The organism is Psychrobacter sp. UBA2769 (assembly GCF_002352555.1).
In the GTDB taxonomy this organism is placed as follows: domain Bacteria; phylum Pseudomonadota; class Gammaproteobacteria; order Pseudomonadales; family Moraxellaceae; genus Psychrobacter; species Psychrobacter maritimus.
Window position 1 is genome coordinate 26911 of the sequence record NZ_DEIR01000020.1, and the last position, 57671, is coordinate 84581.

General features: G+C 43.9%; 42 protein-coding genes (1 of these 42 running past the window's edge). 12 read left to right on the forward strand and 30 right to left on the reverse strand.

The window, feature by feature from the left end; all coding sequences use genetic code 11:
* Positions 1-34: 34 nt before the first annotated feature.
* From B3Q63_RS09280 to ggt, 6 genes are all read right to left on the reverse strand, one after another.
* A complete protein-coding gene (locus B3Q63_RS09280) occupies positions 35-478 on the reverse strand; it encodes a YtoQ family protein (protein WP_201563389.1) in 444 nt (147 codons plus the stop codon).
* A 149-nt stretch (positions 479-627) separates the two neighbouring features.
* The gene (locus B3Q63_RS09285; RefSeq protein ID WP_296175979.1) at positions 628-1533 is read right to left on the reverse strand and encodes an RNA methyltransferase; all 906 of its coding nucleotides are present in this window, start codon (positions 1531-1533) and stop codon (positions 628-630) included.
* Positions 1533-1910, reverse strand: a complete 378-nt coding sequence (locus tag B3Q63_RS09290; protein ID WP_271133188.1) for an Hpt domain-containing protein — start codon at positions 1908-1910, stop codon at positions 1533-1535. The genes B3Q63_RS09285 and B3Q63_RS09290 overlap by 1 nt, the downstream gene beginning before the upstream one ends.
* Positions 1911-1965: 55 nt before the next feature.
* Positions 1966-5685: a DNA polymerase III subunit alpha gene (gene dnaE / locus B3Q63_RS09295; protein WP_296175983.1), complete on the reverse strand. Its 3720-nt coding sequence runs from the start codon at positions 5683-5685 to the stop codon at positions 1966-1968.
* Between the two features lie 321 nt (positions 5686-6006).
* On the reverse strand, positions 6007-7254 hold the full coding sequence (locus B3Q63_RS09300; protein ID WP_296175984.1) for an NAD(P)/FAD-dependent oxidoreductase: 1248 nt from the start codon (positions 7252-7254) through the stop codon (positions 6007-6009).
* A 214-nt stretch (positions 7255-7468) separates the two neighbouring features.
* Entirely contained in the window at positions 7469-9439 is a 1971-nt protein-coding gene (gene ggt / locus B3Q63_RS09305) for a gamma-glutamyltransferase (RefSeq protein ID WP_296175985.1), read from the reverse strand.
* 482 nt (positions 9440-9921) lie between these two features.
* On the opposite strand from ggt, the gene B3Q63_RS09310 reads away from it, so the two are divergent.
* Positions 9922-12006, forward strand: coding sequence for a hypothetical protein (locus tag B3Q63_RS09310; protein WP_296175987.1), 2085 nt, complete (start codon positions 9922-9924; stop codon positions 12004-12006).
* 120 nt (positions 12007-12126) lie between these two features.
* Entirely contained in the window at positions 12127-13935 is a 1809-nt protein-coding gene (locus tag B3Q63_RS09315; RefSeq protein ID WP_200662028.1) for a hypothetical protein, read from the forward strand.
* 172 nt (positions 13936-14107) lie between these two features.
* Here B3Q63_RS09315 and B3Q63_RS09320 read toward each other — a convergent pair whose 3' ends face one another.
* On the reverse strand, positions 14108-14644 hold the full coding sequence (locus tag B3Q63_RS09320) for a Spy/CpxP family protein refolding chaperone (protein ID WP_296175989.1): 537 nt from the start codon (positions 14642-14644) through the stop codon (positions 14108-14110).
* A 345-nt stretch (positions 14645-14989) separates the two neighbouring features.
* On the opposite strand from B3Q63_RS09320, the gene B3Q63_RS09325 reads away from it, so the two are divergent.
* From B3Q63_RS09325 to B3Q63_RS09335, 3 genes are all read left to right on the forward strand, one after another.
* Positions 14990-15691, forward strand: coding sequence for a response regulator transcription factor (locus tag B3Q63_RS09325; RefSeq protein ID WP_201626053.1), 702 nt, complete (start codon positions 14990-14992; stop codon positions 15689-15691).
* A 14-nt stretch (positions 15692-15705) separates the two neighbouring features.
* Positions 15706-17250 (forward strand): sensor histidine kinase, encoded by a 1545-nt coding sequence (locus B3Q63_RS09330; protein ID WP_296175990.1) that lies wholly within the window; start codon positions 15706-15708, stop codon positions 17248-17250.
* Between the two features lie 312 nt (positions 17251-17562).
* Positions 17563-24729, forward strand: coding sequence for a YadA-like family protein (locus tag B3Q63_RS09335; RefSeq protein ID WP_296175991.1), 7167 nt, complete (start codon positions 17563-17565; stop codon positions 24727-24729).
* Positions 24730-25087: 358 nt separating this feature from the next.
* Here B3Q63_RS09335 and B3Q63_RS09340 read toward each other — a convergent pair whose 3' ends face one another.
* Positions 25088-25951: a universal stress protein gene (locus B3Q63_RS09340; protein WP_296175992.1), complete on the reverse strand. Its 864-nt coding sequence runs from the start codon at positions 25949-25951 to the stop codon at positions 25088-25090.
* A 1131-nt stretch (positions 25952-27082) separates the two neighbouring features.
* Between B3Q63_RS09340 and B3Q63_RS09345 the strand changes: the two genes are divergently transcribed.
* A complete protein-coding gene (locus B3Q63_RS09345) occupies positions 27083-28630 on the forward strand; it encodes an acetyl-CoA hydrolase/transferase family protein (RefSeq protein WP_271133197.1) in 1548 nt (515 codons plus the stop codon).
* A gap of 156 nt (positions 28631-28786) precedes the next feature.
* Here the strand turns inward: B3Q63_RS09345 and B3Q63_RS09350 are convergent, their stop codons facing one another.
* Positions 28787-29443 (reverse strand): DedA family protein, encoded by a 657-nt coding sequence (locus B3Q63_RS09350; RefSeq protein WP_296175995.1) that lies wholly within the window; start codon positions 29441-29443, stop codon positions 28787-28789.
* Positions 29444-29801: 358 nt separating this feature from the next.
* Between B3Q63_RS09350 and B3Q63_RS09355 the strand changes: the two genes are divergently transcribed.
* Positions 29802-30110 carry a hypothetical protein gene (locus B3Q63_RS09355; protein WP_296175997.1) on the forward strand — a complete coding sequence of 103 codons (309 nt, stop codon included), beginning with the start codon at positions 29802-29804 and terminating at the stop codon, positions 30108-30110.
* Between the two features lie 153 nt (positions 30111-30263).
* Here the strand turns inward: B3Q63_RS09355 and B3Q63_RS09360 are convergent, their stop codons facing one another.
* Positions 30264-30965 (reverse strand): hypothetical protein, encoded by a 702-nt coding sequence (locus B3Q63_RS09360; protein WP_296175999.1) that lies wholly within the window; start codon positions 30963-30965, stop codon positions 30264-30266.
* A gap of 299 nt (positions 30966-31264) precedes the next feature.
* Between B3Q63_RS09360 and B3Q63_RS09365 the strand changes: the two genes are divergently transcribed.
* A complete protein-coding gene (locus tag B3Q63_RS09365; protein WP_296176001.1) occupies positions 31265-32245 on the forward strand; it encodes a bestrophin family protein in 981 nt (326 codons plus the stop codon).
* A gap of 158 nt (positions 32246-32403) precedes the next feature.
* On the opposite strand, the gene B3Q63_RS09370 is transcribed toward B3Q63_RS09365, so the two are convergent.
* The 7 genes from B3Q63_RS09370 to pstS all read right to left on the reverse strand — a co-directional run bounded on the left by B3Q63_RS09370 (position 32404) and on the right by pstS (position 41414).
* Positions 32404-33909 carry a di-heme oxidoredictase family protein gene (locus tag B3Q63_RS09370; RefSeq protein WP_296176002.1) on the reverse strand — a complete coding sequence of 502 codons (1506 nt, stop codon included), beginning with the start codon at positions 33907-33909 and terminating at the stop codon, positions 32404-32406.
* A 168-nt stretch (positions 33910-34077) separates the two neighbouring features.
* Positions 34078-35790, reverse strand: a complete 1713-nt coding sequence (locus B3Q63_RS09375; RefSeq protein WP_296176004.1) for a chromosome condensation regulator RCC1 — start codon at positions 35788-35790, stop codon at positions 34078-34080.
* A gap of 387 nt (positions 35791-36177) precedes the next feature.
* Positions 36178-36918 (reverse strand): phosphate signaling complex protein PhoU, encoded by a 741-nt coding sequence (gene phoU, locus B3Q63_RS09380; RefSeq protein ID WP_296176267.1) that lies wholly within the window; start codon positions 36916-36918, stop codon positions 36178-36180.
* Between the two features lie 102 nt (positions 36919-37020).
* Positions 37021-37935, reverse strand: a complete 915-nt coding sequence (gene pstB, locus B3Q63_RS09385; RefSeq protein WP_404814814.1) for a phosphate ABC transporter ATP-binding protein PstB — start codon at positions 37933-37935, stop codon at positions 37021-37023.
* Between the two features lie 79 nt (positions 37936-38014).
* Entirely contained in the window at positions 38015-38929 is a 915-nt protein-coding gene (gene pstA, locus B3Q63_RS09390) for a phosphate ABC transporter permease PstA (protein WP_296176006.1), read from the reverse strand.
* Positions 38930-39021: 92 nt separating this feature from the next.
* The gene (gene pstC / locus B3Q63_RS09395; protein WP_296176007.1) at positions 39022-39972 is read right to left on the reverse strand and encodes a phosphate ABC transporter permease subunit PstC; all 951 of its coding nucleotides are present in this window, start codon (positions 39970-39972) and stop codon (positions 39022-39024) included.
* Positions 39973-40268: 296 nt separating this feature from the next.
* Positions 40269-41414 carry a phosphate ABC transporter substrate-binding protein PstS gene (gene pstS / locus B3Q63_RS09400; RefSeq protein ID WP_296176009.1) on the reverse strand — a complete coding sequence of 382 codons (1146 nt, stop codon included), beginning with the start codon at positions 41412-41414 and terminating at the stop codon, positions 40269-40271.
* Positions 41415-41934: 520 nt separating this feature from the next.
* Here pstS and phoB point away from each other — a divergent pair.
* Together phoB and phoR are read left to right on the forward strand one after the other, a co-directional pair.
* A complete protein-coding gene (phoB, locus tag B3Q63_RS09405; RefSeq protein WP_271133207.1) occupies positions 41935-42633 on the forward strand; it encodes a phosphate regulon transcriptional regulator PhoB in 699 nt (232 codons plus the stop codon).
* Positions 42634-42839: 206 nt separating this feature from the next.
* Positions 42840-43910, forward strand: coding sequence for a phosphate regulon sensor histidine kinase PhoR (gene phoR, locus B3Q63_RS09410; RefSeq protein WP_296176012.1), 1071 nt, complete (start codon positions 42840-42842; stop codon positions 43908-43910).
* 43 nt (positions 43911-43953) lie between these two features.
* Here the strand turns inward: phoR and B3Q63_RS09415 are convergent, their stop codons facing one another.
* The 6 genes from B3Q63_RS09415 to otsB form a co-directional block, all read right to left on the reverse strand.
* Positions 43954-44637, reverse strand: coding sequence for a glycosyltransferase (locus tag B3Q63_RS09415; RefSeq protein ID WP_296176270.1), 684 nt, complete (start codon positions 44635-44637; stop codon positions 43954-43956).
* A gap of 43 nt (positions 44638-44680) precedes the next feature.
* The gene (locus tag B3Q63_RS09420; protein WP_296176272.1) at positions 44681-45355 is read right to left on the reverse strand and encodes a class I SAM-dependent DNA methyltransferase; all 675 of its coding nucleotides are present in this window, start codon (positions 45353-45355) and stop codon (positions 44681-44683) included.
* An 82-nt stretch (positions 45356-45437) separates the two neighbouring features.
* Positions 45438-46259: a PIG-L deacetylase family protein gene (locus B3Q63_RS09425; RefSeq protein WP_296176013.1), complete on the reverse strand. Its 822-nt coding sequence runs from the start codon at positions 46257-46259 to the stop codon at positions 45438-45440.
* Positions 46247-47395 carry an acyl-CoA dehydrogenase gene (locus tag B3Q63_RS09430; protein WP_296176015.1) on the reverse strand — a complete coding sequence of 383 codons (1149 nt, stop codon included), beginning with the start codon at positions 47393-47395 and terminating at the stop codon, positions 46247-46249. The genes B3Q63_RS09425 and B3Q63_RS09430 overlap by 13 nt, the downstream gene beginning before the upstream one ends.
* A 19-nt stretch (positions 47396-47414) precedes the next feature.
* On the reverse strand, positions 47415-49073 hold the full coding sequence (locus B3Q63_RS09435; protein WP_296176017.1) for an alpha,alpha-trehalose-phosphate synthase (UDP-forming): 1659 nt from the start codon (positions 49071-49073) through the stop codon (positions 47415-47417).
* Positions 49070-49978 carry a trehalose-phosphatase gene (gene otsB, locus B3Q63_RS09440; RefSeq protein WP_296176019.1) on the reverse strand — a complete coding sequence of 303 codons (909 nt, stop codon included), beginning with the start codon at positions 49976-49978 and terminating at the stop codon, positions 49070-49072. Before otsB ends, B3Q63_RS09435 begins: the two co-directional genes overlap by 4 nt.
* A 347-nt stretch (positions 49979-50325) precedes the next feature.
* Between otsB and B3Q63_RS09445 the strand changes: the two genes are divergently transcribed.
* Positions 50326-51465: a M14 family metallopeptidase gene (locus tag B3Q63_RS09445; RefSeq protein ID WP_296176021.1), complete on the forward strand. Its 1140-nt coding sequence runs from the start codon at positions 50326-50328 to the stop codon at positions 51463-51465.
* Positions 51466-51754: 289 nt separating this feature from the next.
* Positions 51755-52072, forward strand: coding sequence for a barstar family protein (locus B3Q63_RS09450; RefSeq protein ID WP_238036222.1), 318 nt, complete (start codon positions 51755-51757; stop codon positions 52070-52072).
* Between the two features lie 154 nt (positions 52073-52226).
* Here the strand turns inward: B3Q63_RS09450 and B3Q63_RS09455 are convergent, their stop codons facing one another.
* The 7 genes from B3Q63_RS09455 to B3Q63_RS09485 all read right to left on the reverse strand — a co-directional run.
* Complete coding sequence (locus tag B3Q63_RS09455; protein ID WP_296176025.1) at positions 52227-52655, reverse strand: hypothetical protein; 429 nt, start codon at positions 52653-52655, stop codon at positions 52227-52229.
* Positions 52656-52880: 225 nt separating this feature from the next.
* Positions 52881-53579, reverse strand: coding sequence for a VIT1/CCC1 transporter family protein (locus B3Q63_RS09460; RefSeq protein WP_296176027.1), 699 nt, complete (start codon positions 53577-53579; stop codon positions 52881-52883).
* Positions 53580-53659: 80 nt separating this feature from the next.
* Positions 53660-54193: a ferric reductase-like protein gene (locus tag B3Q63_RS09465; RefSeq protein ID WP_296176029.1), complete on the reverse strand. Its 534-nt coding sequence runs from the start codon at positions 54191-54193 to the stop codon at positions 53660-53662.
* A 234-nt stretch (positions 54194-54427) separates the two neighbouring features.
* Positions 54428-55531: an FAD:protein FMN transferase gene (locus B3Q63_RS09470; RefSeq protein ID WP_296176031.1), complete on the reverse strand. Its 1104-nt coding sequence runs from the start codon at positions 55529-55531 to the stop codon at positions 54428-54430.
* Positions 55532-55584: 53 nt separating this feature from the next.
* Positions 55585-55911, reverse strand: coding sequence for a hypothetical protein (locus tag B3Q63_RS09475; protein ID WP_296176033.1), 327 nt, complete (start codon positions 55909-55911; stop codon positions 55585-55587).
* Positions 55901-56458, reverse strand: a complete 558-nt coding sequence (locus B3Q63_RS09480) for a PepSY domain-containing protein (RefSeq protein WP_296176034.1) — start codon at positions 56456-56458, stop codon at positions 55901-55903. The genes B3Q63_RS09475 and B3Q63_RS09480 overlap by 11 nt, the downstream gene beginning before the upstream one ends.
* An 82-nt stretch (positions 56459-56540) precedes the next feature.
* Positions 56541-57671, reverse strand: partial view of an ATP-binding protein gene (locus B3Q63_RS09485; RefSeq protein WP_296176035.1) — the 3' portion only. It continues 324 nt past the right edge of the window; 1131 of the gene's 1455 nt are visible here — the last part of the coding sequence; the start codon falls outside the window, past its right edge — the gene reads right to left on this strand; its stop codon occupies positions 56541-56543.

The following is a 57671-nucleotide window of genomic DNA, read 5'->3' on the forward strand; positions in this document are numbered from 1 at the left end:
TCTACAAACAATCCTATGTGACTATATATGCTAATTAATTATCACTCGTCACATATTTTAACAGCTCGACAACTTGTTCAGGCGTTTGCGCCCATGCCATGGCTGCCGCATCAACTTCTTTTAGCGGATGAATAATATCTTCAGCATGCAAGGTAATATAAGGCTTGCCCAAAGCGGCGCAGTAGCCGGCATCAAATGCGGCGTTCCATTGTTTGTATTTATCGCCAAAGCGAATGATAGCGATATCACATTTTTGAATCATATTTTTAGTACGAATAGCATTCACCTTTGATGACTGATGGTCACGCCAGAATCCATTGTCATTTTCACCCAACACATCACCAGCCGCGTCGCTGGCTTCATGGTCAGTCACAGCTGAGGTAAAGGTAATAGCAAGACCATGCTCTTTCGCGCCTTGCATGATTTTTTGTCGCCAGTCGCTGTGTATTTCTCCAGATAAATAAACCGTCCAATTCATTGTTCACTCCTTTTTATTATTAAATTCACTATTAAATCATAGCACTTACAAAACAGTAGAACTTGCAAAACAGTAGAACTTGCAAAACAGTAAGTCTACTGTTGGCAATGCCAAAAGCTCAACGCCCTAAACATTGCGCATTAGAAGCTTTAATCTTTTGCAAGCTTAGCAATTAAAGCGCTTAATAGCTGATATTCTTTTTGATCAAGCTGTAAGCGTGAGCCCAGTCGTGATAGGCGCGATGGTAAAGACTTTAGGTTTTCACTATCGGCCAATCCGCGTTGAACCATCAATTCAGTCGTGCGCTGAGTCAGCTGCTGTAATTGCTGTTGGCTAATGGCGGGTTCATCCCATTGTTGACGTAGATGAACGTCTAATGTTGGCTGAACCGTTGCATCTTTATCATTATCTAGACGGTTGGTAGTCGCTTGATTATGGGTCTGCGCATAAGCAAAGATAAAACTGGCAATCACTTGCACGGCTGAAGCAACGTTAAGCACAGGATAAGCAGGATTGGCATCAATTTGAATATGATAATCAGCGTAAGCCAATTCTTCATTGGTCAATCCGCGGTCTTCACGCCCAAATAAGATAGCAATATTTGGCTTATTTGTAGATTGAACATTTTCACTCAATTTAGTGTTTTGATTATTATCAGCTACATAGAGAGCAGTTTGCTTATCGATAAAATCAAACATGATTTTGGCAGCTTGCGTTGGCGTCACCACAGGGCGCGGTAAATGACGGCTACGACTGCTGGCTGCAAATACCAACTGGCAATCCGCTATCGCCGATTCTAACGTCGGCGCTATAGTCGCTGCTGATAATAAATCACTGCCACCGGCGGCATGAGAAACACTGGTTTCATCAATGGGCAGCTTAGGGTCAATGACAGTCAAACGCGATAAACCCATAGTGTGCATGGCGCGTGCTGCTGAGCCTATATTGGCAGGCAACGTGGTATTGACCATGACGATTTGCACACAAGACAAATAGTCGCTTACCGTATGATTGACGGTTGCGGCTGCTAAGGTTGAGGAAGAATCGTGACTCATTACAACCCCAGTCTTTGGTTTATTTCTTGCTCAACATGTTGCAACGCTACTGCAACCGCTTCAATAAGTTCCGCTTTGTCGCTGATAAGGCGCTCTCGGCAAGCTTCTTGCAACTGCCCACTAAGATGCATCAATTGGGTTGCGCCCAAATTGGCACTGGCGCCTTTTAGCGCATGAGCAATTTCATAGCCATTGGCGTTGTCATCTTTTTGCTGCGCGCTTCTTAAGTCAGCGATGCGCTGCTGACTGTCGGTAAAATACACTTGTATCAAGTCAACAAAGTCTTCTTCCAACAAGTCCCGCATGTCATCAAACTGCTCGTCATTGATAATTTCATTAAGTTGAGCATTCATATTATTATTTGGGTTTTCAGTCATGATCATGTGTCCAATAAAGTAAAAGTTACAGCAATTAAGTTAACTAACAATCAGGTTAACTATAATGAAAATGCAAATTGTCTTCGCTAACCATGCTCTTTAATTGCTGTAAGTTATCATCGTTAGGGTAGACGCGCCAATGCTCAGATAGTCCTACATTGGCAATGCCGTATTCTTCATAAATGCTCAACCCAAGCGGTAGGCAGTTATCATTGATAGAGGCGTCGGTATTGCTAAGGGCATTATTGGCATAGCCATTGCTATTTTGATGTAGTGCATCTTGATGCATATCATTTTCTAGCGCCAATAAATCATTGCCATCTTCATCATATAAGCTACCACCCATCGATGAGTCATAAGCGCCGTTACCGCCACCATTATTACCTTGCTCGTCCTGCTCATCGTTATAAGACAAGCGCGGCGCTGGTATGATGTCTGCTTGGGCGGATTTGAGCAGCGGCTGCATACGTGTCAGCAGGCTAATATCACTGCCATGGACTTTGATGCTGATTTTTTTCAGCCAACGCAAGCGCGCATCAACCATGCTCATGGCATTATCAAGACGGGCAAACAGGCGACCATCACGCTCACGAATACTGCCTTTAATGATGACCACTTCATCAATTTTTAACTGCTCTTTGACACGGTTAAAGCGCTCAGCATAACAGCTGACCTCTAAGCGTGACGTGCCATCGTCTAAGGTAATGACGTTACGCGTACCAAAATTGGCAATATCAATAATCAAACCGGCAAAATAGCAGCTGCCGTTATAGCCGGTATCTGTCAGCTTATCGAGACGGGCGCCTGAGGTATAACGTTTCAGCTCCTCACGGTATTCATCGATAGGATGTCCCGTTAAATAGAGACCTAAGGTGTTTTTTTCCGCTTTTAGGCGATGCTTATCACCCCAAATCAGCTCCGGCGTCATAACGAGTGGCGGCGCAGCAACGACACCGTCCATTTCACCAAATAAGTCCATCATACCGATTTCACGGTTTTGACGATCTTGCTCCGCCGCTTGTACGGCGCTTGGTAACTGACTCATCAGCGCGCCACGAATCTCGTATGCTTCATCGGCTGGTAAGTCAGGACGTAAGGTTGCGGCAAAGTCATCAAAGCAGCCAGCACTAACCAAGGCTTCAAGCGTGCGTTTATTAACCTTTTTGATGTCAACACGGCGGCAAAAGTCGTATAAGTCTTTAAACGGGCCATCCGTGCGGCGTGCATCAACGATAGATTCGACGGCACCTTCACCAACGCCTTTAATTGCACCCAAGCCATAAATAATATTGGTCGGCGTATCAGCAACGAAATGCCATTCACTACGATTTACCGATGGATTAACGACGGTTAACTCAAAGTTTTCACGGCAGTCATTGATAAAGAAAACGACGTTATCGGTGTTGTTCATATCGGACGTTAGGACGGCTGCCATAAATTCGGCAGGGTAGTATTGCTTTAAATAAGCGGTCTGATAAGCAAGCACGCCATAAGCGGCAGAATGCGAGCGGTTAAAACCATAACCAGCAAACTTTTCCATCAAGTCAAAGACGCCGCCTGACGTCGCTTCGTCAATACCTTGCGCGGTTGCACCAGTGATAAAGATATCACGCTGCTTAGCCATTTCCTCAGGTTTCTTTTTACCCATAGCTCGGCGTAGCATGTCCGCACCGCCTAAGCTGTATCCTGCCATGACCTGCGAGATTTGCATGACCTGTTCTTGATAGACGATAACGCCGTTGGTGTTTTCTAAAATTGGCTCAAGATTGGGATGGTCATAAATGACTTCCTCACGACCATGCTTACGGTCGATATACATCTCTACCATGCCTGCATCGAGCGGACCCGGACGATATAGCGCGCACATGGCAATAACGTCTTCGATATTGGTCGGTTGTAGCTTAGCCAAATACTTTTTCATACCCATACTTTCTAGCTGAAAGACGGCAGTTGTTTTGGCGTCTTGCAAGAGCTTATAGGCTTTTTTATCATCTAACGGCAAATCTTCTAATACAAGCGGATCTTTGCCTTCTTTGGCGCGGCGTAGGTTGATGTTTTCAACAGCAGCGTTAATGACCGTTAAGTTACGTAGTCCCAAAAAGTCAAACTTCACCAGCCCAACGGCTTCGACATCATCTTTATCAAACTGGCTAACACGGTGGCCATCGTCATCACAATAGATGGCACTAAAATCGGTGATTTTATGCGGGGCGATTAGTACGCCACCGGCATGTTTACCGACGTTTCGGCAGACACCTTCAAGCTTGATTGCCATCTCCCAAATCTCAATGGCATCTTCATAATCCATATTATCAGGATTGGAGATTAAGTCTTTAAGCTGCGGCTCTTGCTCCAGTGCTTGACTGAGCGTGATACCAGGTGTTTTTGGAATCAATTTGGATAATTTACTGGCAAGGAAGTACGATTTACTTTGTACCCGCGCCACATCTCGTACTACTGCTTTTGCTGCCATGGTACCAAAGGTAATAATCTGCGACACCGCTTCACGGCCATAAGTTTGCGCCACATAATCAATGACGCGGTCACGACCTTCAATACAAAAGTCAATATCGAAATCGGGCATGGAGACACGCTCAGGGTTTAAGAAGCGCTCAAAGAGTAAGTCGTAATGAATGGGGTCGAGGTCGGTAATATTTAGCGCATAAGCAACTAGCGAGCCAGCACCAGAACCACGACCCGGGCCAACCGGCACGCCATTGGCTTTTGCCCAGCGGATAAAGTCCATCACGATTAAGAAGTAACCGGGGAAGCCCATCGATAAGATAACTTCAAGCTCGTATTCTAAGCGCTCATCATACTTTTGGCGAAAGTCGCTCCAGTTGTCAGTACGTGCTTCAATCGGAAATAGCTTGTCCAGTCGATGATTAAGACCGCGTATTGATTCGGCGCGGAAAAACGACTCAATCGTTTCGCCTTCAGGTACGGGGAATTCAGGTAGGACGTTAATGCCAAGCGTCAACGTCACATTACAGCGCGTTGCTAGGCGCAAAGTATTGTCAATAACTTGTGGAATATCGGCAAATAGTTGTGCCATCTGTGCTTGGGTTTTAAGATATTGCTCATCTGAATATAGTCGTGGACGATTGGGGTCAGCAAGTACATACGAGCCTGCAATACAGACGCGCGCCTCATGAGCATCAAAATCATCTTGCTCTAAAAAGCGTACATCATTATGGGCAATAATAGGAATGTGGTGCTTGGCACCTGAGTGAATAGCCGCTTTAATAAAGGCATCTTCACCTGAGCGGTTGGTGCGCTTGATAGCAAAATACAAGCGATCATCGAACTGCGCTTGCCATTCGGTCAGCAGCTCGTCGGCTTTTTCTGGCATGGAACCGACCAGTGCTTGTCCGACATCAGATTTTTCAGTAAATAAAACAATGACACCAGCCGCGTGCTCTAAAACGTGGCGACGCTCAACGACGGGCACACCATGATTGGCAGCATCGGCGCGCCCTTCAGTAAAGCCAAGCGATACGATGCGGGTGATGTTTTGATAGCCCTCATTGTCCATCGCCAGCAAAACCAAGCGCGTGTCTTCATTATCCATAATGATTTCACTGCCGATGATTGGCTTAATACCCGCACCTAAGCAGGCACGATAAAACTTCACCGTCGCATAAAGGTTGGATAAATCGGTCAATGCCAGCGCACGTTGGTCGTCTGCCGCCGCTGCTTTGATAAGCGGCTTTATGCGCACGATAGAATCGGTGATTGAATATTCGCTGTGGATGCCAAGGTGTACAAATGCCATAGAGGACTCTTACGGATGCGATCAAAAAGGGTGTGGTGCTAAGAGAAAAGGTTAGAAGACATGGCACATTGCAAGCTCATTTACGAAGCTTTAGCAGTATTGATGCGGCGACAAGCGATTAATCGCTTGGTTTGGGTCTTCTAATCTTAACGGATAATAATAGCATTCTTTACCCATAACAGCCACTGATTCAACGCCTAACAGCGAGGTGACCGACATTGAGAATAGGTCTGCTTAGCAATAAACTATTGTGCTCAAAACTATTATGATTAAAGATATGTCGGTAGGTTTTTCTTAATCGATAAGCCTTTCATAAGCTGTCTATGTAAAGCGGGCAAGTTGATAGGGTTTTGGGTCGATAGCGTGCGCTTCATCAAAATAGTATGCTGCGATTATTTGTGCGCTAACGACCGCTTGCGTCAAGCCTAAGTGCTGATGGCCAAAGTTTAAAAACACCCGCTCAATATTATCGATAACCGGCAAGGAATCTGATGTCGATGGTCGAAAGCCCATCCATGGCATACTATCAGCCGAATTTAATGGCGTTTTTAACATGGGCTGTGCGTGTTGTAAGAGTATGTGCGCCCGCCGCATATTGGCAGGGGCATCAAGTCCCGCATATTCCACTGTGCCCGCCAAGCGCAGGCCTTCTTGCATCGGTGTCATCACAAAGCGCCGATCTAGACTGGTTACGGGCATCTGTAAGCGTGCGCTTTCATGGGGTAACATTAAGTGATAACCGCGCTCAGTATCTAGTGGAACCGTGACGCCTGTTAGCTGTTTGGCCAAGGTTTTAGAATGCGCGCCTGCTGCTAACATCACTTTAGAAGCTACGATATCGCCTTGATTGGTCGTTAAATGAATGCCATCGATATTGGTCTTCGCTTCAAGGACGCGGCAATGCTCGATAATGTGACCGCCTAATTGTCTAAAGGTGCTACTAAGCTGGTTGATGCCCGCTGTTAAGTTGGTGATATGGCCTGTATTGGGGAAAAATAACGCCGCTAATTGGTTGTCTTGTAAGGCGGGTTCATATTCTAAAAGGCGCTCTTTTGTCAATAACTCATTAGCTACGCCGACATCATTAAGGCGTTTACCATGGGTCTTTAGAGAGTCTAAGCTACTGGTTTTTTCGATTGTTAATAACGCGCCTTTCACTTGTATCCAATCATCTAACTGCCACTGATGGGCAAAGTCTAACCATGCTGGTAGGCAATTATTATTTAAGCTTAATAGCGCTTGATGAATACGGGCAAATGGCTCAGGGCGCATATTTATCAGCAGCTGAATCGCCCAAGGCGTCAAGCGTGGCAGATAGCGCCAATCTATGCGCAGTGGACCTGTTGGATTCAATAACATGGCTGGAATATGACGCAGCATACTGGCATCAGCAATCGGAAACACATGCTCTGGGGCGATATGTCCTGCGTTACCAAATGACGCGCCTTGTCCAACTTCATTTGCCTCTAATAGGGCGACCTTTGCCCCTCGTGCTTGCAAGGTTACAGCCGTTACCAGTCCAATAATACCGCCGCCAATAATATGTAAGTCGAAATTTGGGGTACTCATAAAGGTTCTCGATGAATCTCTCGACTGAGATGACTGTTATTGAAACAGCGCCGAACGGCGGCTATGGCTAGCATAGTGCCGTCAGCTAATGGTTCAAGTAATTTATAAAGGTGGTACTCATTTTATAAAGATGGTACTCATTCAGTTTCGCCAAACGCATTTAGCTTTTTTGCCAAATAGCATTTAGTATTGCAAATAGTATTGCAAAGCTAAATCAATAACCCACCACCGCAGCATCGACGATACGCGGGTCAGAAGCACCATAGACGCCATTTGGGGTAATCATAATCGACTGGGTTGAGCCCATGGCTGCTTGTGGATTGACCTTATGTCCCATTGACTCGAGCTTTTTAATCGTATCGATATTTAGCGCTTTTTCGATACGAATCTCATCGGGTAGCCACTGGTCATGGATACGCGGCGCGTGGGTCGCTTCAGCGATATTCATATCGTGGTCAATGACGTTTGAGATGACTTGCGTGACGGTGGTGATAATGCGGCTACCACCCGGGCTGCCGGTAACGATATAAGGTTTGCTGTCTTTAAATACCAGCGTTGGGCTCATCGAAGACAACGGGCGTTTATTGGCCTCGACCGCATTGGCCTCGCCGCCGATTAAGCCATAACCATTGGGCACGCCGGGTTTCGCAGAAAAATCGTCCATCTCGTTATTGAGTAGGATGCCCGTACCTTCAGCGACAAGCCCTGTGCCATAAGAGAAATTCAGCGTATAAGTATTGGCTACGGCATTGCCATCTTTATCGACGATAGAGAAGTGTGTGGTTTGATCGCTCTCGTACGGTAAGGGGTTGTTAGCCTTGATGGTTGCCGCTGGAGTGGCTTTATTGGGATTGATTAACGTACGTAGTTTATCGGCATAAGGCTGCGAGGTTAAACCGCTGGCAGGCACATCAATAAAGTCAGCATCTCCTAAATATTCTGCGCGATCGGCATAAGCTAATTGCATGGCCTCGCTCATCAAATGAATGGTTTGCGCGCTGTTTTGACCGTAGTCTTTTAGCGGAAAGCCTTCTAAGATATTTAAAATCTGTACGATATGGATACCGCCAGAAGATGGTGGTGGCATGGAGACAATCTCATAACCACGATAATCGCCTTTAACGGGTACGCGAGCAATGGCTTGATAATTGGCTAAGTCTTGCAAGCTCATATTTCCGCCTGCTTCATTGACGGCTTTGACCAATTTACGCGCGGTTTCGCCTTTATAAAAGCCATCAGCACCTTTTGCTGCAATCAGTTTAAGGGACTTTGCCAGCTCCGGTTGACGTAGTAGCTCACCCGGCTGATAGGCACTGCCGTCTGGTTTAAAAAATATCTTTTTGGTACTTGGCCATTTTTGTAAACGGTCACTCAACGCTTCTAGCGATTCGGACAAACCCGCAGTGACTTCAATACCGTTTTCAGCCAGTGCAATCGCTGGAGCCATGACTTGCCCGCGATTCATGGTGCCATGATCTTCTAAGGCTTTTAGTAAGCCTGCTACGGTGCCCGGCACGCCAACCGCCAAGCCATGATAACGGGATAAATCACTAACGGCATTGCCATCGCTATCAAGATACATATCACGCGAGGCGCTACTGGGCGCTTTTTCGCGATAATCGAGCGCTACCGTTTTGCCTTCTTTAGCATCATAGACCATCATAAAACCGCCACCGCCGATGTTGCCCGCACGCGGCAACGTTACGGCTAACGCAAAGCCAACGGCGACAGCAGCATCAACGGCATTACCGCCATCTTTTAAAATCTTTAAGCCGATATCAGAGGCGAGGGCTTCTTGGGTTGCCACCATACCGTTTTTTGCCCAAATAGGGTGATGAATGGCGTCTTCAGAATAGATAGCTTGGTCGGTTTTGGCTGTCTTGCCACTAACGACGGCTGTGCCTGTGGCGGGCGCTAGGGTGGAGGATTTCGATTTTGTAACGCGCTGAGTTTCGGACAATACAGTCGGATTATCAGTCATAATCGCTAAATTAATCGCACTGGTGTTAATCGAGGTTGGATTAATAGTGGTTTTTGCGGTCGTAGGTTTGGTTTCTGCGGCATAAGCAGAGACAGCAATTAATAGAGTGCTGCTTATCAATAAGATAGCAGTTTTGATTTTTGTTTTATAACGAGAAGTATCACCGTGAACGTTTTGATGGATTTTTGAGAGTGATTGGCGCATCGTAAATTCCTTTTTACGTAGATAAGAAGATAAGGTCTTATTGTGCTTGCTATTCATGAAATACACAAATAGCTTCAACTAAAAATAATGCAAATATTCATCATTGTATGACAACGAAAATTTGTTATGAGCTTTACTTTAGCAAAATCTCTAGAGGTTATTATGAATAAACCAATCGTCAAATTTTAGATTGTACCAAAGGCTTAGACATTATTAATGAAAACTATAAAGCGCATATTTGCTTGTGGTAAAGACCCTTGTATACAGAAAGAGCATATTTGATGGCGATTTTTTAATTTTTGCAATAACAACAATGCATTAGCTTTTAGAGAATTGAGAGCGCTTCAATATTTATCTAAGCAGCTTATCATTTTTGCTGAAAATAATTCCTTTGCGTTACTAATCTGTAATATATTGTGTTATAAATAGCAGCCTTAATACTGCCTTCACAATTGTTTATCAGCTTGGATAAAGGGATTTTTATGTCACCGCTTAGCTCTTCTAAACGCACCTTGCCGCCTCATTTTCAAAGCTTGGTAGCTCAATCATTCACAAATTATAAAAGGTCTTCTACTAAGTTTGCTGTCTGTGTGCTTTATACGCTTACTGCTGCAAGTGCCACCGTGACGTTAATGGGTTGTCAAACGACGACAGGCTTATCATCACAGTCCAATTTATCCATGACAGGCATAGATTTTAGTATTGCTGATACTCAGCAAAACCAAACTCAGGGCAAAATGTTTAATAGCAAATTGGATAAGAATGCTGAACGTTATCAGCGTTTATTTGACCAAACTAAAAGCCCAAACCCAGAAGTGCAAGCTAAGGCACGTCTACTGAGCGCTATTCGTCAGCATTTAGCGACGGAGCACGTGTCAGTATCGCAGGCTAATTATCATTCAACTCCCTATATTAAAGCCGATAGTATTGACGCTGGCTCAAGCAGTTTTTTTAGAACATTGCTCGAGCTGTATCTTTATAACAGTGCTACTGATGAAGATATTAATGAGTATGAAAATCTAGCAGAAGCAGATGAGGCGGCGGTCGAAGAAGACATTGACGGCTATAATGATATTGAGGATAACGATCAGGTTTATAGTGGCGATTCTGCCTTTGAAGCGGTGGCTGCCGCCGTCGCTGCGCGCACTGCCGAAGAAGAGCGTCATTACGATGAGTATGGCTATGATCAAAATGGCTATGATGAGGAAGGTTATGATCAAAACGGCTACGACGAATATGGCTATGATAGTGAAGGTTATGATGAATATGGTCACGATAAGTATGGTTACGATACAGAGGGCTATAACGAGAATGACTACAATGAATACGGCAATCAGAGAGATGATAGTCCATACGAAAGCGACGCTGGTGGTTTGTTATCTAATTTAAGTCCCGTCAAATCAAAAGATTGGTTACGTAACTATGAAGACATGCAAGCCAGTAAAACGGCAAAGGGTATTCAAGATGAAAACGCTGTTCGTGCTTATCCGGGGTTAATGACCAATCTTATCAATATGTTTATCCGTACCCCTGAACAAGTTCAGGCAATGAATGCCTACCATTATCAATACCTGACTCTCAATAGCGTCAGTCATTATAAGCCCAAACAAAAGCAGCTACAGAGTGTCTACAGCTACGACTATGTTGCGCCGACCATCCATTCATCGATTCAACTACCGCTTGCTCTTGATTTTAACAAAGGGGCAGCGACGATCGATCCATCGGCATTGATGCCTATCTTGGCGCTAGCCAATCCTGAGCATACGCCGTTACCCGAGCAAATGACTACCCATACGGTGAATTTTGGTTTACCTGAAGCGGTTACTTCTATTGCTCAAATACCGCCAAGCGTTATTTATGATGCGGTCATTAACGCCGTACAAAACAGTATGGCGGAATTAGAGCCAGAATATTTCAGTGCTGTAGATATACGGGATGATGAGTTTGCTAAAGAGGTAGGCGCTGATAGGGCGGTTAAAGTCTATTTTGGCAGTCGTCAAAGCGGCGAGATGATAGGCAAAATATTTAAAAACATCTCACGCTCGCTGCAAAAGCATATTGACCAAAACCCACAAAACTATCCTGATGATCATGTGTTGAAAGCTGCGATTGCTAAGATGGAATTATATAACAAAGGCTATCAAAGTGCAGATGTTGGCGGATTGCTACAGCTGATAGAAGCGGTGAGTCCTATTTCTTTTAATCATATTAATTACTATTATTTAGATGGCTCAGACCATTTATTGGCAAAACAGCAACGAACCAATATCGGCAGTGACTTTTTTGGTTCACAAAACACGGTCTTGAATCAGACGCGCTATGATAATGCCAGCTTTAATAAACACCCATTAGCGACATTGTTGGCACAGTCTTTTGGCGCAGAGGCACCGGTCGCTATCGATGGCAATGCTTGGCTTGCAGCACAGCGTCAGCAAAAAGAGAGGTTAGAGAAAGCACGTTATGCGCGTTATGATTATGTGGAAGCAACTGAGGCAGGAGTAACTGAGGAAAGTATGGATTATGCTGATGATGATGCCACAGACACAGCAGAAGACACCTTGTTTTAAGCCCCTCGTTTGATGATAGGCGCTGATACGCTGATATATTTTCAGTATCCATCATCGTCGCCCAACGCTTAGCAACATATAACGGTTAGCAAAATATAACGCCTTTCAAGGATAGAGAAAATGAAAAAATTAAATGTGGCCTTATCCATTAATACAGCAAAGCAGATAAATCCCTTGTGCTCTAAATCAATGATGACGATAAGCTCTTTATTTTCTAGTGCATTGGTTTCTAGTACATTAGTTGCCAGTACATTATTGATAACGGCTTGCCAGTCTACCAATGTATCTAACAATCTTGGTCAATCAAAAAATTTACAGGCAGATAATGCGCCAAGCGTTGCAAAAAACGCATTGGCCAGCGCATTACAACAGCAGCGCCGCCAGTCTTTTGCTTATCATAGTAATATTGAGATTAGTAATGAGCATCAATTTACAGCTATCGATAGCACAAAACTGGTGGCATCAGACGATGTTGATAGCTATTGCGAAGATAATCACGATCAAGCTTATGCAGCCTTATTAACAAAGGCAGAAGCACAGAAAAAAGAGGTTGCGTCGATTGATTACGCGCCCCAGCGTGAGGCACTTAAGCAATCGTACCTAGCCTGCTCAGCAGCCTATGAAGCATGGGCTGAGGTCCACTATGATAGTACGGCTTATAGCGTTGAGGAAGCAGCGGAGGACGTGGTAGACGCGGCGGCCGAGGTCGCGGTGTCAGCATCATCTGCTATAGATTCTGCTAGCGCCGCTACCATCTCACCTTATTACCAAAAGCTATTTAATGAATATGACAGCAAAAAATCTACACTAGATATCAAAAAATCGCAATTACTGGATGCTTATCTGCTAAAGCCATTATCTATGAACGCGCAGGGTGTTTATCAGCCGCTGGCAGGCAAGTTTACCATGCTGGGTAGTGCGCAGTATTCGGCGCGTAACCATCATAGTAGTATCAATCAACCTATTTATATCGATTTTAAAACTGGTAGCCTCTATCTGTGGGCGGACAATTTTGCTTTGCTGACATCAAAGCTGGCCGATGATAAGTTGGGCACCAAATGGCAAAATAAATGGCTAAAAATAGCCCTTGATGATGGTACGTTACCGAAAGATTTTGGTCGTGCCGTAATAAAAAGCCACATTCAAGCAGAAGACAGCATCTATGCCAAAGCTGATGTGAGCCAGTTTGATTTTATTGCCCCAAATATTTTGACGTCGCTATCACCCAAATTACCTGAAAAGCAGCTAGCACCCATGCTCAATAGTGCCAAAATCATTCGCCGTGTCCAAAGTAGTGCGAGCGATGAACAGGCATATAAAGACTATATGGGCACCTTCTATAAACTCATCACTCAGCAATATCCTGAGCTGATAACCCAAAATGTTTCTGATACGCAAGATGACCTTTATCCTACGGACAGTAAAATCACCAGTAAATCGATGGTCAAACAAGTTTTAGTAAAAATGAAAGATTTTGCTGATGATAAAATGCTGAGAACACAAGAAACAGGTTTACTCGAAACACACTCACCAACTTTATCTGCAGCTGCAAATCTGCCTGTGCAAAAATTATACGGTTTTAGTAAAGGCGGTCAATTGCAATGGCAGCACAGTCGCCATTACCTATCAACCGATGCCAGTGATGAAACAAGTGGTGAGTCAAATGGTGAGTTGAGTATGGAAACCACAAAAAAGAGCAGTCTCATTGTCGATGCCCTTACGCAATATATGCCTATCCGTGCTCAAGATAAGGCGTTTCCCAACTTACCGAGTAACAGTCAGATACCAACCGCCAATAACAGCATTGATTTAAAAGAATATAGCGCTGAGCTTGGCGAGTATTATCGTCAAGGTAATGGTACCGCAATGGGCAAAATGCTCTTTAACATGCTACCAATGTATCAACAGCGTTTTGGTTCGGTAGAATAAGTGTCGGGCACTAAATTTTAGGTTTATAGTCCATTTAAATGAGTGAAGTACTTATAGAAACAATAAAAAAACGCACCGGTTAACCGATGCGTTTTTTAGAATATATCTTTTAAATATAATATTTTTCATTAAGAGTGGCCGTCAATGACACATCTTACTGCCAGTACTGACCTTACTGCTGGTGTTTGCTGTGCATCTGACGGTTTTTTGAACCATGATGACCTTTTGCTTTTCTTTCTGATTTTAATTGCGCCATTTTTTGACGTTGTTCAGGCGTTAGTACTTGCGAGATAGCGTGCTCAGTTTGCACGCGTTCAATAAAGCGCTGCTTGGTCTTTGCCGCTTGTTGATCGGCTAGGCGGTTAACTGCTGCGGCATCTAAAGTTTTGGCATTGGTCAACGCTTGCATTTGTTGCTGCATTTGCGCGCGCTCTGCTTGATATTTGCTACGATCGTTTTTGTTGCCACTATATTTTTCTTGCATAATGGCTTTGATTTGCGCCTGCTGCGTCGCTGTCAAATCCAACTGCGATATAGGGCCTCTCATGCCACCTTTATGCATGCCATCTTTCATGCCAGCTTTATGCTGCTTTTGCATGTTGGTCGTTGTTGCTGGCGTCGTATCGGTGGTTGCGTTGACACTGGTACAGCCCGTAACCGTTAAGACGCTAGATATCGCGAGTACTGAGCCTATCAATAATTTTTTCATCATTATTACCTTAATAGTTACCTTAAATTATGGAGCAAACGTTACTTGTGTTACAAAATTTATGTTACAAACTGCACTTATTACGAAAAGCGGTTTTTTTATCTGATAAGTAATGATTATCAAGTGTCCCGGATAGCCACTATGAACCATTATTTGCCATCAGTGTTTGTTGCTGATAGCGACTATCATACGACAGCTAGAAGTTGCGAACATTTATGAAATATTAAGAAAGGTAACGTTTGTGGCGCATTGATGGGCGCTTGCCTGATAATATCAGCCATACTATGGCATGCTTAGAATCATTTGACTGAGCGGCGAGAAGGTAGATAAGAGTGGAGGATAACGATGCCAAACATTTTATTGGGTGACGATGATGAAGAGTTGACCCAACTGCTGCAAGAGTATTTGCATAATCATGGTATTCGCTGTGACTGTGTTCATGATGGCGAGGCGGTCATCGAACGCTTAAAATCAGCCATGCATGATAGTGCGCCTTATGATTTATTGGTGCTCGATATTATGATGCCAAAGATAGATGGGCTCAGTGTCCTGCGTCAGCTACCAGCGATTAGCGATATTCCCGTCATTATGTTGACGGCAAAAGGTGAGGAGATTGATCGTATTATTGGGCTGGAGCTTGGCGCAGATGACTATATTACTAAGCCTTGTAACCCACGTGAGCTGCTGGCACGTATTAACGCGGTGATTAAACGTAGCCGTCTTACCGCATCGGGTGCAACCACCTCAGAACATACCCCTTTGCCAGAGAGTCGCCTGCATTTGGACCAAAATCAGCGTATCTGTCAAATAGATGGCATTGAGCTACAAGTCACTGGTACAGAGTTTGATTTATTATTGGCGCTCCTTAAACAAAAAGGCGAGGTGGTCAGTAAAGCATGGTTGTCACAAAATGTCTTACAGCGTGAACTGCAACCGTTTGATCGCAGCCTTGATGTGCATGTGTCGCGCCTACGTAAAAAACTTCAGCCTTTTCACGATGAGTCTATTAAGGCGATTCGTGGTAAAGGCTATCAGTTAGTACTGTAATGACGGACGCATCGATGCCTACTTCTACATTTAAGCCGCGAATTACGCTATTTTGGCGGCTATTTCTCAGCCTGTTATTGACAGTGCTTATCACCTCTATCATCTCTGTTATGGTAGAACGTTGGCTCAATGGTAAAGAGTTAAGCGCTCGGATGGACGTGCAAATTGACAGTCTTTTACTCAAGCGGCAAGAAGTGGTTGCGGCGCTGCAAGCGGGTGATTTATTGGCCGTCAGGCAGCTGTACCGGCAAGACCGACGGCTGATGAGTCAAATCAGGATTTATGATGAGCAGGGCGCTATTATTTTTCCGCGTTATCGTTATAGAGAAGAGCGTCAAACAAACGGTCAGGAAGTGGAGCGTGACCTGCCATCGCATGCTATGTCTGACAATCGTAGAGCGCATAATGATAAAAATGACAGCACCTATCAAAAGCCCTCTCTACTTAATGAAATACTGCATCCAGCGATGCCCAATAGAGAAGTGATTTTTGACCCTAATAATCGCCCAGAACTGGCAGATTTAACCGTAGATTTGCCGGACGGGCAAACGGCCATTATACAACTGCGCCCGCATTTGCGTTTTGCTGATGTCTTGGCGCTGCAACGCGGTAATTTTACCGTGCGTTTACTGCTGATTATCCTCTTTAGTACTTTGGTCTGCTTTTGGCTCAGTCGTACGCTGACTCGGCGCATCGGTCAGGTGCAACATACCGTGCACCGTATGATTGATGGTGATTACCAAGTCAATCCCCATTTGTCAGAATTAGGCTCTGATGAGCTAGGACTATTGGCAAAAGATGTGGCCCAATTATCAACCCGATTGGCGGAGAGTGAGCTTGCGCGCAAGCAGATGTTAAGTGATATCTCGCATGAGCTGCGTTCGCCACTGGCGCGCCTTGATGTGGCTACTGAGCTGACGCGTGACTTTGCGCCCGCTGCCAGCCGTTACCTTGACCGTATCGATAAGGAATCGGCACGCATGAATGAGCTGATTGAGCAAATCATTCATATTCAATCCCTGCAAATGCAGCAATATACCATCGATAATTTGGAAAATGATGCCGTAGATATAGTTGAGCTGATTACTGGGATTGGTAAAGACGTTTGTTTTGAGTTTCAGCATAAAAACGTGCACTGGCAATGGACGCCGCCCGATGCTTTATCATCGTCATCATCTGATGCGTCTTTGACTGTGCTTGGCAATCAAGAACAGTTGCATAGCGCCCTTGAAAACATCATTCGTAATGCTTTTATGCACACTCCTGCAGGCTCAACTGTCACGGCTGAAGTCACAAAAACACCGTTAGATAATAAAAGAGATGCTATTCAAATTAGCATCACAGATGAAGGTGGCGGGGTAGCGGAAAAAGATGTAGAACGTATTTTTCAGCCTTTTGTACGCCTTGATAGTGCGCGCCACAGGGAAACGGGCGGCTACGGATTGGGCTTGGCCATCGTTCATGCGGTCGTCATCGCCCATAAAGGTCAAATCACGGCTTATAATCGTCAAGACGGCAAAATGGGATTAATCATAAAAATAACGCTGCCTGCGAAATAAAAAACCTAAATAATAACGTATTTACTTAAAATATATTCACTTTTACGGATATAAGGGATAAGCGGTATTAAATTCCCGACGAGCGGCATTGTTACTCTCTGTATATTCGTTAATAATAATATACAGAGAGTAATAATGATTTTACAAAACAAGACGTACTGTTTGTTAAGTGTTGACACGAGTAACAATCCCCCAAATATAGCTTTCATCCTATGAATATATAACTCGTTTTATTTTGTCATATCAACTCTCTAAAAATGGATTTTAACTTTGATTTCTCAAATCTAATAAGTCTGTAAGGGAGTACATACCATGAATCGGAATTATAAAGTGATATGGAATGCGTCTTTAAACTGCTTTATGGCAGTTTCTGAGTACGCCAAAGCGCGTGGTAAGTCGTCAAAATCTAGCGTGAGCGCAAACGCTACTATCAATACCACATCCAATCTTTCATCTACCCGTATTTTTCGTATAACCACTATCTGGTTGGGGTTAGTGACGGCTGGATTTAGTATGCAGGCGATTGCTGTACCTTGCGACGCTAGTACAGAGATAAAATGCGGAATTAATGCTACAACAGGAGGTCTTCATGGCATTGCTATAGGTAAGAATGCCACAGTTTTAGGTAGTCAGGCCATAGCCATTGGTGGCGGTTCAAGTGGTCAAAACACCACTGCTAGTGGAGAGCAGTCTATTGCCATTGGTGCAAACGTTGTCTCATCAGGAGCATCTTCTATCGCCATTGGCGGTGATGACTTAGATGCCGCCTCTAAAACCAACTTCGATGGCAGCATATCTACAGGTGCTTTAAATAGTGGTCAAATCAATACGACTTTTCATGAATATGCTGGTCGTGACTTGTTAGAGTCATGGGATGCATATGGCGGACATACTGAAGCGAGTGGAGCTGCCTCTATTGCTATGGGTGCCAAAGCCCGGTCTGCTGGTAACCTGGCAACAGCGATTGGCATACATTCGAGCGCATCCGGTATAGCTTCATCAGCGTTTGGTGTGGGTTCATCCGCAGCAGCAAAAGGCGCACTCGCATTGGGTGCTGGTGCTCAGTCCATCATAGATGATGGCGTGGCTCTAGGTTCAAGATCAGTGGCTAACGTTGCAGGGGGTGCACTAGGCTTTGCGCCGACAAGTGCCAGTGCCACAGACAAAGATGCTATCACAGCGACTAACAGCACAAGCCTTGGTGCGGTCTCTCTTGGCAATGCTAAAGACGGCACCCGTCAGATCGTCAATCTAGCAGCTGGTACCAATGACAGTGATGCGGTGAACGTGGCGCAACTGAAAAGTGTATCAAATACAGTTACCGCTAACAAAACCAAATACTACAGTGTGAATTCAGGTGCGGTTGGTAATGCTGATAACTTGGGTGCAACCAAACCAAACGCCATGGCTATGGGTGGCAATGCATCAGCGACTGGTGGACAAGCCATCGCCATTGGTAGCGGAGAGAGTGGTCAGAACACCACAGCAAGTGGTGAGCAATCTATTGCCATTGGTGCAAACGTTGAATCAAGCGGCAACTCTTCCATCGCTATCGGTGGTGATGATTTAGATGACGCCTCAAAGGTGAATGGGGTTAATGCACTATTCAATACTTATACCGGCAGCATAGGCGGTCTTGTTACGGTAGGTGATTATAGTGATCACACTGAATCTGGTGGTGCTGCCTCTGTTGCCATTGGTGTCAAAGCGCATTCTAAAGGCAATCTCTCTACCGCTGTCGGCGTCCGTTCAAGCTCATCAGGTGACGCCTCTTCTGCCTTTGGTATGGGCTCTTCAGCAAGTAAAAAGGGCTCAGTAGCACTAGGTGCAGGGTCAACTACACTCACTGATGCGACTTACCAAGACAAGCTTACTATTGGCAATAAGGACTATTTCTACACTGGTGCAACGAATGATAAAGGGGCACAGGTCTCTGTTGGTTCATCGGGACGTGAGCGCCAAATTAAGCATGTCGCTAGTGGTGATGTGAGTGCCGCCAGTACCGATGCGATTAATGGTAGCCAGTTGCATGCAACCAATGAGTCTGTTAAGGATTTAAGCACTACGGTTGTGGCTAACAAGACACATTACTATAGTGTCAATGATGGCAGCGTGCAACAAGATAACTACAATAACGATGGTGCTACGGGCAATAGCTCACTAGCAGCTGGTGTTAAAGCGACTGCTACGAATAATCGTGCAGTTGCCATGGGTGCCGAAGCTTCAGCCACAGGTTCTGAGTCAACTGCTTTAGGCTCAGCTGCACAAGCGTTTGCTGGTTCAGCTACCGCAGTTGGTTTTGGTGCACGAGCAGATCAGTACGGTGCAACTGCAATGGGTACAAACTCTCGTGCTCAAGGCATGTACAGCACGGCTGTTGGCCAAACGGCTAAAGCTACGGGTGAGAATTCCATTGCTATGGGTAAGGGTACAGAAGCAGATGGTGTAAACAGTATCGCCATCGGTACAGGTAACCAAGTAACTGGCGATAACTCAGGCGCATTTGGTGACCCTAACATTATTAGCGGTACGGATAGCTATGCAATTGGTAATAATAATACAATCGCGGCTAACAAGGCTTTTGTGCTTGGTAATAATGTTACGATTAATGCTGGTGGTAATCATTCCATCGCTCTTGGCGAAAGTGCGAAGATCAATGGTGAGGACAGTATTGCAATTGGTCGAGATGCTTCAGCTGCAGCCGGTACCAGAAACGGGTTATCAATTGGATTGAAATCGAAGTCTGGCAACCATGCCGTATCCTTGGGTGACCGCGCCTCGTCAGGCAACTACGCGATAGCGCTTGGCTCTAATTCTACAGCGTCTATTGGCGGTACTGCTATTGGTCAGGCATCTAGTGCAGTCAGTGATGCTACAGCCTTAGGTCGCGGTGCTATTGCAGGGCAGTCAGGTAATGTGGCTCTGGGGAATAGTTCCATTACTGGAGCTCAGCACACTGGAAGTTTTTCTATCAACAATCTGCCAGTTGCGGGTTTGAACAGTGGTGCCAAGACAGTATCAGTAGGCGCTGTCGGTGCTGAACGACAAATTCAAAACGTCGCACCTGGTGTCGTGGATGCAACCAGTACGGATGCGATTAATGGTAGCCAGTTGCATGCCACGAACACTCAGGTTAACAAAGGCTTTGGCTTAAAAGCTGCCGATGGTCAAATTGTAATGAAACAACTAGGAGAACAGGTTGAGGTAGTTGGTTCTAATAGTAATATCGATACACGAGTTAACACCGTTAACGGCAAAGTCGAAATTGAGCTCAACAACAATCTAGATTTAGGGAATAACGGTAGTGTTACCACAGGTAACTTATTAAGTGGCACTAATGTTAATCGCCTTGGCATGGTAACAGGTGGATTGCTAACGGGTGGCGTCACTACGGTCAGTGGTGCAGGTGTCACAGTAACAGGTTTAAATCCATTAAACCCCTCTAATGTAGCTTTGACTAGTAATGGTTTGACCATCCTCAACGGTCCAAGCATCACTAAGAGTGGTGGTGTAGATGCTGGTAGCCGGCAAATCACTAACGTGGCTAGTGGTGGCACAACGCTTACCAACGCGGCCAACATCGGTGATATTCAAAGTACCGTCGCCGCTAACAAGACCAAGTACTACAGTGTCAACTCGACAGGTGGCACCAACGATGACAATCTAGGTGCAACGGGTCAAAACGCCATGGCCATGGGTCGAAACTCAGTCGCCTCAGGCAGTCAAGCCATCTCAATTGGTAGTGGCGCAAGTGGTCAGAAAACCACTGCTAGTGGTGAGCAGTCTATCGCCATTGGTGCAAACGTTGTCTCATCAGGTGCATCCTCTATCGCCATTGGTGGCGATGATCTAGATGCAGCCTCTCAAGCCAATCTCACAGGAGCTGCTAGTGGTATCATCAACGGTGGTAGCGTTAACACCACCTTCAAAGCTTATACTGGTCGTGATTTGGTTGAAACACCGCCGTATCAAGTAAATACTGAATCGGGTGGCGCCGCCTCCATCGCCATGGGCGCAAAAGCACTGTCTCAAGGGGCATTGTCTACCGCCATTGGCGTACAATCTTCCTCAGCTGGTGTTGCATCCTCCGCCTTTGGCATGGGTTCGTCAGCGAGTGCAAAAGGTTCAGTAGCGCTAGGTGCAGGATCGGTAGCTAATGTTGCTGGTGGTGCAGTTGCCTATGTTCCAACAGGTGCAAGTGCAGCAGATGCTACTGCCATCACAAACACTCAAAGTGGCGCAGATTATGGTGCTGTTTCAGTAGGAACCGGCGCTAAAGGTGGCAATCGTCAGATCGTCAATCTAGCCGCTGGTACCAATGACAGTGATGCGGTGAACGTAGCGCAACTAAAAGGTGGCGTCTCAAGTGTCGTCGATCTAGGTCTTAACTTTACCGGTGACAATACAACGACAACGGTTAATCGCAAACTTGGTGAAAAGCTTACCGTGAAAGGGGGAGCAACCACCCCATTATCGGACAACAACATCGGTGTGGAAGCGACCAGTCCTGGTACCTTAACCGTCAAATTGGCGAAAAATATAGATCTAGGCAAGACTGGTAGTGTGAAAATGGGTACAAGTAGTCTATATGGTCTCGGCCCTGTAACTACGGTTGACCGTTTAGGTATTAGTACAGGTAATTCATTAGCTAGCACTGACGTAAATGGTTTAGGAGTGTTCGTCAATGGTCCCTTAGGTATTCCTAGTACTGCTTTGACTATGGATGGTCTTAATATTATTGGTGGTCCAAGTGTTACTAGAAGTGGTGGTGTAGATGCTGGTAGCCGGCAAATCACTAACGTGGCTAGTGGTGGTACAACGCTTACCAATGCGGCCAATATCGGTGATGTTAAGAGTGCAGCTGCCGGGTCTAGAACTGAGGTTGTTAAAGGTACCAACGTAACTAGTGTTGATAAAACAACCGGTTCTAATGGACAAGATATCTACACTGTTAATGCCAATGGCACGACCGCATCAGCAGGTTCAGCTGCCGTAACGGTTACCACTGGTATTAAAGATGCCAACAACGTCACTGACTACAAAGTTGACCTAAGTGACTCTACTAAAACAAGCTTGAGTAGTGCAGATAGCGCCTTACAATCTGTTGTTACTCAGATTGATGGCACTGCTGTTAAAACTATCACTAAGACCAATAATACTGCCAACTTCATCACAGGTGATAACATTCTGTTGACGCCTGAAAGCGGTGGTATCAAAGTTGCGACGGCTCAAGATCTGGTACTAAATAGTGTGAAAATGGGTAATACCACAGTTAGTCAGGATGGTATGACCATAGTGGCCCCAACTCTAGCTCGGACAGTCGTACTTAATAGTGCTGGACTTAACAACGGCGGTAATAAGATCATTAATGTTAAAGCGGGTGAGGCGGATACTGATGCTGTTAACGTTGGACAGCTGAACTTGGCCAATACTACCATTGATAAAGGCTTAAACTTTGGTGGTGACAGTGGAACAGATGTCAATCGTAAGCTTGGTCAAAAGCTCACGGTTAAAGGCGGCGATACTATCAATGCTGACCCAGCAACGAAAAATATCAGTGTCACTGCTAATGGTGCTGATACCTTAACTGTCAGATTGGCTAAAGATATTAATCTTGGTAATACAGGCAGCGTTACCACTGGAAATACTCAGGTTAATAATGCAGGTATTACTTTATATAATGGTGATAATGGTCAAGTAGTACTTACTAATAATGGGCTTAACAATGGCAACAACAAAATCACTAATGTTGCTGATGGATTGTTGAGCACTACTAGTAAGGATGCAGTTAACGGTAGTCAGTTGTTTAAGACTAACGAAGACGTTGCCAAAGGTATTAAAATTGGCGATGGCAATAGCGCCAATGATCAACAGTTTGCCTTAGGAGATACCATCAACGTGACGGGTGATAATAATATCACTACCACTGCTTCGGCAACTGGTGTCCAAGTTAAACTGAATAACCAGTTGAACTTAGGCGACGAGGGTCGTATGCAAATGGGTAATAGCATCATGAATAACACCGGCTTTACCTTTGTAGGTAACGAGCCAGGTAGAACCGTTATTCTAGGTGCTGGTGGTCTAAACAACGGTTTCAACAGAATCACGAACGTCGCGGCAGGTATTGATCCTACTGACGCTGCAACTGTTGGACAGTTAGAGGCTACCACCTTTGCGTTAAGTAAAGGCTGGAATGTCAGCGCTCAAGCTACTAACGCTAGCAAAGTGCTAGCTGGTGATAGCGTTGATCTAAACAACACTGACGGCAATATTACAGTGTCCAAAACAGCAGGCAATAATGATGTCAGCTTTAATTTAAACAAAAACCTTGTGGTAGATAGTGTGCAAACAGGTGATAGCACCCTAAACAACGAGGGTTTAACTATCGCAGGAGGACCTAGTATCACTAAAGCTGGCATTGATGCTGCTGATACTAAGATTACAAACGTTGTGAGTGGTGACGTTGCTGCAGATAGTAAAGATGCTATCAATGGTGGTCAGCTCTACGCCCAAGGTATGGGTATCAGCAGTATTATAGGGGGTAACACGACTTATGATCCTGCAACTGGTACTTTTACCAATAACAACATCGGTGGTACTGGCGAAGGTAGTATTGATGGTGCGATTGCTTCTATCAAGCGTGGCGAGGTTGTCATGACTGAAAACATTCAAACCAACACTACAAACATTGCGACGAATACGACAAACATCGCAACCAATACCACCAACATCACCAAAAACACAGCTGATATCGTAACGAATACTACGAATATCACTACCAATACCACCAACATCAAAGCCAACAAGGATAAAATCGATGCTGGTCTCAACTTTGGAGCCGACAGCGGTGCCGTCATCAATAAACCAATCGGTGATGGTAGTGTACTCAGCTTCAAAGGCGGTAATAACATTAAGACCACCGCTGAAGGCAGTAGCATCAAGTTTGACCTGAACGGTAATATCAACGTAGAGAGCGTGACGACTGGCAATACGACGGTTAATAATAGTGGTGTTACTATTAAAAACGGCCCAAGTATGACAGCCGCTGGCATCTATGCAGGTAATGCCGAAACGGCTCCTAGTATGACGGCTGCCGGTATCAATGCCGCTGGTACTAAGGTGACAAATGTTGCAGATGGCATGGCACCTAGAGACGCTGTGAACTTCGGGCAATTAGACGCTGTTAGCAGAGGTTTGGGTAACAGCATCAATGAGCTTGGCTACAAAATTGGCGAAGTCGAAGATGATGCCAACGCAGGTATCTCAGCCGCGATGGCCATGTCTTCATTGCCACAAGCGTTCATCAGCGGTAAACCCATGATAGGTGGTGGTATCGCAACCTATAATGGTGAAAGTGCCGTTGCGATTGGCTTCTCGAAAATGTCTAATGATGGACGTTGGGTGATGAAGCTAAATGGTACAGCGGACACCCAAGGGAACGTAGGTGCTGCAATCGGCGCAGGCTTCCACTTTGACTAATTGGTTAGCACGATAGTTTAGCTGTATTAAGTTGCCAAGCTAAATAGTCATTGAATCACTAGGTAAAGTAAAATAAGTAAAACAAAAAAAGCAAGGCATCAGATGCCTTGCTTTTTTATGGATGGAAGTTATCTAATAAAATATAGGATGTTGACTTAAATCAATAAAAACTAACGTTGTGAACTATAGTCAAAATATCCTAAAAACGCTACGGTATTGCTGATATCAATTTTTTGTAGCCTCTGTCTGCGCAGGCACAGCAAGCAAGAAAAATTGATATCAGCAGCGCGAGATGTATCGATATTACTTTTCACTGACTATAAAGGTTGATGATATTAAAATCTGTCATATCATAAGTTTAACGCACTAAAATAACAGGCGATAGGGTGCTAGCGATAATCTCTGTCGTGGTACTACCCAAAAATAAATGCTGGAGCTTAGAGCGTCCATAAGCCCCAACCACAATGATATCAATATTATTTTCAAGCTGAAAACTAAGTAAACCGTTGACCGCGTCAAGCTGTGGCAAATGATGGGAGTCTACGCTAAATCCTGCGGTTCTCATTTGGATTACAGCCTCTTCAAGGCTTTTTTTAGATGCCTCATTATCATGTCCGATCATCACGATATGACCTTGCAAGCCTTGTAAAAGGTTGCTCTCTGCAAGCATTCGTATGGCTTTAATCGCGGTTTTACTGCCGTCAAACGCCACCATATATGATTGAGGCTCTTGAAATTTCTCTGAACAAATCAACACCGGTACGTTTGAGGCACGGGCAACCGTTTCGATTTGGCTACCGATATTGATGCGGCTGTTTTTATGATCTTCTCCGCGGCGACCCATGACGATAGCACGGTTTTTTTCTTGAAAATGCTCAATCGCTGGCAGTAGCTTACCGCGGCGTTGATAGATACAGACGGTCACGCCTGCAAAGTTACTTTGGATATGACTTTTTGCATCTTGTACCAACGCATTGCTATAGCTGTTTACGACTTTTGCCCTTTGTTCATCGAGCTTTGATAACTCATCGAGCAAAGACTGGCGGCTGTTAATGCCGATGGCTCCTGATAAGTCGCGTCTGACCGATGCTGCCACATCGCTGACGTGCAATAATCCCACCGCTAAATTCAGCTTTTTTGCATACCACGCCGCATAATCGCACACTGACCCAGTCACTGCTGAGCCATCAATACAAGCCAAAACGTGCTCTTTCGTTATCATAATCTGTCCTTAGATTTGCATTTATACTTTGAGAAACAGGCTTATTGATAGAATGCTTTTTTAAGACAGGGTAAGCATCTACTTTTCAATTAAATCGCCAATCATTCACCTTTGACTACCATCTTACCTCAAATCGTATCATTGCAAAATCACAGAGCAATATCTTAAATGGTGCTTTGCTGACATAGATTTGCAGTTTACCGTGCGCTTTGTACTTTAAGCGTTTTGAATAGCTGATCTCAGTGGCAACGTGCATGCTTAAAGCACAGCGTCTATATCTTCGCAACTTCTTATCAAGGTTATAGCAAAGGTATGACTTGTAAACGATAAAAAATTTAAAGTTAAATAAAATAATTTTAAAGATAGAACAATATTCCATTATGTATCATTTGTTAAATAACAATAGACTTTAGTATTTAATCAATAAAAGGCTGTCTTAGTAGTTTCGAATATTCATTTATTATTAATTATAAACGCGATATCTATAATTTTTTCAATCACTTTTTATTTGAAAGTAGCATGTTATTGTCTTGTGTTTTTTATTCATTGATAATGAATAGTTATATGGTTATGTAGAAATAAATCGATTTTTACGCTTACTGTCATTGTTTTTTAAAGATATTATTATGTGAAAAAGTTTTTTTATTCGCTAACTGTTTCAGTTTACTAGCAAAATTAGGTTTATGCGTCAGGTTGAGATTGTATAGCTTGCCGTACTGAGTTGTTAATAGAGACAAACGTCACACTGAATTTTGTATGACTAAACTTGTTTGTATGGCAATTTTAACGATAAATTAATAGGGCAATTTAATCTACAACAGTTATATGAATTCATTATAAATAATAAAAAACGAAAAATAAGCAGCTTCTATTATATAAAAAATAAACACTTTATTCAAAAGTCGTTAGAAAAACGAACTTAAATATTTATTTTAATAGTGAACGATTGTCAATAATTAAGTATGAATTTTTAAGTGCTAATATTAAAACATGAGACAATCAACTTGTTTTTTATCGTAAAGTTGTTAATATGCTCTATTGTATTTTATCGTTGGTTCGGTATCAAACGTCTCATTATTTTATTAATCTGAGGGTTTGGTGTTAATAGGGAAGTTACTAGGAAAATAAGGTATGAGTACAATTAACCACGAAGAGCGCGTCCGTCATGAAGGTTTGCGTGAAAAAATCATGTCTGCTGAGCAAGCAGCTACCTTTATCTTACATGATATGAATGTTGGAATGAGTGGTTTTACTGGAGCAGGCTATCCAAAAGCCGTCCCATCCGCATTAGCAGAGCGTATCAAAGCGGCCCAAGCGCGCGGCGAAGAGTTCAAAATCGGTTTATTAACCGGCGCCTCAACTGCCGCAGAATGTGATGGTGTATTGGCTGACGCCAACGGTATCAAGATGCGCACGCCTTATCAGTCAGAACCTGCCCTTCGTAAACAAATCAATACTGGCGAAACGCATTATTTCGATATGCACTTATCCCATGTCGCGCAGCAAAGCACCTTTGGTTTTTATGGTGACATGCATATAGCGGTGGTTGAAGTTGCTGGAATTTTACCAGACGGTCGCCTGATTCCCTCTACTTCTATCGGTAACAATAATGCTTGGTTAGATAATGCCGACCAGATTATCCTTGAAGTAAACAGCCGCCAAAATATTCTGTTAGAAGGCATGCACGATGTTTTTGATGACATCGGTGTACCGCCGTATCGTAAGCCGATTCCAATCACCACGCCAGGTGAGCGTGTTGGCTCGCCTTACCTAACCTGTGATTTGGATAAAGTTGTTGCCGTGGTCTTAACAGATTCACCAGACCGCAATAGTAAATTTGCTGATCCTGATGAATGCTCAACCAAAATTGCTGGTTATATCATTGACTTCTTCCATGAAGAAGTAAAAAAAGGTCGCATGCCCGCCAGTTTATTGCCTATCCAGTCGGGTGTCGGTAACGTTGCCAATGCGGTATTGTCAGGATTGCAAGCCAGTCCATTTGAAAATCTAACCGGCTATACCGAAGTATTACAAGACGGTATGTTAGATTTGATTCTGTCAGGCAAAATGACCCAAGCTTCTGCGACTGCCATGTCGTTAAGCCCAGATGCATTAGACCGTTTTAACGCCAATATCGAAGAATTGCGCAAACGCATTATCCTGCGTCCACAAGAAATCACCAACCATCCTGAAGTCTCGCGTCGTCTCGGCGTGTTGGCCATTAATGCGATGATTGAGTGTGACCTTTATGGCAACGTCAACTCAACCCACGTCATGGGTACCAACATGATGAATGGTTTGGGCGGCTCTGGCGACTTCGCTCGTAACGCCTTTACCTCAATGTTTGTAAGCCCATCGGTTGCCAAAGGGGGCGCTATCTCGTGCATCACGCCTATGGTGTCACACGTTGACCATACTGAGCATGACGTGATGATTATTGTCACTGAGCAAGGTTTGGCTGACTTGCGTGGTTTATCACCGCGTCAACGCGCGCAAAAAATCATTGATAATTGCGCCCATCCTGATTATCGTCCTATGCTGCAAGATTACTATGATCGCGCGGCACAGACTGCTGGTATGCAAACGCCTCATATCTTGAGTGAAGCATTGTCATGGCATCAACGTTATGTTGAAACCGGTGATATGCGCGTCAAAAAAGGTTTGGCTTTAGCGGTTTAAATGCTTAATTAAATACCTAATTAAAGGTTTAACGCCGGAATCAGCGACATAGCTGATTGCACTATTAAAAACACCGCTTGTCTGCTAGCAGATAAGCGGTGTTTTTAATGGTGCTTTTATGATATTTAAAGAGAGATTTAAAAGTAAGGTTTTGTCTTAACGCTCATTACTATTACTACTACTGTTTTTATCATTCGTACTTTCTTGACTGGATAAACGGCGTTTAATAAGTAAACCAATCACAGCGACCACTATCAGTATGCCGATTGCTTTGGAGTAAGGCGCTAACATGCCGGCGACGGCGTCATAGTTTTGACCTAAGTAATATCCTGCTAAAGCCAATATCGCTGTCCAAATACTAGCCCCTAAAGCCGTCAATGCTAAAAAGGGCAATAGCGCCATTCTATTCATGCCAGCTGGGATAGAAATCAGCGAGCGTACCCCCGGCACCATACGCCCAAAAAACACCGCCATTTTGCCATGTTTATCAAACCATGCATTTGCCGCGGTGATATCAGCAGGCTTTACAAACAGATATTTACCATACTTTTCCGTAAATGCGACCAAACGCGGCTCATCAAATACGCGACCCACATAGTATAAAGGCAGCGCACCCAGCATCGCCCCAAGCGTACCGGCCAATATCACCAAAATAATGCTTAAATCGCCTTTGGCAGCGGCAAAACCAGCGGCTGGCATGATAACCTCAGAAGGGATAGGCGGAAAGATATTTTCAGCAAACATGGCAAAAATAATGCCAAAGTAACCGAATTTTGCCATGATACCGAGTACCCATGCACTCATTTGATCCATTGTAAAGACTCGCTCAAGGTTGGAATAAAGAAACAATAAATCATACGGGCATTTATCAAAATTATTTGTACTAAATTACGGGCTTAGTATGTATTAAATATTGCTAAAAGTCCGTCATTTAATGCGTTTATCTGAGAGCGGTCTGAGGACAGAGCGCAATCGGTACAGGCTTAGTATTTTATTTATCTTAATAAATAGTTAATAAAAACACACAAGAAGCTTCTATTTACTGCCAAGTTTATGGCATAAGGTCGTCTTAATCGTGCTTATTTTAGACTATCCATATTTCATAAAGGTTTTTTAGCACAAAAACCTCATTAGGTATTTAATATTTAGAGAGCCATCAAGGAGTATTAAGATGAATAAAATAACAGCAAATGTAGGATTAACCAAAGCGCGGCAGGCGTTATGGATCGCATTGTTTGCCAGTATTGTCGGCGTTACGGCTTGTAGTAATGAGAGAGAAGATGTGGTGGCAGATTCGACCGAAGTGACAGATGAAGTGGCCGTCGACGAGGCGAGTGAAGAAGGTACTGAAGTTGTCGAAACCGGTATGACCGCAGATGGAATGTCGGGTAATGATGGTGAGCAGAAAGCGGATGACACTGTGACCGTCAACGAGAGTAATGCAAATTTAGATCAAACCCCAGCAGATGGCGTGCAGTAAATACTTCGATAACTCCAGCTTTTTACGAACAAGTTTTTAATGTTCAGGTTTTTGATGAGAGTAAATTGTCCAAAAAAAAGAGCTGCAAATTGTTTGCAGCTCTTTTTATTTCAGTTTTAGTAAAATTATAGCCCTTTACAGATAGTATGGTAACTACCGGCTAGTAAAGGTAATCGTTTTAGCGCCATTAGAAGATGGTTGGCTGATGGTTACTTTACTGTCTAAGATATCGCCGCGCGCATTGATTTTATAGCATTCTGACGAGCTGCCATTAGGATCGTTATTGAGCAGCAGATTGCTTGAGGTTTCTATACAAAACCACGCGGTATTATTGCTGTCTCTGGTCAAAGACCAATCTTGGTTATAAGTGCCTATTTTTTGACGCATACTTCTATCGGCGTAAACGTCTTCAGTAATCAATTTGCTTGATGAGCCAACCGTTGCCATTTTGGGAATGGTTGTGGTCTGATTTGACAGTGAATACTTACCTGAGCTGTCAGTGAAACCATGGAATACCAAGGGATTGAGGGTAAAGTAGTTAATGGCGACCGATTGATCAGTGACTTGATTGTTTACTTTGTTGATGGTGTTTACTTCAGCGCCTTGTACTTGTTTATTATTAAAGACCATACTGCCTTTGGGCGTAACTTTGATATCCGCAGAGGCCGTTTGATTGCCGACGGTCGCCACTAGGCTTTGACTGCGAGCTTTAGTATAAATATTGAGCATGGCCGCTTCAACGGGATATTGAGTGACGATGTTATTTGAATTGCCCGGTGTGGTGCCACCGTTCATACCACCCGCACAAGCGCTTAAGCCTACCGATACAGCGACAAGTAATCCTAATTTTTTCATGATTTATTCCCTTGATTTATTTAACTGCAATTTATTAATAAGTGATAGACCTACCTACTATAATCGAATTTTTAAGCGATGACATCTGCTGTGTATCCCTGCGCCTGCTATCCTTACATCATTATAACAACCGATGATTTTGCAGAAATTTATTGAATAAATGGGCGATAAAAACCGCTGGGCAATTAAAACAGGATTAATAGGTGTTTTTGCTGTTCATACCTACTTAGTCTGTTATCATTTCGTCCTGCAAAAAATCACAGTTATTTTCTATAAGCACCATTCGTTAGGACGTTAAAATGATCGTCAAGCAAAAGCCCAGCGCCATCAAACTGCTTTTTACCTTGCGTGGCTCCATCCTGCCAAAGGTCTATCCGCAGATTTTGCTCATTAGTTTGATTAGTGCCTTTATCACCAATATTCAGCACGGATTTCCCAGTTCTTTTTCTTCTTATAGCGTCGCGCCCTTTACCTTACTTGGGATAGCCTTATCGCTATTTTTAGGTTTTCGTAACAATGCCAGTTATCAACGCTGGTGGGAAGCTCGTGGGCTATGGGGGCAATTGGTCTATGATACGCGCAGCTTTACCCGTCAAGTGCTGTCTTATATAGATGATGAAAGTAAGAATGAGCAAGATAGTAAGGAAGGGCAAGATAGTAAGGAAGGGCAAGAAAGTGAGAAAGGGCGAGATAGCCAGCGCCGATTGGTGTATTTAAGCATTGCTTTTACCCATGCCTTACGTCATCGACTGCGTGACAGCTCGCCTTGGCAAGATGTTGAGCGTTTTGTAGAACCTATTCATCATACCAGTATGAAGCAAGCGCAAAATTTGCCAGATTATCTGCTGCGTTTGCTAGGTAAGGAGCTTGGCTATTATCGGCGGCAGCGCTTGACGTCAGAGCATATGATACAAAATATGGATGAGCGCCTAAATTCGATGACGGTGGTTTTGTCCGCTTGTGAGCGTATTCATAGCACGCCATTACCGTTTGCTTATACGCTACTGGTGCATCGCACGACGTATCTATATTGCTTTATGCTGCCTTTTGGTCTGGTTTCTTCTTTAGGCTGGGTGACGCCCTTGATTTGCGGCGTTATTGCTTATACCTTTTTTGGTTTGGATGCGCTAAGTGAAGAGTTGGAGGAGCCCTTTGGTTTGGCAGCCAACCAATTACCGCTGACAGCCTTATCTCGTACTATCGAGATTAATTTACTAGAAGCCTTGGGAGAAACCGAGTTGCCACCGAATATCACCGCTAAAAATGGCTATTTGCAATAAGTTATTTATAATAGGTAATTTGCAATAATCTCTGTGTCATAAATAGCGGCTGCGGCAGTGGAATATAGGCTACTAAAGAATATACTGCTAAAATATACGGCATAAAAAAGACCACTCAATTGAGCGGTCTTTTTTATTTTACCTTGTCATAATAACTATTAAATGCTGTTTAAAAAGCTTAGCAGCGTTTGTTGTTGCGTGGCAGGTAATTGCTTAAAACGTGTCTTGGCGCTTTCTGCTTCACCGTCATGCCAAAGTATCGCTTCTGTCAAACTGCTGGCGCGACCATCATGCAAAAACCGTGCTTCTGGGTCACGCGCAACAATACCAATACCCCACAATGGCGGTGTACGCCACTCATAGCTTTCGGCATTTTTTTCTTTGACGCCGTCATCTAAGCCTGTGCCCATATCATGTAGCAATAAGTCGGTATAAGGATAAATGGTTTGCTGGGCGAGTAGCGGAAAGCGCACACTAGCGCCCGTTTTTTGTTTTGGCGTATGACAGCTCGTACAGCCCACTTGGGTAAACAGCTGCGCGCCTTTATTAAAGGTCGATAAATCAACCATTCGGCGCTCAGGCACTGCCAAAGCGGTCATAAAATCGGTCACCGCATCCAAGCTGCTGTCTGAAACCTCAGGCGTGCCGCCATTGGGCACTGTCCAACAAATCGGCTGATTGGCTGTACAATTGGGATCCATAAATACGGAAGTGGTCAAACCCATATCTTGTGACATGGCATTGGCGTTTTGGGTACGAAGGCTTGAGTTAATCGCCTTCCAGCCAAAGCGGCCGATGCGTTGCTGTTTACCATCCTGTACCCAATGTACGCGCCCACTGATGCCGTCTTTATTGTTATCATCAGGATCAGCTGCCCCAATGATATTCGCCTCAGGAATCAAGTCGAGCAAGCCCATGCCGACCAATTGCGGTGAGATACGCCCACTGATAGCGGTATCTCCCAGCGGCTGATTCGGGTCGGTTGCTGTAAAGTCAAACTGAACACCGGCAGGTTGATTGCCATTACTGGCTGTGGTGACATAGCGCATTTTACCTTCGGGTGCGATGCTGGCATCGATACTTTGATGTTGCATTTGCTCGCCGTAATAAGTGTGCGCAAGCCCTTGTTTGTTGCCGAGCCTAAATAAAATAGCGTCACTTAGCTCACCATTGGCCGCATAAATGGGTTTGCGTCCTTCAGCACTATGGCACTGGGTGCAAGCATTGGCGTTAAATAAGGGGCCAACGCCATCAAAGAGCACGCGACCTTGATTGGCTGGCGTCCATTCGGTGATAAAGAGCTCGCGACCTGGCGATACGCCGCCCAAGGCACTGCTTGGCAGATTGGGCATAATCTGTAAAAATGGCCGTGAGATATCGGCAGCAATCGTGGCGCTGCCACCTGCTGGTAGCCAATTGATATCAGTTTCAGGATTGTTTGGGTTTTCAGGTATAGTTGGTGGCGTAGGCTGGCTAGGTAACTCCGGTGTGTTAGAACTGTCATTGTTTGAGTTATCTGAAGCGTCCGAGCCACCACAAGCGCTTAGTAATAAAGTTGCCGTTAAACAAAAGAGCGCGCGACGTATGGTAGGGAATAAAAGAGTAGAGGGAGCATTTGAATGGTTTAGTGAGTAACCGTTTGGTGAATGAGGCAGTAGAGACATGGCAAGACCTAAAATGGCTAAAAATATCATTTATTAAAATACGAAGAAGATGCTAAAGATGAATAAGCAGGATTTAACGAAGTCCCAAGTTAATAAGGGCAACATTACTAAGGCTGCCCTTGTTTACTACATTTGCTATTGCATACTCATGTTAAAGATAAGTCGCGCTTATAGCTGGCTTGGTAAATTGACTGGCATCGGGGTGTTATACATCCAGACATGGGTGGTGTCTTTATTACCGAGTGAGCCTTCGAAGCTCCAACCCCATGTAAATAATTGACCGTCTCTATGTGAGGTATTGGCATCTTTCAGTAGAGGTTTTTCATGCGCGATCAAGTGCATGACGCCCATTGCCATATTGTCGATATTTTTTAAGTGAGGTAATTTATTGGTTGGTTCATCTAAATCGTTATAGACAGTTTTGCCTGCGCTATTTGTCTCTCCAAACATACCCCACGCATAAAGCATGCCATCTGTCGCTGAGCCATTTTCCGATGTTCCATTGTTCGATGACACATTGTCCAGTAACGCATAGCTGGCATTGCCATTCGCATAGATGCGGCGAATATTCTTATCAGTAAACCATGGCAGTTTGGTTGGCGTTAAAATGGTATTTGCCCAAGCGCTTTCAGTAGCATTGAATTTTTCGCCGTTATAACCTATTTGGCTACTGGCATTGAGCCCCCAAGCGTAGACGGCTTCTTTATTGGTTAGCGCCAATACATGGTCACGTCCCGTTGCCAGTTGGGTCACTTTTTCAAGGCCAATGCTTGGGTCAGAGGCAAGCTGAGGAGTAGGGGCGATAGAGTTAACAAGGTTAGCGTCGGCTGTGATGACATTAATACGAATCGGCGTTGCATTAACATTGATACAGTTATTGGCCTTATTACATTCTTGACCGCGACCTAGATTGGCATAGGCGTCGCTGCCCCAGCCCCAAACTTGACCTTTATCATCCAATGCGTACGAGCTACTGGCACTGGCCACCACTTGCACAATATGACCGATGTCAGCGGCTGCTGAAAAATCAACCTTAACCGGTGTGCTGCTATTTATCGTTGTCGCATTACCAAGCTGACCTTGAGTATTGGCACCAAACGCCCACACGCTGCCGTCTTTGGTAAGTACCAAATTATGCTTATAACCCGCTGCTACCATCACGGCATTGTCAATACCATCAATGGCGCCGATATCTAGGCGGCAATCTTCTGTTTTACTACAGTCATTGCGACCAGTCTCGCCACGTCCTAATTGCCCAGAAATATCCTCACCCCAACTATAAACCTGACCTTTAGCATCTAGCGCCAGCGAATGATTCTGATTAAATTTAATAGACACGAGGTCTTTTGGTGCACTGTGCATCAGCATGGGGGTATCTGGATGTCCCATGAGGTCAGCAATTTTTGTGGTCATTCCCAAGCCAGTTTGCCCATAATTATTGCGCCCCCAACCATACAGCTGTCCATCGCGTAGAGCAGCCGTATGTGAACCACCTGCGGCGACGGTATCGCCCAAATACACAGTTTTGATTGAGCGCATAATGTTGCCAGCATTATCAGTGGCTTCTAAGGTGATTTTATTGCTACCTAATGCCAATAAAATATGTGCGTTAAAATCTCCATTTGTATCGACGTTTAATGCTTGCGCTGACTCTTCATTGCGCTGATAAGTCAGCGATTTGATGCCACTGCTATCTTTTACTTGCCCAGAAACAAATATCGCTGCCACTGCACTATAGCCATCGGTAAAATTACTATCGGTGGTTAAAAGCGGCGGTGTCCCATCAATGATTGTGGTGTCATCAGAATCATTGCCACAAGCGGTTAGTATCAAAGTCGCGCTGATAAGTGCCACTGCTTGGGTAAGATGGGATAAGCGCATAAAAACCTCAATAAATTGTCAATAAAAGAATAGGTATCTGAATATGAGAAATAACAACATAGCGTAAAATGGGCGTAACTATGGATGCGAATAATATTACAAATGATAATTATTATCAATATATAAATAAAAATGTTGATTTAATATTTTAATGATAGGTGTTCTTTATATAAAAGGGTGGTTAATGGTTTTATAGCGCGACGTTTTAAAATATACTCTGGCTAGAGTAAAAAGCGATGTATAACCAACGCGATTACCGCCTAAAAATAAGACGGTAATAGTGATAAAGCGAATAGGGCAGGTGGTACTATTTTATACCAATCCTTTTATGCCAATTATATAAAGCATCTTAGATGCGGCATCTAGACATTAAACGGCTTCAGCAAGCTATTTACTATTATTGCTCATACTACCATCAGTCGTTTGCTGGACGATTTGTTCGACTTGCATAAAATCCGTATGCCGCACATCTTTGCCGCTGGTGCAAAAAATAACCAGCTCAGCAATGTTGCGAGCATGATCGCCCACCCGTTCTAGGGCGCGCAATACCCACAGTATATTAATTACCTTAGACACATGGCGGCTGTCCTCCATAATATAGGTCATTAAGGCACGCGTGGCCGATTGATACTCTTCATTGACCGCGGTATCGCTTTGTAAGACCGAAAATGCCTGCTGCGGATTCATATTTGAGAAGGCATCGATCGCATCAAGCAGCATCAAGCGTACCTGATTGGATAGATGCTGAACCTCCGAATAACCTCTTGGTGACGCGCCATCTTCAATCAACTGGCAGGCCATACGGGCGATTTTTTCTGCTTCGTCGCCGACACGTTCAAAGTCGACAATGCCTTTGCTCAGCGCCATTACTAAGCGCAAATCATTGGCGGCTGGCTGGCGCTTGGCGACTAACAAAATAATTTGCTCATCGATTTTAATCTCTAGCTGATTGATCAGATGATCATCTTCAATCACTTTTTTTGCGGTCGCCTCATCTGCGGCTATCAAGGCGCGTGTCGCAACCATGACTTGCTCTGCTGCCATGTGACCCATTTGCATAAACAGCTCAATCACGTCATGTAAGTCATTATCAAAACTCTTTGATAAATGCTTTGCCGTTATCGCCATGCTTGCTTCCTTAATCGTATTGGTATTGCTCATAAAAATATTGCCAAAATGAGTAGCGTGATAAATGACTGCTAGAAATGATTGCTTTAAGCGAACAGCGACTTATCCATAACGACCGGTAATATAATCTTCAGTCGCTTTTTGTGCTGGGTTGGTGAATATCTGATCTGTTTCACCCATTTCTACCATGTCTCCCAAATACATATAAGCGGTGTAGTCGGAGACGCGCGCGGCCTGCTGCATATTGTGGGTGACGATAGCAATGGTATAGTCGTTTTTTAAATCGGTAATCAAATCTTCAATCGCGCCAGTGGAGATGGGGTCGAGCGCTGACGTTGGCTCATCTAATAGCAAGACTTCAGGTTTCGTTGCTACTCCGCGGGCAATACAAAGTCGCTGCTGTTGACCGCCAGATAATGACAATCCTGACGCTTTCAGTTTATCTTTGACTTCCAGCCATAACGCCGCTTTTTTGAGTGCCCACTCGACACGTTCATCCATCTCTGCTTTGCTCAGCTTTTCATAGAGACGGACGCCAAATGCGACGTTGTCATAAATGGACATCGGGAAGGGCGTGGGCTTTTGAAAGACCATACCGACACGCGCACGCAGCAAGTTAACATCCATGTCTTTTGCCAAAATATTTTGGCCATCAAGGGTAATTTGACCTTCAGCATGCATACTCGGATACAAGTCATACATACGGTTAAAGGTACGTAGCAGCGTTGATTTACCGCAGCCTGAGGGACCAATAAAAGCGGTGACCTTTTTTTCTGGGATATCGATATTGATGTTTTTTAATGCTTGAAAATCACCATAATAAAAGTCCAAATCACGAATGGTAATCTTGGCGGGCGGCATGTTATCGGGCATGTCCGCCATGGTTTGCTTGATAAGATGGGCGATATCTGGCTGTTTATGCTGACCATGATTAAACATAGCGTCATCCAGTAAACGGCGTTTGCTGCTGGTATCTGTCATCGGCTTAGTCGCTTTTCTCTCTAATACATCAGTCATAATGGTATACATCTGTTTTAAAGTTTTGTTAAATGGGGGTGTTTTTTTTGCTATTAGCTGTGCGTTTGTTAGCCTTAAATTATCTGCTATGGTCTTTGCCACCGATAAAGCGTGCGGCGATATTTAAGAATAATACTGTCGCAGTAATGAGCAGCGCCGCCGCCCAAGCTAGTGCATGCCAGTTGTCATAAGGGCTCATGGCAAACTGATAAATCGTATTGGGTAAGTTGGCCATCGGTTGGCTCATATCGGTACTAAAGTATTGGTTGTTTAGCGCGGTAAATAGCAAGGGCGCGGTCTCACCGGTAATACGCGCAAAAGCGAGCAGCACACCGGTAGTCAGACCGGCTTTGGCAGCTTTCAGTGTCACGGTACTGACTAGCTTCCATTTTGGTGTGCCGAGTGCGTAAGCAGCTTCGCGCAGGGTATTAGGCACTAGGTTTAGCATATTTTCCGTCGTACGCACGACAATAGGAATCACAATCAGCGCCAATGCCAAAGCACCGGCCCAACCCGAAAAGCTCTGTCCTTTGACCATCAAGGCATAAATAAACAGACCAATCACGATGGAGGGGGCCGACAGTAAAATATCATTTAAAAATCGGGTGACTTTACCCAGCATACTGCCATGTGAAAACTCTGCTAAATAAATGCCAGCCATCATGCCGATTGGTGCACCAATCGCCAAGCCCGAAAAAGCCAACATCACTGAGCCAACAATGGCGTTGCGTAGACCACCTTCGCCCATCGGTGGCGGGGTATCGGCCATAAAGACAGGCATCTCGATGAGACCTTGAAAGCCTTCAACAAACAGCGTAATCACAATCCAAATCAGCCAAAACAAACCAAATACAATTGCTGATAAGGCAAACCCAAGTCCCAGTCTATTGATAAAACGGCGCTTGTTATACAGCCGCTTGTTGTAGCGGTCTTCAAAGCGTACAGAAGGCTGGCTTGGCTGGGTCGTTTGAGTAGTGACTGGTGCTAAAGTCATGAAGTGTTTGTCCTTCTTGAGTCAAATAATGGCGGCAAATAGCGTGTTTTAGTTTGTTTAGGCTTGCTTTGTTAGCTTTTAAAATAGGGTGTTTAATTGCCTGCTTTTTGGTCAATACGCATGAGCATCAGCTTAGATATCGACAAAACGATAAAGGTAATGACAAACAGGATTAATCCTAAATGTAATAATGACGCTAAGTGCAGCTCACTTGACGCTTCGGCAAACTCGTTGGCCAGCGCTGAAGTAATGGTCACCCCAGAGGTGAATAGACTTGGGCTGATATTAAAGGCATTACCAATCAAAAAGGTAACGGCCATCGTCTCGCCAAGCGCCCGACCAAGTCCCAAAATCACGCCACCAACCACACCTGCTTTGGTATAAGGCAAGATAATTTTGAACATCACCTCCCACGTGGTGGCGCCCATGCCGTATGCCGATTCTTTTAGCAGGTCTGGCACCACAGAGAAAACATCACGCATGGTAGCGGCGATAAAGGGAATAATCATAATCGCCAGTATTAATGAGGCGGTAAACATACCCAGTCCCATCGGCGCACCGGTAAAAACCTTGCCAATAATAGGTAGGGGGCCAATATTTTCAATAAACCAAGGCTGAATGTGATCACCAAAAAACGGTGCAAAGACAAACAAGCCCCACATGCCGTAGATGATAGAAGGAATACCTGCCAGCAGCTCGATAGCAATACCCAATGGCCTTTTCAAAAAATTGGGACAAAGTTCCGTTAAAAAGATAGCAATCCCAAAGCTGACTGGTACGGCAATACAGATAGCGATGAGTGAAGTGACCACCGTTCCGTAAATGGGCGCAAGCGCACCGTATTGATCGTTTACCGTATCCCAGTTATTGCTGGTATAAAATCCCAAGCCAAACTCAGTGATACTTGGCCATGCGCCGACAATCAATGACAGCATGATGCCACCAAGCGACAAGAGCACCAAGATTGCAAATGCTTTGGTGGCATTAACAAAAACCGCGTCAAAGCGTTTTTGTTTTGCCAGTTGGGATTTTAGGTCTGCCATAAAAGCCTCTGTTGTTTATCGCTCTAACTTTTCATTATGTTAATGATGAATGGTGTTAACGCTTGCTAGTGTGAAAGCTTGATTGTAAAAAACCTTAGGGGTTTTAGCTTTAGCGTCTTACCGTAATAAACTGTGTCATCTAACGACCAAGTATTAAGTTCACTACGGCTAAGACGTCACCAAGCAAACACGCTTTTCAGTATTTGCTTGATGGCATTAGTTAGCTTATTCTCGACTGGCTTATTCTCGACTGGCTTATTCTCGAATTAATAAGCTTCGAATTAATAAGCTTCGAGCTACTGTGCTGAGGTATAAACAGGCTTACCTTCGCTATCTACTACCTCGTTCCATTTCGCTTTAAATAAAGCCACGGCCGTATCAGAAAAAGGCACGTAATCGAGGCTCATTGCGTCATCATCGCCCTGAGCATAAGACCAATCAAAGAAGTTAAGGACGCCTGCCACTTGCTTAGCATCTTGCGGCTGTTTGTGGACTAAGATAAAGGTCGCAGCAGCGATAGGCCATGCTTGGTCGGTCTCAGAGTTGGTGATGACTTTGTAAAAGCCTTCTTGCTTTGACCAATCAATGTCCCCAGCGGCGGCGAATGTTTGCGCAGAAGGCTGCACGACGTTGCCAGCGGCATTTTTCAGGGCAACGTGTGACATGCCATTTTGCTTAGCATAGGCGTATTCAACGTAGCCGATAGAGTTTTTCATACGCGTTACATAGCTTGAAACGCCTTCGTTACCTTTACCGCCCGCACCGGTTGCTGAGGTTGGCCATTTCACGGTTTTATCGACGCCAACGCTGTCTTTCCAGTCGTTTGACACTTTGGCTAAATAATCAGTAAAGTTAAAGGTTGTGCCCGAACCATCTGAGCGAAATACCGTGGTAATGGCGGCGTCAGGAAGGGTCAAGTTAGGGTTCATAGCAGCGATGGCAGGGTCATTCCAGTTGCTGATTTTGCCAAGATAGATGTCAGCTAGCATTTTTCCATCGAGCTTTAATTGACCAGGCGCAACGCCATCGATATTGACGATAGGTACCACGCCGCCGATAACGGTCGGGAATTGAATCAGACCGGCTTCGTTTAATTCAGCTGGCGTCATTGGCGCATCAGAGGCGCCGAAATCAACGGTTTTTGCGACGATTTGTTTGATACCACCCGATGAACCAATCGACTGATAGTTCACTTGACCGCCTGTTGCTTTATTATAGGCATCTGACCATTTAGCATAGATAGGCTGCGGGAAAGAAGCGCCTGCGCCGGTGATATTCATCGACACATTGTCTGTCGACTGAACGCTTGCGCTGTCGGTAGAGGCGGTGGTTGATTGCGCCGAAGTAGCCGGCTCATTGCTTTCATTACTATTGGGGGTTTGATTACAAGCAGCTAAGGTAAAGGTACTCGCGACTGCTAAAGCCATTAATGAATAACGCATTATTTCTCCTAAAAAGTAATCAGATTTAAGTATGGGGCGTTTATGAATAACAATGTCGCTGCCCAGATTTTTAGTAATGTATTGCTAACGATGTTTGGTTAGCAAGGTTTTGCTGCAAAGACGCTCGGTGGTCAATGAGCACATTGTGCCGAGCAAATATGACAGTTTGATGAAATAAGACATTTTTATGAAAAAAGTCGGTCAATTAAAAACGCAGCCTAATAAAGCAGTCGTTTAAGGGGATTGCAGCTGCTATCTAGCGCAAAATTCGTTATGATGAGCCGTTGGTTTTTTTTGGGGCGTAAGGGTTTAAGGCTAAGCGTTCAAAGCACAGCGTTTAAAGTATAGGGCTGAAAGTACAGTGTTTGAGGTGAGGTGCAGTGTTTAAGGCACAGCATTTAACGTAGCGAGTCACTGTGTCATCAAACTGTCATAATTAAGCCGTTTAATGGGCAGGCGTTGATAAGGGCTTAGTATTTTTGTTTTCCAATTTTTTGTCTTTCAATAATGAGGCGATGGTATGCGCAATGAGCAGATTTTGATTGTCGAAGATGAACCTGCAATTCGTGAGATGGTGGTAATGACGCTAGAGATGGCGGGCTTTGAGAGTTTACAAGCGGCTGACGTCGCAGAGGCGCATCAGCAAGTGGTGGATCATAGACCGGCGTTGATTTTGCTAGATTGGATGTTGCCGGGTGATAAAAGTGGTATTGATTTTTGCCGCATGCTTAAAAGCGATGAGATGCTGGCTGAGATACCGGTGATTATGCTGACCGCCAAAAGTGAAGAGGATAGCAAGGTTCATGGGCTTGATGCGGGCGCTGATGACTATATGACCAAACCCTTTTCAACGCGTGAATTAATCTCCAGAATCAAAGCGGTATTACGCCGTAGTCGTGCGCTTAGTAGTGATAAGCCAATCGAAATAGGTAAGCTTAGCCTAGATCCCAAAAGCCAGCGCATTACCGCTGATAATACAGTCATTGATATCGGGCCGACAGAATATCGCTTGCTGGCGTTTTTTATGAGTCACCCCGAGCGTGCTTATACGCGCACCCAGCTGTTAGATCAGGTCTGGGGCGGCAATGTCTATATCGAAGATCGTACGATTGATGTGCACATCAGGCGTTTACGCAAATTACTACAGCCGTATGATTGTAGTGCCTTGATTCAAACGGTTCGCGGTACCGGTTATCGGTTTTCGAGTCTGGTTGAATAACGCTATCGATTTTGAAAAAATAGCCCATTATTTACAAGGCAGCTTACAAGGTAGTTTATAAGGCAGCGAAACAGCGTTAAGAACATTCAGTGCTCAGAGTCATAAATATTTAGAATAATAAGAACTAAGAAGCATAAGTACTGAGAATAGTCAGTGCTAAGAATAAGTGCTAAGCACCATACTGGTAATAAATAAGAGAGAAACACATGATAACGCCAAGGGATATTGAGCAACAGGACATCGAGCAATACTCCACCGATCAGCTGAAAAAAATCAGAAGTGCCTTACGCGCATTGCGAGATGCGGTTATCTTGCTAAATGACGATGATGGTTTGGAGTGGTGGAATCAGGCTGCCGAAGATTTATTATTGTTGCAGACAGCGGATCATGGCAAAAGTATTTTTGACTTTATTAATGTCCCTGAGTTTCGGCAATACTATCAGAGTATGGTGACACCCAATGATGGTGTACATATGAAGTCATGGCAAGATCCTAACCGTTATCTTAAATGTGAGCTCACGCCTTTTGGCGATGAAAAGCTGCTGATTATTTATGATGTGACCCGCTTACAACACTTAGAGCAAATGCGCCGCGACTTTGTGGCAAATGTCTCGCATGAGTTACGAACGCCATTGACTGTACTGATGGGCTATTTGGAGAATTTCTCAGATCAGGAAGATATGCCGCGGCAATGGCGACGCGGGTTTGAGTTAATGACGCAGCAGACTGCGCGCATGAATAGAGTGGTCAATGACTTGCTGCTGCTGTCTCGGATTGAAATCGAAGAGACACATGAGCTGCATTATATTGATATGACTAAGCTGCTCACCCATGTCTATGATGACGCGCAGGCTTATAACCAAGAATATGGCCATACGCTGCATTTACAGATAGATACCTATGATGGTCTTTATGGCTCGGAGATGTATTTGAACAGTGCGTTATCCAATTTGGTGATTAATGCGATTAAATACACGCCAAAAGCAGGTAATATCGTCATCAGTTGGGCAAAAACTGCAGAAGGTTGTCGGTTTGCCGTCAGTGATGATGGTATTGGGATTGCGCCGGAGCATGTTGCAAGATTGACCGAGCGTTTTTACCGAGTGGATAGCGGGCGCAGTCGTGCGACAGGTGGTACGGGGCTAGGGCTGGCCATTGTAAAGCATGTGTTATATCAATATGATACGACTTTACAAATTGAATCGTCAGAAGGCAAAGGCTCGACATTTAGCGCCGTTTTCCCCGCCGCTCATATTCGCTCTGCTCCTATAGGCTAACTGCTAAACTCGTAGTCGTTAGCAGGATTTTTAAACATGACTGTCAATTATTAGTTTCTAAATTGGCTAAAAACGCAGCAAAACCTTCTGTTGCTCGAGCTTGCAAACGGCTGCTAGTAATAACCCGAACGCGATTGCTCCAAGTGATGGCATAGCCTTTACTCTCAAACCTTTTTACCAAATCGACATCTTCGTGGCAAGGCAGGGGCGCAAAACCGCCAACGGCAAGATAAGACTCAGCGCTAAAACTTAAATTTGCCCCATGAATATGACGATGTCCCATCTTATCTTGATAATGAGCCATATAATCTTTGCGCGTTTGCGGCGTCAAATGCGCCCAACTATCAACACTTACTACGCCGCATATCATATCAGTAGGCTGGTCTTTGATATGGGCGATTTGCTGTATCAGCCAATCTGGGGTGACGACTGAATCAGCGTCTGTACAGGCAAGCCATGTCGCGCCAGCTGCAATAGCATGGCGAATGCCTAAATCCCGTACTTGTCCCACGCATTGGTAATCACAGCATAGATAATTCACGTCAGCGCTCTTGACCCGCATACTTTCAACCAATGTAAGCGTATTATCGCGACAGCTATCGAGCACGACAAGCACAGTCGCGGTAATGGTAAAAGGCAGCTGCTCAATGGCAGTTTGCACCGATGCTAAGCACTTAGTAATAGTCATTGCTTCGTTATGAGCAGGAATGACAATACCAATCTTTATATCATCCATATGTCTGCCTCGGTTTACTCGTTGTCATATCCTCTTATACCAAGTTCTCTTGCATGGCGACTGATTCGGGAGAGTATTGCCAAACATCTAATAAAAAATCACTATCGATAATTTTACTTTGATGAGTAAAGGCTGGATTTTTAGTATCGATGTGCTGTCCCTGCTTAGGTTCTACTTCATTACTTCCTTTATTAAACGCTTGGCATAAACGTTGGTGTACGGTTTCACCGGTCATCGCAAAGCCATCAATGGCATAGCGCCAATGACAGCATAGCAAGGTGCCGCCCACAGCAAGGTTTTGTGTAATCCAAGTAATAACCGTATCAATATCATTGGGCGATAAATAATATAAAATTTCACTAATAATAATTAAATCAAAATGAGATCTCGCAGTCGATAATGCGTCAGGAATGACTCCTTGTATGACATTTACATGCGCGGACTCTGCCAAATGTTGCTTAGCAAGCTGCACCGCCTGTTTATTACCGTCCATACTTAATAAGGCCTGACAACGAGGCGCAAGTAACGCACTAAACACGCCATTTCCGCAGCCTAATTCAATGGCATTGTGATATTGTGCTTTTGGTAATACAGCAAGACACATATCGCGTTTACGCTTTTCGTACCAGCGAGTCTGATACTGCCATGGGTCGCTATTGTCATTATATAGGGCGTCAAAATAGGTTTCTGCATAGTTGGTAGCATGCATTTTCGTATCAGTATGGGAGCAGTCAGCCGTCTCATTTTTACAAGCCATTGAATGGTTTGTAAAATCTATTTCCGGCGTTGATTTATAGTGTTGGCTCATATAAATAAACCTCCCATGGTTGGCTAATTCTGGCAATGGTTTGAGCCGATAAAATGGGCGGATTGCCTGTGCTTTCATCAATGGTAATTTGGCTGGTAAAGCAATGAATGGCTTGGATTTTGCGCTGCAATTGCTCAGGCGTTAAATCTACTTTGAAAGCACAGCTCCAAGGAATACGGCTGTCAGCAGGCTTTGCCCAATGCCACGCCCAAATTAATACTTGATAACAGGCTAAACGGTGCTGCTTAGCAAATGCAGCGACCACTTGCCCTGTCGCCTCATGATCAGGATGCCCGTCGTGTACAAACGGCGTTACCAAAATATCATCAGGTTGGATAATTGCTGCTAATTTTTGGTGAAACTGTGCCTGCTCAGCAAACACGTCGCCATCGGTTAGATGCATAGAAATAACCTTGACTTGATGAGATATACCTAATGCCTCTAACGATGCGATACTTTCTTGTGGACGGATAATATCGAGCGCTTTTGGAGGATAAATCTGCGAGTCAGGATGGCTTTGCGTGCCATTGGTCACATGAATTAGCAGAATAGAATTGCCGTTAGCTGCTAGTTGTTGTAGCAATCCACCGCAGCCTAACACTTCATCGTCAGGATGCGGCGCAAAAATACAGACCCGCTGATGCGCCGGACAGCTTGTCGCTACATTTAAGCACGGCATGTTTTGCAGTCCTGACCAATTTTGCCAAGCGTCGCAAGTGGTACCATCACCTTCAATAACGCGGTCGCCAACAATCGGATGGTTATTTTTTATAGGTGCTGGCTTACTAGGAATTACAGTTGCCATATATTTTCCTGCCTATTTACAAAGTCACTGGTGTCGTCGTTAGTCAGTTTGCTAGCGGATTCACTCGCTAACATACTAGACAGCTCACCGATTTTCTGTAAATCAAAGGCACCATGACTTTGACGAATAAATACGCTCAAATCGGCTGATAATCTGGCGAAATGAGGGTTATTACAAAAGGGCGCGGCGCCCAATGCTTGCCCGACGACCTCTATAACCTCGCGCGCTACTTGCTCAACGTTTGACCTTAATTGGCGGATGGCAAGCTCATGACTTTGTGTTGGTTCATTATCTATTAACTCAGCAATATGATGAAAGTATTGCTCAGTGACAGCCAGTGCCGTGCCAATTCGTCCCAAATACATGGCTTTATAATCGTTTGGCTTTTGCTGATAAGCGCTGATTAAATAACTGGCGAGACAAGTCGCCGCGCCATACCAGCAAGCAGCGACGCCAGCCGCACCATGCCAAAATCCCACGCGTTCTAGATACGCATTTGCCGCGCCAACGTTACTGGCTACTACCTGATCGAAATGTATGGTTGCCGTATCAGTAGCCTGCATGCCGACTGCTTGCCATGCACTATTATCAATCTTAATACCATTTTGATGCATATCCACCATAAGCAATTGCGCCTGACCATCCTTATCGCGATAGGTCATTAGCCCATGGTCAACAATATTTGCGCCTGAACACCATGCTTTGCTGCCGTAAACTTTGCCTTGCTGATAGCTCAAAGGATGACTTTCTGCTGCCCAAACTGCCCATAAGCCTTGTGTTGCTTGCTCATAGCTCAGTTCATGTAAAATACTTAGAGCGTCTAAATGCGATTCGAACCATTTTGCAATCGTTAAATCTATACTGGCCACATACGCCAAAATTTGCCAACGAATCAAAGTACGTGAATGGGTTCGGGATTTGTTTTCTTTATTGCCTTCAGTGCCGCTGGCAGGATGAGGGATTTTATCGCTATAGCTCACTAAGATTTTTAATATCTCATGGCGCAGCTTATCGGTTATAGAAAGAATGTTTGTGCTAATAACACTGCCATTGGCTTGATTGCCAGTAAATATGATATTTTCTATGGCAGATTTTATGTCTGATAATAAAGGGTTTTTTGCCTCGAGCGCGAGCATAAGGGTCTCCTAGTTATTTTTATGAGCCAAACATTTGGACGGCTGCTGGGGAATCGCTGTCTGTTTGATGTTTTTTATTATCATATAAGTTATCTAAATATAGGTCGTCTAAAAAACTTTGCTGCCAAGCATGTAAATTATCTTGCTGCAACCCTTGCAATAATGCCTGATAGCGAGACTTTCGCTCTCCTAGCGGCATTATTAAGGCGGCTTTTATACCCTTTATTATGCTTTTTGGCTGATACGGATCGATAATGACCGCTGCTTGCATTTGCTCGGCTGCTCCTGCATAACGTGATAGCATCAGCACCCCAGGATTATCAGGATTTTGGGCAGCAATATATTCTTTGGCGACCAGATTCATACCGTCTTGCAGCGAATTTACCCAACCGATATCACTTTGGCAAAATGCCGTCATCACGGTCTCATGGCTTAACACTTCTTCGCTGTAATCAATTGCTTGCCAAGAATCTGTATTAGGCGAAAATTGCTGATTAACGTTATAAACCGCTTGTTTAACTTCCTTATAAAGTCGCTGATAAGTCGATAAATCTAAACGGCTAGGGCAGGCGATTTGTAATAATTGCAGCTGATTTTGGTAGACTGGATATTGCTGTAAAAAGTCGCGATAGCCCGAAAAACGCTCTAATAAACCTTTGGAATAATCAATCCTATCGACCGCAATAATACGCTGTGAGATGGGCTTTACGGTATCGTTATTCTGAATATGCTTGATAGGTGATAAGGATAAAGGTGAGAATACATGGCTAACCTGCTGCTGAATCTTTGCGACATTAACGCCGATAGGATAGGCATTAATTATTAAAGCATGCTGGGGTTTTAACTCTAAATGAAGTTTCAATTGCGTACCAGATGCAGTATGCGCTCTAGTAACAGACTGTTTGGAGTATAAAACGTTGATGGGTAAAAAATCTAAAATACTGTTTTTTGCCAGACTATCTTCGAAAGGGTTTTCTTCTACCAAATTCTCTTCGACAAAGCTATCTTCTAAAAGGCTATCTTTTAAATAATGTTGCAAAACCGCAAGACAATGGGCTTTATCTTGCTGAGTTTGGGTGCCAAGCACATCATAATGTGCCAAATGCTTAATCAGCTCACAGCTTTGAGCAAGCCGTTGCCAAAAGGCTAATGGCGCAAACGGAATATGTAAAAAAAAGCCAATACGATTTTTTATTCCAAGCTTCTTACAATGATAAGCGACACTTAAAAAATGATAATCATGCACCCAAATCACATCGTCAGGCTGAATAATGCTCTTTAACTGTTGAGCAAACAGGCGATTCACTGCTTGATAGCCTGCATAGTCTTCTGGTGCTTGGCTAATTAACTTAGGTTGCTCATGCAGCATTGGCCACAGCACATTATTGGCAAAGCCGCAGTAAAAATGCTCATATTGTCGGGTGGTAAGGGCAGTGGTCATATAAGTAACTTCGGTATGCGTTCCTTGCATACAAGGACTTGCTATAGCAGCTTGTTTATAATTGCTAAAGCTATTGATTTCACCGGCATCAGAGCTATCAATAATGTCACCATTCCAGCCCATCCAGATGACTGAATTGCCCGTTAATATATCTTGCAGCGCTACTGCCAGCCCGCCTGCCATAGGATTATTATCGGGTATCTTTACTCGGTTAGATAAGACGATTAAACGGCTCATATCAGTTGCCTCGAATGTTTGCTGACTATCTGAACATTGGAATTAGTTAGGTCAGACAATAGCGTGCTGCGTTTTTGACAAAAAGTTAAAAAGCGCTCAAGTAAAACTGTTACGTCATAAATATTATTAACATAATAATGGGCGCACGTTGGCTGCTGGTACTCGTTACCTACCCTGATACCCATGCCTTTGATTAAATGGCTTTTTTCTATAAATCGCTTGCTGCCTTGTACGGCCATAAACCCTGCTTCATCGGTCATATCATCACCGATAAAAATAGGGCAAAGAGTATCATTGGTCTGCATTGTTTTTAACAAGGTTAAAATCGCAGTGCCTTTATCGGCCGCTTTGGGCGCTATCTCCCACACGTATTTGCCCTGTTTTAATAGCCAATCAGCATGATTTTTTAACGTGGTTGACATAATGGCGTACGCCACATCAGCTAACGCAGGATTTTGCCGATAATGTAGGGCAATAGAATAAGGTTTATCTTCTATCGATAAATCATCGTAAGGCGTACAAGATTGACGAATAGCCTGCTTAATGGCGTTCAGTTCAATAAGGTTAATTTGCGTCAAACTTGCGCTGATACCATCAAATGCCATCTCTAATCCATGGGTTGCGGCAATCGGCAGCTTTATAGGAGACAGCATTTGCTTTGCTTCAGCTAGACTGCGTCCGGTGACAATCGCGATGTTGACGCCATGATTTTGTATTTTTTCTAAAAGTGTTAGGGTGGTAGTAGGAATGAAGCTGTCCTTTGGATTCAAGGTAAAATCTGCAAGCGTGCCATCTATATCCAAAAATAGGCAATAGCCTTGCTGAGGCGATAAGTAACCGGAAAAGTGCTTGGGTGAGATGTATATAGGTGCTTTATGCACGCTGGCGCTTCTTCCTGAAGTCACATATATTCCTTTATTTATCTTTGGTAATAGAACAGCAGATATTGCTCTAAGACGCACGGATTATTGAAATGAACTGTCTACTAAAAGCTAATATGTGTTTGATATAAAAGAATGTGCGGGTTTGCAGTGTTCTCTTAGTTTCTAGTTATACGCAATCCAAGAATCAAACCAAGAATCAAACCAAGAATCAAACCAAGAATAAAGAAACAAGCGCTATAATAAGCAACCAAACTTGATCACGAGTGTGCCATAAACTCCGTTACACTATGATGGACAACCTATTGAGTTTAGTATAAGTTTTTTTAACATAAGTCTTTAAATTTACAAAAAACCATTAAGGAAAGATTATGCATATCACTGCAAATTTTGACGCAGGTAATATTGACGTTATTAGTCTAGAAGATAAAAAAGATATCCAATTAGCGATTCGCCCAGACGTTGGTGAAGAGTTTTTCCAGTGGTTTAACTTTCGTCTATCAGGTGAGATTGGCGAGCAATATGTGCTCAATATTGTCAATGCAGGGGCGGCGTCATACCTTGAGGGCTGGGAGAATTACCAAGCGGTTGCTTCCTATGATCGGGAGTACTGGTTCCGTCTGCCAACCTCTTATAAAGACGGCAAATTAACCATAGTGGCAGAGCTTGAGTGCGACACCATTCAAATTGCGTATTTTGCTCCTTACAGTTATGAGCGTCATCAAGACTTATTGGCAGCCGTACAAACGCACCCATTAGTGAGTGTAGAGCATTTAGGTGAAACGCTTGATAAGCGCGACTTAACCTTGGTGAAAATTGCTGATGGAGATAGCAGTAGTGATAAGAGCAAACGCAATATTTGGATTACGGCGCGCCAGCATCCGGGTGAGACGATGGCTGAGTGGCTGATTGAAGGATTGTTATATAGCTTACTAGATAGTGATAACGCCACTGCTAAGCTGTTATTAGAAAAGGCGAACGTCTATATTGTGCCAAATATGAACCCTGATGGCAGTGTGCGCGGACATCTACGTACTAATGCTGTCGGAACGAATTTAAACCGTGAATGGTTGAATCCAAGCTTAGAGAAAAGCCCTGAGGTATTCCATGTCATTAATAAAATGGAAGCAACGGGTGTGGACTTATTTTATGATGTGCACGGTGATGAAGCACTGCCTTATGTGTTCTTAGCCGGCTCGCAAGGGACGCCAAGTTATAACGACCGTCTTGCACGTTTACGTGATAAGTTTTCAGACGTATTAAAGCTCGCCAGTGCTGATTTTCAGTCTGAGTTTGGCTATGACATCGATGCGCCGTGCACCGCGAATATGACCATCGCCACCCACTGGGTAGCGGAACGGTTTGATTGTCTGGCCAATACCTTAGAGATGCCGTTTAAAGATAATGATAATGTACCTGATGCAAACACAGGCTGGTCACCAGAGCGTTCAATTAAGCTAGGTGAAGCCTCGTTGGTTGCCATGCTGGCGGTCGTGGATGAATTGCGTTAATTATTGATGTGTCATATTTAAATCATATATTTTATTAGACTTCTTGCATAAGTCGTCGCCAGTCTTTGAAACTCTGTTATTAGAAATCAATAGAATGGGGCTTTTGTAAGAGGTCTATGATCTATAAATTTAAAGGATTGGGAGGGAGATGCAAATGGGACAAGTCTCTACTTATTGTCGTGATATAAGTGGTTCCATTATACCAGTCTGTTTTAAGTGGTCTGTTAATAGGTTTGAAGGGTAAAATAACTGGTTCCCTTGGGGTATACTTAAAAAATGGTGATAATATATGGAAATGGTTATAGATTTTAAAGATGTTGATACAGTTGATAAAATGCATAAAGAATTGAAGCAAGCTTTTGGCTTTCCAGATTTTTATGGAGCAAATTTCAATGCTCTGATTGATTGTTTGGGTGATATACGTTATCCAGAATACGGCATGTCAGAGGTCACTATAGGAGAAAATGAAATATTGAGTCTAACGATTAAAAACTTTCCTTATAATGATGAGTTGATTATTAATAATTTTTTTTATGCTATTAAATGCGTAAACGATAAATCTATTCTCAATGAAGAAAGCCCTTCTATACATTTGATACTAATTTAGGTCAACTAATAAGTGACCCCTATCGTTGATCTCGTAGAAAACAACTTGAAAGATTTTAATCGCACCTCTTAATTATAATGAACTACTCCAACGATTTCGTAGTCATTAAGTTTATATCTAACACTAGCAGTTAGGTTCCTGTATAGCGCACCGATCACGAATTGATGACAGCTAAAGCTTTTTCACTTTCAGGTTCTAATGCTAGAAGCGTAGCAGCATAATACTTCTTTTGATCTTCAGTCAGCACAATTTCAGGGGGTTCACCTAAATCCATAATAGCATTTAGTATAGAAGTATCCTTTGGATCTAATTCATGAGCTTTGATAAAATAAAACAAGGCAGATAGTCTAGCACCATCTACATAATGTAGATAAATCATGCATAAGTCACCTAATTGACCATACCAAAAAGAAGTATGTTTTTTCCTTGCAATCTCATCTAAAAGGGTTATCAGATAAACCCCATAGTCATCAGCATTGTATATCATGAATGTTGTTAAACTATCCTGATCCTCACCCAATGCCGTAATGTAATCTAGAATTTTATTGTGTGGTAGAAAACGTGATAATTTATACCTTTCCATTTTAATTTCCAGTAACTCAGACAGTTTCTGTAACTCCATTACGAGTAATAGCGCTTATACTAAATAAAAATCCAAAAGTTCACTGCATGTATACTATGAAGTACACTGTAGTTATCTCAGAAAGTTAAAACATTGCTACCATTAGCCCACAGCCCAAGTTTCAATTCCTCACTAGGGAACCTCTCTTTGCTTGTATAAGAGAGGTTATAGTAAAGAAGACAGAAGTTAAACCGCGACACCAAACAACCCGCCGATAAATGAGGTTGCCAGCATAGCTAGTACACCCCATATTACCACCCGAGCAGTAGCAGGAATGATAGGGGCACCGCCCAAGCGTGCAGATACCACCCCAAGTAAAATTAAACCTACGACAGTCAACGAGGCCAACGACCATACTAATGTCTCTGCTGGCAATAGTAGAATACCCATAACAGGGACGATAGCGCCTACTATGAATGATAGGGCAGAGGCAATGGAGGCTTGAAGTGGCTTGGCGGTACTTATGTCAGTTAAGCCAATCTCATCACGCGCATGGGCTTCTAGGGCATCGTGGTCAGTCAAAGCCACGGCAACTTGATGGGCTAAGTCTTGCTCAAGTCCACGCTGCTCATAAATTCTTGTCAGCTCAAGAAGCTCGCGCTCAGAGTTATGCGTTAACTCATGATGCTCTTTTGCCAAGTCCGCTTTTTCAGTATCTGCCTGTGATGACACGGAAATATACTCACCCGCTGCCATTGATAAAGCACCCGCAGTCAATGACGCAAGCCCCGTCAGTAGTAAAGTCTGGCTATTGGCGTTTGCCGCAGCAATACCAACCAATAAGCTGGCGGTAGAAATCAATCCATCATTTGCACCGAGAACGGCTGCTCTGAGCCACTGGCTACGGTTGCTTAAATGCACTTCATCATGAATAGAAAGGGACATAAATAACCTCAAAAATAACTAAGCAAGAATAATGAACCAAGGATATAGTATTACAGTTTACCCTGTAAATTGCCCAGAGATTAGCTAACTTGCCTTAACGCATATAAACGATAGGCAATCAGTACAAAGACCACTGTCTGACTAGCGGCATAAAACAATAATAGCGCTAGCAGTCGGCTATCAGAGCCCACCATAAACACATGGATACTAATGCCCATATAAGCTAAAAAGGTTAAAAAATGCAACCATCGCCATGCTGATTGACCCAGGTGTTTTTTAAGGTAGAAGCTAAACGCGCTGATGAATAAAAACCAAAATCCCAATTGTCCTAATGCGACACCGATACGGTCAGTCTGAAACCCAAGCGGTAATAATACCTGCCAAATATTCAGATTCATATAGTTATCAGCCAATAGAATAACCGCATGAAAAGTAGCAAAGCCTACGGCGAGCAAGCTTAAATATTGATGTAATGCAAATACTTTTGCCGCATTAAAATACCGACATAGGCGCGTACTGAGCAACAAACCAAAAACAATTGCCAACCAAAATAAAGCATACGCAATCACACCACTTGCGCGCGACAAATACCAAAAGTGCTTGTCTGTGGTCATAAGGATTTGCGATAGGCTTTCTCCCCACAACGAAAAGACATAAACGCCACCGACTATGCCAGCACTTAAAATAAATACTGTCTATAGCGCCTGAAAGACTGTCTTAGTTAATTTAACTATCAAGTGATTGCTAGAATCAGGGTGAGAGTCAGTATGCATGGCTATTCTCCAATCAAGGTAACAACTTAAGATAGTAAAACCTTAAATAGTAACGACTTAAATATTTTTTATAGATTAAATGGCAATTAAGTTTGGATGAATGGCGGGTGAAGCCATGACCTTATAATCAGTATTGACTAATACGGCGGCAATATGCTGTTCGGACAGCCATTGCAGCGCTTTTTTCGCGCCTAGGATGACACAATATTTGGCATATACCTCTGCGGTCAGCGTATCATCAGCAAGTATGGTGGCACTTAAAACGTCACTTTTTGCAGGGCAAGCATAATAAGGGTGTATCAAGTGATGTTGCCAATGGCCTTTATGCCACCAACGGCGATAGTCTTGACCTGAGGTTGCAACAGCGCCCGCACTGATATGAATAATGGCAATATCTTCTTCATCTTGAACCTGCTGGCTATCAGCAATATAGGGTTTGGCGATAGCAATGGCCCATGTAATAGGTTTGGCAAATTTTTGCTCATTTGGCACACCAATCGCTATGTCGCCTCCCATATCAATTAAGCAAGGCAATTGCCAGTCAGAGCGTTGACTGATGTATTCGGCCAATTGCATCGCGCACCATCCTTTGACATAACCATTTAAATCGAGAGCTGTGCCAGTCGGGAGAAATACTTTGCGCTGTCCATGAGCTGACGTGCGAAGCTTGATATTTTTTATGGATTGATTGGCAGCGTCGTTTTTAGAAGCATCAGAAGTATCTTGCAAAGTCGGCTGAGCAGTTTGCACAGACGGCGTCGGTTGTTTTGCTAAGGTCTCAAATGAGTGTTTATAGCCAATATCCCACAGGGTGTTTAGTAATGTTGGGGTGACTAAGCCTTGGGTCTTTGGCACAAAAGCAATGGCACTTTCTAAAACTGCAAACAATTCTGGGCTGATATCTGTCCATTGATTGGTATGACTATTGAGTCTCATCAGCTCGCTGGTGTTATCAAAACGACTGAATATATGCTCCCACTGCAGCAGTTTTTCTTCTACATAAACTTTAACCAAAGCGATTTTTTGGTCAATTTTTTGGTCTATCTCTTGGTCTGTGTTGCCTTGCGTTTGCTGCAAGCTTAATTGCGTAATATTTAGACTGGTTTGGACGTGACAACCCATCGCCGGCAACATAAAGGTCGCTAGTTGTGGCGTGCTGCTGTTGGTGTTTGCTTGCATAAGAAGTCCTTAGTTGCACGATTGGTCATCATTTTAAGCCCATCATTTTTTATTTATCGAGAAGAGCGGGTACGAGCGACAACCGCTATCGCTTCAACCGCTGGGCGTTCTACTTTATTCACTTGTCTTAATTGCGTGATATCAACGCCACTTGGGGTTTGAGCCACTATGACGTTAGGGTTTGAGATGCTAGTGCTGACAGGAATAGCGGTGCTGGCAGGTAAACTATCGGCTTCTTGATCAAGTAATATGAGCCAACCTGCCATGGTGCCAACGACCGAGACGATGAGAATGCTATTTTTAAACGTCGCAATAGGATCGGCTTTTTTCAGGTTTTTATGAGTGGCTTTAGTAGTAGGTACTTTAGAATTAATCATCATAGTCATCCTCATCGTTATCATGTTTATAGCTCGTAGCAATCAGACGCTCGCTCTCTTTATCGTATTTATCCTTATGCTTTTTCTTATGGTGTTCCACCTCATCATTATCGTGGTCTTCGTATTTATCTTCGTCATCGTCATCATCATAATCAGAATAGTCGCTATCAATAAGAGCGCCACTGGTGTTAACAGGGTTCAAGATAGAGCCGAGATTGGCATCAATATAAGTGGTGTTGGTATCTAAGCGCACCTCATAGGCGACGGCACCGTTGTAGTTAACCAGCTCTGGAGTCGCTTGTAGGGTTGCATTAGGAAGGTTCTGCTTGGCTAAGGCGATTGCTTGGTCGCTTGTAAGCATCGCAGCCGATAGCGGCTCAATAGCAGTGTTCTGTTTAACAGCAGCAGTCAGCTGATTGGTAATATTTGCCGCTGATAAGACATCAGTAGAATCTGATGATGCTGTCGTTAATGCGATAACACCGCCAAAGAAGACCAGTGAAGAGGCACCGATAGTCAATAGCAAGGGTTTTAATAATGGCAGGCTCATCAGTTGTACTCCGTATGAAATCATGAGGGAATACAAGTAGCATACGCGGTGAAGATTAACTCAAACTTAAGACAAGGCGGCTTTATTTACTGATAGTGACCATAAAGCCGGTTTCTGGAGAAGGGCGGTTGGCAAATGCTAAGTTCAGGTTATGTAGCTCGACAATCCGATTTGCAATAGATAGACCTAAGCCGCTGCCCATTTGGCTTTGACCGGCTGGTCGATAAAAGCGTTCGCTGAGCCGTGCTAACTGCTCAGGTGCGACGCCATTGCCATTATCGAGCACTCGGATAGCATTTATATCTAGCTGTAATTCCACCAAAGCGCCTTCTGGGCAATAATGAATGGCATTCTCTAAGAGGTTGCGAATTAATAATTTGAATAAGGTGGGGTTTACCAGAATAGGTAAAATGTCGGTAGGATGGTCACACAGCACCGTGCGTTTGAGTTGGATATGTTTTTCCCGTGCCAGCCGATTAACCTCGCTAAGCACTTCGTCGGTTAAAGCTAGCCAATCAGGTTTTTCTAATTGTTCAGCTGGCAGATGCTGCTGCGGCTCTATTTTTGCTAACGTCAAAAGTTGCTCAACCAAGTGGTTGGCGCGCTCAATACCCTCACTGATTTTTTGAGTGTGATAGAACAGTTGGCTATCGTCCTCTATCTCTGACAATTGCAGTAATTGCTGTTGTAACAAATCCGCTTGTAACTTTAAGGCGGCAAGCGGACTTCGTAGCTCATGTGACGCATCAGCCGTAAAGCGTTGCTCACGCGCTAAAGTGTCAGCTACTTTTACAAATAACACGTTTAAGGCGCTGACCAAAGGCTGAATCTCTTTAGGGACATCTGCTGTGATGGGGCTGTCATCTTGTGGCTGACGTTGTTCAAGCTCGGCGCTGACCTCTGTTAAAGGTTTAAAGCCACGGCGAATGAGTAGAACGACAAGACCCATGAACGCCAGCAACCCAATCAACATAGGCAGTAGCTGCACCGACATAGTCTCAACAATCATTTTTTGGCGAGAATCAAGGTTTTGACCAACCGCAATCACGCGGCTTTCGTGCTTATCAGAATGTTCATCGTGAATATAAAACAAGCGCCATTGATGGTTAAAAGGGTTTAAGCGCTGATAGGCATGATGATGGTCTTCTAAAAAGCCATGTTGATCGGGGAGAAATTTAAATGACTGCCCATTTTCGTCCGCCATGAGCAGCCG

Excerpts from the sequence above, each read along its gene's own strand:
- phoR (WP_296176012.1), top strand. The coding sequence starts at position 42,840 with ATGATAACGCCAAGGGATATTGAGCAACAGGACATCGAGCAATACTCC.
- B3Q63_RS09320 (WP_296175989.1), bottom strand. The coding sequence starts at position 14,644 with ATGAAAAAATTATTGATAGGCTCAGTACTCGCGATATCTAGCGTCTTA.
- B3Q63_RS09290 (WP_271133188.1), bottom strand. The coding sequence starts at position 1,910 with ATGACTGAAAACCCAAATAATAATATGAATGCTCAACTTAATGAAATT.
- B3Q63_RS09335 (WP_296175991.1), top strand. The coding sequence starts at position 17,563 with ATGAATCGGAATTATAAAGTGATATGGAATGCGTCTTTAAACTGCTTT.
- B3Q63_RS09315 (WP_200662028.1), top strand. The coding sequence starts at position 12,127 with ATGAAAAAATTAAATGTGGCCTTATCCATTAATACAGCAAAGCAGATA.
- B3Q63_RS09375 (WP_296176004.1), bottom strand. The coding sequence starts at position 35,790 with ATGCGCTTATCCCATCTTACCCAAGCAGTGGCACTTATCAGCGCGACT.
- phoU (WP_296176267.1), bottom strand. The coding sequence starts at position 36,918 with ATGGCGATAACGGCAAAGCATTTATCAAAGAGTTTTGATAATGACTTA.
- B3Q63_RS09430 (WP_296176015.1), bottom strand. The coding sequence starts at position 47,395 with ATGCTCGCGCTCGAGGCAAAAAACCCTTTATTATCAGACATAAAATCT.
- B3Q63_RS09370 (WP_296176002.1), bottom strand. The coding sequence starts at position 33,909 with ATGTCTCTACTGCCTCATTCACCAAACGGTTACTCACTAAACCATTCA.
- B3Q63_RS09285 (WP_296175979.1), bottom strand. The coding sequence starts at position 1,533 with ATGAGTCACGATTCTTCCTCAACCTTAGCAGCCGCAACCGTCAATCAT.
- B3Q63_RS09475 (WP_296176033.1), bottom strand. The coding sequence starts at position 55,911 with ATGATGATTAATTCTAAAGTACCTACTACTAAAGCCACTCATAAAAAC.
- B3Q63_RS09280 (WP_201563389.1), bottom strand. The coding sequence starts at position 478 with ATGAATTGGACGGTTTATTTATCTGGAGAAATACACAGCGACTGGCGA.
- B3Q63_RS09325 (WP_201626053.1), top strand. The coding sequence starts at position 14,990 with ATGCCAAACATTTTATTGGGTGACGATGATGAAGAGTTGACCCAACTG.
- ggt (WP_296175985.1), bottom strand. The coding sequence starts at position 9,439 with ATGCGCCAATCACTCTCAAAAATCCATCAAAACGTTCACGGTGATACT.
- pstC (WP_296176007.1), bottom strand. The coding sequence starts at position 39,972 with ATGGCAGACCTAAAATCCCAACTGGCAAAACAAAAACGCTTTGACGCG.
- B3Q63_RS09435 (WP_296176017.1), bottom strand. The coding sequence starts at position 49,073 with ATGAGCCGTTTAATCGTCTTATCTAACCGAGTAAAGATACCCGATAAT.
- B3Q63_RS09360 (WP_296175999.1), bottom strand. The coding sequence starts at position 30,965 with ATGAAAAAATTAGGATTACTTGTCGCTGTATCGGTAGGCTTAAGCGCT.
- B3Q63_RS09470 (WP_296176031.1), bottom strand. The coding sequence starts at position 55,531 with ATGCAAGCAAACACCAACAGCAGCACGCCACAACTAGCGACCTTTATG.
- B3Q63_RS09460 (WP_296176027.1), bottom strand. The coding sequence starts at position 53,579 with ATGTCCCTTTCTATTCATGATGAAGTGCATTTAAGCAACCGTAGCCAG.
- B3Q63_RS09365 (WP_296176001.1), top strand. The coding sequence starts at position 31,265 with ATGATCGTCAAGCAAAAGCCCAGCGCCATCAAACTGCTTTTTACCTTG.
- pstS (WP_296176009.1), bottom strand. The coding sequence starts at position 41,414 with ATGCGTTATTCATTAATGGCTTTAGCAGTCGCGAGTACCTTTACCTTA.
- B3Q63_RS09330 (WP_296175990.1), top strand. The coding sequence starts at position 15,706 with ATGCCTACTTCTACATTTAAGCCGCGAATTACGCTATTTTGGCGGCTA.
- B3Q63_RS09455 (WP_296176025.1), bottom strand. The coding sequence starts at position 52,655 with ATGGAAAGGTATAAATTATCACGTTTTCTACCACACAATAAAATTCTA.
- phoB (WP_271133207.1), top strand. The coding sequence starts at position 41,935 with ATGCGCAATGAGCAGATTTTGATTGTCGAAGATGAACCTGCAATTCGT.
- B3Q63_RS09465 (WP_296176029.1), bottom strand. The coding sequence starts at position 54,193 with ATGACCACAGACAAGCACTTTTGGTATTTGTCGCGCGCAAGTGGTGTG.
- B3Q63_RS09425 (WP_296176013.1), bottom strand. The coding sequence starts at position 46,259 with ATGGCAACTGTAATTCCTAGTAAGCCAGCACCTATAAAAAATAACCAT.
- B3Q63_RS09340 (WP_296175992.1), bottom strand. The coding sequence starts at position 25,951 with ATGATAACGAAAGAGCACGTTTTGGCTTGTATTGATGGCTCAGCAGTG.
- B3Q63_RS09450 (WP_238036222.1), top strand. The coding sequence starts at position 51,755 with ATGGAAATGGTTATAGATTTTAAAGATGTTGATACAGTTGATAAAATG.
- B3Q63_RS09445 (WP_296176021.1), top strand. The coding sequence starts at position 50,326 with ATGCATATCACTGCAAATTTTGACGCAGGTAATATTGACGTTATTAGT.
- B3Q63_RS09350 (WP_296175995.1), bottom strand. The coding sequence starts at position 29,443 with ATGGATCAAATGAGTGCATGGGTACTCGGTATCATGGCAAAATTCGGT.
- B3Q63_RS09420 (WP_296176272.1), bottom strand. The coding sequence starts at position 45,355 with ATGCATGCTACCAACTATGCAGAAACCTATTTTGACGCCCTATATAAT.
- B3Q63_RS09480 (WP_296176034.1), bottom strand. The coding sequence starts at position 56,458 with ATGAGCCTGCCATTATTAAAACCCTTGCTATTGACTATCGGTGCCTCT.
- B3Q63_RS09355 (WP_296175997.1), top strand. The coding sequence starts at position 29,802 with ATGAATAAAATAACAGCAAATGTAGGATTAACCAAAGCGCGGCAGGCG.
- dnaE (WP_296175983.1), bottom strand. The coding sequence starts at position 5,685 with ATGGCATTTGTACACCTTGGCATCCACAGCGAATATTCAATCACCGAT.
- pstA (WP_296176006.1), bottom strand. The coding sequence starts at position 38,929 with ATGACTTTAGCACCAGTCACTACTCAAACGACCCAGCCAAGCCAGCCT.
- B3Q63_RS09300 (WP_296175984.1), bottom strand. The coding sequence starts at position 7,254 with ATGAGTACCCCAAATTTCGACTTACATATTATTGGCGGCGGTATTATT.
- pstB (WP_404814814.1), bottom strand. The coding sequence starts at position 37,935 with ATGACTGATGTATTAGAGAGAAAAGCGACTAAGCCGATGACAGATACC.
- B3Q63_RS09310 (WP_296175987.1), top strand. The coding sequence starts at position 9,922 with ATGTCACCGCTTAGCTCTTCTAAACGCACCTTGCCGCCTCATTTTCAA.
- B3Q63_RS09345 (WP_271133197.1), top strand. The coding sequence starts at position 27,083 with ATGAGTACAATTAACCACGAAGAGCGCGTCCGTCATGAAGGTTTGCGT.